At 71.5% G+C, this 40489-nt stretch carries 36 protein-coding genes; 19 read left to right on the forward strand and 17 right to left on the reverse strand.

Features of this window, described 5'->3' with window-relative positions; all coding sequences use genetic code 11:
* On the reverse strand, positions 1-3182 hold a 3182-nt coding region (locus AB0C20_RS13980; RefSeq protein ID WP_357568110.1), incomplete at its 3' end, for a DNRLRE domain-containing protein.
* A 296-nt stretch (positions 3183-3478) separates the two neighbouring features.
* On the opposite strand from AB0C20_RS13980, the gene AB0C20_RS13985 reads away from it, so the two are divergent.
* The 3 genes from AB0C20_RS13985 (at position 3479) to AB0C20_RS13995 (ending at position 6360) form a co-directional block, all read left to right on the forward strand.
* The gene (locus AB0C20_RS13985) at positions 3479-3721 is read left to right on the forward strand and encodes a hypothetical protein (protein ID WP_357568111.1); all 243 of its coding nucleotides are present in this window, start codon (positions 3479-3481) and stop codon (positions 3719-3721) included.
* 131 nt (positions 3722-3852) lie between these two features.
* Positions 3853-4704 (forward strand): hypothetical protein, encoded by an 852-nt coding sequence (locus AB0C20_RS13990; protein ID WP_091407568.1) that lies wholly within the window; start codon positions 3853-3855, stop codon positions 4702-4704.
* Positions 4705-4863: 159 nt separating this feature from the next.
* Positions 4864-6360, forward strand: a complete 1497-nt coding sequence (locus AB0C20_RS13995) for a trehalose-6-phosphate synthase (protein ID WP_357180859.1) — start codon at positions 4864-4866, stop codon at positions 6358-6360.
* Positions 6361-6379: 19 nt separating this feature from the next.
* On the opposite strand, the gene AB0C20_RS14000 is transcribed toward AB0C20_RS13995, so the two are convergent.
* The 6 genes from AB0C20_RS14000 to AB0C20_RS14025 form a co-directional block, all read right to left on the reverse strand.
* A complete protein-coding gene (locus tag AB0C20_RS14000) occupies positions 6380-7174 on the reverse strand; it encodes an alpha/beta fold hydrolase (RefSeq protein ID WP_357181600.1) in 795 nt (264 codons plus the stop codon).
* A gap of 135 nt (positions 7175-7309) precedes the next feature.
* Complete coding sequence (locus AB0C20_RS14005) at positions 7310-8716, reverse strand: NAD(P)-binding domain-containing protein (protein WP_357180862.1); 1407 nt, start codon at positions 8714-8716, stop codon at positions 7310-7312.
* Between the two features lie 117 nt (positions 8717-8833).
* The gene (locus AB0C20_RS14010; RefSeq protein ID WP_357181603.1) at positions 8834-9541 is read right to left on the reverse strand and encodes an endonuclease/exonuclease/phosphatase family protein; all 708 of its coding nucleotides are present in this window, start codon (positions 9539-9541) and stop codon (positions 8834-8836) included.
* Complete coding sequence (locus AB0C20_RS14015) at positions 9538-10485, reverse strand: ROK family glucokinase (RefSeq protein WP_091407561.1); 948 nt, start codon at positions 10483-10485, stop codon at positions 9538-9540. The genes AB0C20_RS14010 and AB0C20_RS14015 overlap by 4 nt, the downstream gene beginning before the upstream one ends.
* A 76-nt stretch (positions 10486-10561) precedes the next feature.
* Positions 10562-11266 carry a hypothetical protein gene (locus AB0C20_RS14020; protein WP_357568112.1) on the reverse strand — a complete coding sequence of 235 codons (705 nt, stop codon included), beginning with the start codon at positions 11264-11266 and terminating at the stop codon, positions 10562-10564.
* 31 nt (positions 11267-11297) lie between these two features.
* Positions 11298-11753, reverse strand: coding sequence for an SRPBCC family protein (locus AB0C20_RS14025; RefSeq protein WP_238682830.1), 456 nt, complete (start codon positions 11751-11753; stop codon positions 11298-11300).
* 118 nt (positions 11754-11871) lie between these two features.
* On the opposite strand from AB0C20_RS14025, the gene AB0C20_RS14030 reads away from it, so the two are divergent.
* The 8 genes from AB0C20_RS14030 (at position 11872) to AB0C20_RS14065 (ending at position 21451) form a co-directional block, all read left to right on the forward strand.
* Complete coding sequence (locus AB0C20_RS14030; protein ID WP_357568113.1) at positions 11872-13686, forward strand: long-chain fatty acid--CoA ligase; 1815 nt, start codon at positions 11872-11874, stop codon at positions 13684-13686.
* Between the two features lie 14 nt (positions 13687-13700).
* Positions 13701-15392 carry a GAF domain-containing sensor histidine kinase gene (locus AB0C20_RS14035; RefSeq protein ID WP_328652791.1) on the forward strand — a complete coding sequence of 564 codons (1692 nt, stop codon included), beginning with the start codon at positions 13701-13703 and terminating at the stop codon, positions 15390-15392.
* A gap of 7 nt (positions 15393-15399) precedes the next feature.
* Positions 15400-16068 (forward strand): response regulator transcription factor, encoded by a 669-nt coding sequence (locus tag AB0C20_RS14040; RefSeq protein ID WP_030337723.1) that lies wholly within the window; start codon positions 15400-15402, stop codon positions 16066-16068.
* Between the two features lie 189 nt (positions 16069-16257).
* The gene (locus AB0C20_RS14045) at positions 16258-17067 is read left to right on the forward strand and encodes an SAM-dependent methyltransferase (RefSeq protein WP_357180878.1); all 810 of its coding nucleotides are present in this window, start codon (positions 16258-16260) and stop codon (positions 17065-17067) included.
* Positions 17068-17146: 79 nt separating this feature from the next.
* Positions 17147-18805, forward strand: coding sequence for a bifunctional diguanylate cyclase/phosphodiesterase (locus AB0C20_RS14050; protein ID WP_357568120.1), 1659 nt, complete (start codon positions 17147-17149; stop codon positions 18803-18805).
* Positions 18806-19093: 288 nt separating this feature from the next.
* Positions 19094-19729, forward strand: coding sequence for a TetR/AcrR family transcriptional regulator (locus AB0C20_RS14055; protein ID WP_357180881.1), 636 nt, complete (start codon positions 19094-19096; stop codon positions 19727-19729).
* Positions 19699-20361 (forward strand): lysophospholipid acyltransferase family protein, encoded by a 663-nt coding sequence (locus tag AB0C20_RS14060; protein WP_357180884.1) that lies wholly within the window; start codon positions 19699-19701, stop codon positions 20359-20361. The genes AB0C20_RS14055 and AB0C20_RS14060 overlap by 31 nt, the downstream gene beginning before the upstream one ends.
* A gap of 163 nt (positions 20362-20524) precedes the next feature.
* Positions 20525-21451, forward strand: a complete 927-nt coding sequence (locus AB0C20_RS14065) for an endonuclease/exonuclease/phosphatase family protein (RefSeq protein ID WP_357568114.1) — start codon at positions 20525-20527, stop codon at positions 21449-21451.
* 101 nt (positions 21452-21552) lie between these two features.
* Here the strand turns inward: AB0C20_RS14065 and AB0C20_RS14070 are convergent, their stop codons facing one another.
* The 5 genes from AB0C20_RS14070 to AB0C20_RS14090 form a co-directional block, all read right to left on the reverse strand.
* Positions 21553-22677: a glycosyltransferase family 4 protein gene (locus AB0C20_RS14070; protein WP_357568115.1), complete on the reverse strand. Its 1125-nt coding sequence runs from the start codon at positions 22675-22677 to the stop codon at positions 21553-21555.
* The gene (locus AB0C20_RS14075; RefSeq protein ID WP_357180893.1) at positions 22674-23933 is read right to left on the reverse strand and encodes a M48 family metallopeptidase; all 1260 of its coding nucleotides are present in this window, start codon (positions 23931-23933) and stop codon (positions 22674-22676) included. The genes AB0C20_RS14070 and AB0C20_RS14075 overlap by 4 nt, the downstream gene beginning before the upstream one ends.
* Positions 23934-24035: 102 nt before the next feature.
* Positions 24036-24254, reverse strand: coding sequence for a hypothetical protein (locus tag AB0C20_RS14080; protein WP_196918964.1), 219 nt, complete (start codon positions 24252-24254; stop codon positions 24036-24038).
* A gap of 229 nt (positions 24255-24483) precedes the next feature.
* Positions 24484-25203 (reverse strand): DinB family protein, encoded by a 720-nt coding sequence (locus tag AB0C20_RS14085; protein WP_357568116.1) that lies wholly within the window; start codon positions 25201-25203, stop codon positions 24484-24486.
* Positions 25204-25265: 62 nt separating this feature from the next.
* Positions 25266-26720 (reverse strand): NYN domain-containing protein, encoded by a 1455-nt coding sequence (locus AB0C20_RS14090; RefSeq protein ID WP_357180900.1) that lies wholly within the window; start codon positions 26718-26720, stop codon positions 25266-25268.
* A 127-nt stretch (positions 26721-26847) separates the two neighbouring features.
* On the opposite strand from AB0C20_RS14090, the gene AB0C20_RS14095 reads away from it, so the two are divergent.
* From AB0C20_RS14095 to AB0C20_RS14115, 5 genes are all read left to right on the forward strand, one after another.
* A complete protein-coding gene (locus AB0C20_RS14095) occupies positions 26848-28602 on the forward strand; it encodes a DEDD exonuclease domain-containing protein (protein ID WP_357180903.1) in 1755 nt (584 codons plus the stop codon).
* Positions 28603-28728: 126 nt separating this feature from the next.
* Complete coding sequence (locus AB0C20_RS14100; RefSeq protein ID WP_357181609.1) at positions 28729-30522, forward strand: HD domain-containing protein; 1794 nt, start codon at positions 28729-28731, stop codon at positions 30520-30522.
* 53 nt (positions 30523-30575) lie between these two features.
* Positions 30576-31118 carry an NUDIX domain-containing protein gene (locus AB0C20_RS14105; protein WP_357568117.1) on the forward strand — a complete coding sequence of 181 codons (543 nt, stop codon included), beginning with the start codon at positions 30576-30578 and terminating at the stop codon, positions 31116-31118.
* Positions 31115-31984: a sugar phosphate nucleotidyltransferase gene (locus tag AB0C20_RS14110; protein ID WP_357568118.1), complete on the forward strand. Its 870-nt coding sequence runs from the start codon at positions 31115-31117 to the stop codon at positions 31982-31984. The genes AB0C20_RS14105 and AB0C20_RS14110 overlap by 4 nt, the downstream gene beginning before the upstream one ends.
* Before the next feature lie 79 nt (positions 31985-32063).
* Positions 32064-32351, forward strand: coding sequence for an Lrp/AsnC ligand binding domain-containing protein (locus AB0C20_RS14115; RefSeq protein WP_074313163.1), 288 nt, complete (start codon positions 32064-32066; stop codon positions 32349-32351).
* A 105-nt stretch (positions 32352-32456) separates the two neighbouring features.
* Here AB0C20_RS14115 and AB0C20_RS14120 read toward each other — a convergent pair whose 3' ends face one another.
* The 5 genes from AB0C20_RS14120 to AB0C20_RS14140 form a co-directional block, all read right to left on the reverse strand.
* Positions 32457-33149, reverse strand: coding sequence for a DUF4142 domain-containing protein (locus tag AB0C20_RS14120; protein ID WP_238680080.1), 693 nt, complete (start codon positions 33147-33149; stop codon positions 32457-32459).
* 194 nt (positions 33150-33343) lie between these two features.
* Positions 33344-34975: a cytochrome b N-terminal domain-containing protein gene (locus AB0C20_RS14125; protein WP_357180913.1), complete on the reverse strand. Its 1632-nt coding sequence runs from the start codon at positions 34973-34975 to the stop codon at positions 33344-33346.
* Positions 34972-36060 (reverse strand): Rieske 2Fe-2S domain-containing protein, encoded by a 1089-nt coding sequence (locus AB0C20_RS14130; RefSeq protein ID WP_357180916.1) that lies wholly within the window; start codon positions 36058-36060, stop codon positions 34972-34974. Before AB0C20_RS14130 ends, AB0C20_RS14125 begins: the two co-directional genes overlap by 4 nt.
* Before the next feature lie 64 nt (positions 36061-36124).
* Positions 36125-36961, reverse strand: a complete 837-nt coding sequence (locus tag AB0C20_RS14135; RefSeq protein WP_238682815.1) for a cytochrome c — start codon at positions 36959-36961, stop codon at positions 36125-36127.
* Between the two features lie 70 nt (positions 36962-37031).
* Entirely contained in the window at positions 37032-37631 is a 600-nt protein-coding gene (locus AB0C20_RS14140; protein WP_112582810.1) for a heme-copper oxidase subunit III, read from the reverse strand.
* A gap of 99 nt (positions 37632-37730) precedes the next feature.
* On the opposite strand from AB0C20_RS14140, the gene AB0C20_RS14145 reads away from it, so the two are divergent.
* The 3 genes from AB0C20_RS14145 to trpD all read left to right on the forward strand — a co-directional run bounded on the left by AB0C20_RS14145 (position 37731) and on the right by trpD (position 40297).
* Positions 37731-38660 (forward strand): cytochrome c oxidase assembly protein, encoded by a 930-nt coding sequence (locus AB0C20_RS14145; protein WP_357568121.1) that lies wholly within the window; start codon positions 37731-37733, stop codon positions 38658-38660.
* Positions 38661-38763: 103 nt separating this feature from the next.
* A complete protein-coding gene (locus tag AB0C20_RS14150) occupies positions 38764-39159 on the forward strand; it encodes a hypothetical protein (protein ID WP_091407513.1) in 396 nt (131 codons plus the stop codon).
* 91 nt (positions 39160-39250) lie between these two features.
* Positions 39251-40297 (forward strand): anthranilate phosphoribosyltransferase, encoded by a 1047-nt coding sequence (trpD, locus tag AB0C20_RS14155; protein ID WP_357568119.1) that lies wholly within the window; start codon positions 39251-39253, stop codon positions 40295-40297.
* Positions 40298-40489: the final 192 nt, after the last annotated feature.

Raw genomic sequence — 40489 nt, forward strand, 5'->3', positions numbered from 1 at the left:
AGGATGAGTGTGGTGTAGTCCACCTCGGCGGCGCCACCGGTGGCGCCGCCGGTCCAGGACGGGCCGAACGGGGCGACGACTTCGGTGACCGAGAGGTTGTCCCAGTACACCTTGCGACCGGAGCCGCCCTGCATGCCGTTGTAGAGCCGGAAGAACGCCTCGGTCGCGCCGGTCGGCACGGTCATGTCGACCGAGAGTTCCTGCCAGCCGTCGGAGTAGCCGGCCATCTGGGAGGCGACCTCGGCGTACGTGGTGCCCACCCGGTGGAGGCCGACGATGCGCAAGCCGCGGCTGTTGTGCGCGGGCACCAGGCCGGTGGCGGCGGGCACGTAGATCCAGCCGGTCATCCGGTACGTCTTGCCGGGGCTCATGCTCAGCCGCAGCCCGCCGTTGTCGCCGCCGACGGCGACGTAGGTGTCGTTGCTGGTCGTGGTGACCGGCGTGATCTCCAGTGAGTCCGCCGGGGTCGTCTCGCCCTGTCCCCTGACGGTGGAGCGCACCGCGGACGAGGTGACCGGCACGGTGAAGCCCGTCAGGTCGGTGGAGACCTGCTGCTGGTTGGCGGTGAGCCGCTGCGCCATCGGCTGGTATCCGTCGGCCGGGTTGCGGGACGAGGCCGAGCGGGTGACCGAGAGGCCCAACTCGTCGGCGTCGGTGGCGGAGAGCGCGTAGTCACCGGTGAGCAGGTTGACCGAGCCTGGGCCAGCCTCATCGCCGGCCGCACCGTCACCGCTGGAGTCGACGCTCACCCGCACCCACGGGATGGTGTACGCGGGCGTGGTGCCGCTGGCCGTGTAGAGGTGCGCCCGGACCTCGACGACGCCGCCGATCAGGCCGAGGGTGTCGGTGGCGTTCCAGATCGCGTACCCGCCGAGCGTCGACAGGGCGACCGGGCTGGCGGCGGTTGCGGTGATCGGCGCGCCGGTGGCCGAGGTGAGGTTCGCCGACGGCACCGGCAGGGTGGCCCCACCGGGTCCGCGCCGGTACTCGAAGTACGTGCGGGTGTAGCCGGTAACCGGGGTGGTGATCCGCAGCTTGGTGCGCTTGACGATGGTCGCGCCGGGCAGCGGTTCGGCGAGTGCGGCGTTGCCGGCGTCGAAGACGTACAGGTTGGGGCTGGACAGGTTGCCCGCGGAGTCCTTCGCCTGGACGGTCAGCGTGCGGTGCCCATCACGGGGGGCGAGGGTCACCGACTTCACGCCGGTCGCGGCGACGGTGGTCGCCGCGCTGTCGTAGTCGAGCTTGTAGACGAACGCGGCGAGGTCGGCGCTGCCGCTGGCCGGGGTGAAGGTGAACGTGTCGGACTGGGCGGCGCCACCGTGCGGCTGCCCGTCGTTGAGGTAGATCGTCGCCGACACGAACGGCACGCCCGGCTTCTCGGTGTCGACCGTCAACGGCGTCCACGCCGTCCACCCGCCGTAGTTCCACGGATCCTTCGCGCGGACCTGCCACTCGTACTGGGTGCCGTTGATCAGGTCGACCGGCACCTGCCAGGAGGCGGTCGAGCCGTTCGTCCAGGCCGGGCTGCCAGAGCGCAGACCGGACGAGCTGACCACCGCCTGCGTGGCCTTGTTGCGCACGACGAACTCGGCCTGCAGAGTCTGACCGGCGTTCGCGTCGGCGAGCTTCGCCGACAGCGTCGGACGCAGCGACGAGGTCCGCGCGCCGGAGCCGCACGCGGTGTAGCAGGGGGCGACCGCGAGGGCGGAGGGCGCGGACGGGGCGCTGTTGTAGGTGATGGTCACCAGCGGCGGACGGCCACCCTCGGCCGAATCGAACCGCTTCCAGCCCGCCGTGGAACTCTCCGAGGTGGCCCGCAGCATCACACTGGCGCTGCTCAGGTTGTTGTCCGCGCTGTGCTGCAACGCGCCGCCCACCTCGACGTAGACGTAGCCGTCGCCGCAGGACGAGTTGTAACCGCGGGTCTCGGTCGAGGTACCGACCTTCGCCCGGGCGGTGGGTTGATTGGTCCAGCGCACCGACGAGTCGACCGCGTCCGTGCGCCAGGCCTCCCAGGAGGCGGCCGTGCACGACCACGAGTGGTAGTTCCACAGCCGCAACTTCGCGGTGATGATCCGGCTACCGCCGAAGCCGCTGGTGTTGAAACGCAGGTAAGACCGGGCGTAGAAGGTGCCGCCCTCGTTGGAGTAACCCAGCTTGAGGTCGCTGGAGCCGGACTGGTCGCTGGAGTAGCTGTTCTGCACGAACGCGTCGAACGACGGCGACAGCGACGTAGGCGGGTCGATGGTCACCGGGAAGGTCAGGTCGGGCCGGGCGAGGAAGTCCTTGTCCGGGGTCAACTCCATCACGGTACGGCCACCGGAGGACGTCGTACGCAGGGCGACCGGAGCGTGGTTGACGCGCTCGCCGGAGAGCGGGGAAACCTTCGCGTCCCACATCAGCGGCGTCTGCGCCCGCCCGACCTGGCTGCCACGGGAGTTCTTGAAGACGAGGCCACCCATGCCGTCCTGAGCCGCGGTGAGCTTCCCCGTGTTCAGCGGCAGCTTCAGGGTGCGCACGTGTGCCAGGCCGGCACGGTCCTTGACCACGACGTGCTGCTCGTACCCGGTCGCGTGTGCGTGGAAGACCAGGTCGACGCCCGGCCGCACGTCCGGATAGGTGACCGTGCGTGCGTTCAGCACCGGTTCGGGCAGCGGGCCCTTCCAGGCGAGCGTGGCGCGCTCGGCGCCGGTGCCGAGCGAGGCGACCTCGTGCTCTTCAGCGCCTGTGGCGGCCCCGGCGAAGGTGAGGTCACGCGGGTGCGCCTTCGGCACGACCATGCCGTCGGCCCGACGCTGCAGGGTGAGGTCGACCGGCACCCAGGTGTTGTCACCCTGACGTACCCGCACCGGGGCCAACGCCTGCTCGGCGGTGAGCGTGCCGTCCGGGTTGGCGAACACCTGAGTCGTCTCCGAGCGCCGGTTCGCCACCTCCACCCGCCCGCCACACAGCCGGGCCGTGACCGCTGCGGACACCTCGTCCGGGCGGTCGTCCGGACAGGCCGGCTTCGGCTGGGCTACCGGTTTTGGTGCCGCGACGGCGGGTCGCTCGGCCCGGGCCGGCACGTCCGTCAGGGTCGCCACGAGGACGACTGCCATCAGCACCGCGACCCATCGCGCCCAGCGGGCGAAGGCTCCGCCCGCCAGCGCGACGAACATGCCGGTACCCAACTGCTCATTCATGGCAGCCCCCGTGTCGAGTCCGAATTTCCGGCGCAGCATAGGGACAGCCGTAAGCGTTGATCAATGCATTGACAAGGCGATGTGGAGAGCCTAGAAACGGTGATCGTTTAGGGACACACATCCGCGAAGGACGCCGATGCGTCGGATCGGATCGATCGGATTCATCGGATAGGCCCTCGTCACTCACGGTGCGGTGCGATCGACAGGCGGACGGACGATCGAGGCGGTGAAGCGGCTCCCGCCTGCCGCCCGAACCAGACTGACGGGACTCAGGTGGATCGACTTCATCACGTTGGGTGATCGAGGATGGGATCGAGGCCCGCCCGCATCGGCGGACACCGAATTCAGACTGTGGCGCAGGTCACATCATCGCCGCGGCGCTCCTCGGGCGTCTCGCCGTCGGCGTCGAGGAATCGGGCGACGGGACCAGCCAGCGCGCGGCGGATCGCGGCGCGCCTCTGCCAACGATCACCGAGATCGCACTTGTCGCGCAAGAACGGACAAAGGAGCCGCGCCGCGACCTGCGGGAGCAGCCGTGACTTTGGAAGACGCGACACAACGCACTCCCGGAACCATGCCCTGACGTGTCACGATTCAGAGCACGGCGTGCGGACTGGCGCCGAAGGGCAGCGGTGGCCGCGCCGAAAGGCGCGTTAAGGGGGATGTCCGGGTGTCAGCGGGTGGGGCCCGCCGGGGACGGCGGGACAACGGGCTCGACGCGAACGAGTACGCCGTCGTCGGCGACGTCGATCCGCGCGTCGGTGAGCACCTGCTCGACGTGCTGGCCGCCGGTGGGATCGCCGCCTACCTCCAGCCCTCGGCCGACCTCAACCCGGTCACCCGCACCACCACGGTGCCGGCCCGGCCGGTCGACCGGCTCTACGTCGACCGCTCGCACCTGACCACCGCCCGGGACTACCTGACCCAGCTCGCCGACGAGACCGCTCCGGAGCAGCCACCGGCTCGCGACGAACCGGACATCGACGCCGAGTGGGCGCGGATCGTGGCGGGCTTCCACACCACCTCTACGCCCGGTGACCGCCCGTGGCCGGCCTCGGAGGACGTGGACGAGCGGGACAACCGGGACGAGTCGACCTCCGGGCCGCTGACCCGCTCCGGCACCGACGAACCAGGTCCGACCGCCACCGACGTTCGGCGGCTGCCGTCCGCGACGGACATCTCCGGGATTTCCGTGGGGCGCGGCACCCGACCGGACGAGCCGTCGCTGCTGGACGGGTTGGACACCTTCGGCGCCGACCTGCCCGACGACGAGGACGACGAGGGTTACCACCCGCCGCCACCGCCGCCGCTGCCGCGGGTCAGCAAGTACGCGGTGATCGGCGTGCTCGGGGTGGTCGTCGGGTTCGTGCTGTTCCTCTTCCCGTGGCTGCTCCCGATCGACCGCTCCGCAGTCACGCTGTTCGGGTTCACCGGCATCCTGGCCGGCTTCGTCACGCTGATCTGGCGGCTGCGTCCCGGCGACGAGGACGAGGACGACCCGGACAACGGCGCCGTCGTCTGACGGTCGGCCCGCATCCCGGGACAGCAGCGCCCCGCCGGGGGCGTAACAGTGGTGTAACTTACTGTCAGTAGGAATACCGCTGAACGTCACTTCCCCCGCTGACTGACCGGTTTTTCCTTGCTCGCGGCGGTCAGTCCTCTGCTGATCGGAATGCCCGAGATGCGACAGAGTTCTCTCGTGGTGGTGGCCAACCGCCTCCCCATCGACGACAATCAGGCCCCCGACGGAGCCTGCGAGTGGCGGCGCAGCCCGGGCGGGCTGGTCAGCGCACTGCACCCGCTCCTGCGGCACACACCAGCTACCTGGGTCGGCTGGGCCGGTGGCACCGGGCCGGCCCCCGCCCTGCCGGACGTGGACGGCGTGCGGATGCACACCGTCGCGCTCAGCTCGGAAGACCTGCGCGACCACTACGAGGGGTTCGCCAACGCCACCCTCTGGCCGCTCTACCACGACTCCGTGGAGCAGCCCCAGCACCACCGCCGGTGGTGGGAGGCGTACCAGCGGGTCAACCAGCGCTTCGCCGAGGCGACAGCGGAGGTGGCCGAGCAGGGCGGGGTGGTCTGGGTGCAGGACTACCACCTGCAACTGGTCCCCGGTCTGCTGCGCGCGCTCCGCCCGGACCTGCGCATCGGCTTCTTCCTGCACGTGCCGTTCCCGCCGCCGGAGTTGTTCATGCAACTGCCCCGCCGGGCCGAACTGCTGCGCGGCATGCTCGGCGCCGACCTGGTCGGCTTCCAGCGGGTGCAGGCGGCGCACAACTTCGCCCAGTTGGTGACCCGGGTGCTGGACCTGCCGGCCACCGACCGGCGGATCGGCGTCGACGACCGGGTCGTCCGCATCGGCGCGTTCCCGGTCTCCATCGACACCGCCGAGATGGCAGCGCTCGCCGACCGTCCGGACGTGGCCGCCCGGGCCCACCGGCTCCGTCAGGACCTCGGCGATCCCCGGCAGGTCGTCCTCAGCGTGGACCGGATGGACTACACGAAGGGCATCGAGCAACGCCTCAAGGCGTACAGCGAGTTGCTCGCCAGCGGCGACGTCAAGGTCCGCGACACGGTGCTGGTGCAGGTCGCCATGCCGAGCCGGGAACGCGTCGGCCAGTACCAGATCCTGCGCGAACGCATCGAACGCGAAGTCGGCCGGATCAACGGCGAGTTCGGCCGGGTCGGTGAGCCGGCGATCCACTACCTCACCCAGCCATTCGACCGGGCCGAGCTGGCCGCGCTCTACCGGGTCGCCGACGTGATGGCGGTGACCCCGTTGCGCGACGGAATGAACCTGGTCGCCAAGGAGTACGTGGCCGCGCGGGTCGACGACACCGGCGCACTGCTGCTCAGCGAGTTCGCCGGCACCGCCGCCGAGCTGTCCCAGGCGTACCTGGTCAACCCGCACGACCTGGAAGGGCTCAAGCAGGGCCTGCGCGCTGCGCTGCGGGCCGACCCGGCCGACACCACCCAGCGGATGCAAGCCATGCGCGCCCACCTGCACAAACACGACATCCGGGCCTGGGCCCGCTCCTACCTTCGCGCCCTGGACGAGGGCGGCGGCCTGATCAGTCGCCTGACCAGCACCGACACCGGCTCCGACGGCGCCGCTCGGGTGCCCCAACCGGCCACCCCGGCCGGCAGCCCGGCCGTCCACCAGGCCGGCGGCTGACCGTCGGTGGCCCGGCTGCTCAGTGCGCCACCGGCTCCTTCTCCAGCCAGTCCAGGATCGCGTCGATCGGCTCCACCCACCGCGCGTCCAGCATCAGGTCGTGGCCCATGCCGGGAAAGAGCAGCGGGGCCGACCCGTACCGGCGGGCCACCCGGGTCAACGTAGACGCCGGCACCACCCGGTCGTCCGGGCTGCCCAGCACCAACACCGGGGGCGCGCCAACGGCCGGCTCGGCCTCCGGCTCACCCAGCAGCGCCCACTGCGCCCGCCGACCCGCCCGACCGAGGCGTCCGACATACCGCCGGGCCTCCTCGTCGGGCAACTCGCGGCTGAACAGCTGCCCCCGGTTGAGCCGCAACGGCCCGCCGAACACCGCCGGCAACGTGCCCGCCGGGTTGCGGCGCAACGCCGCGCCCAGCACGCCCCAGCCGCCGAAGACCGGCGCCACCAGCACCGCGCCCCGCGCCGGGTAGCGGGCCAGCGCGTGTGCCACCACCAGGGCCCCGGCTCCGTGCCCCACCAGCACCGCCTGCCGCGGCAGACTCGCGGCCACCTGGACCACGTCGTGGGCGTACGCCCGCAGCGTCGCCTCCGGCGCCGGCTCGCTGCCACCGTGCCCCCGCAGGCTCACCGCGTACGCCGGGAACCCGCGCGACGCCACGTGACCCAACCAGTGCTCGGCGAACGCCCACGCGCCGTGCCCGAACCCGGGTACGAACAGCAGCGGCGGACGCCCCTGCTCCAGCTCGGGGACGGCGCTGAGCACCTCCCGCCGGGCCGGCCGCACCGGCCGGGACCACTCCCGGCCCCGCATGATCCGCAGCTCACTCCTCGCGCTCACCGTGCCAGCCTTTCGTTCGCGACTGCGGGGCTCGCAAGCTCACTCCTCGCGCTCACCGTGCCAGCCTTTCGTTCGCGACTGCGGGGCTCGCAAGCTCACTCCTCGCGCTCACTTGCCCTCCAGCTCGACCAGGGCGCGTTGGATGGCGCGCAGATAGTCGGCGTGCCCGACCTCGAACCAGTGCCGGCTGCTGTCCTTGACCGGCCCGGAGTACCGCTCCCCCGCCCGGTCCCGTACCCGCTGCGCGAACGCCGTGGCCCGTTCCGGCCGGTCCCGACGTGCCTGTAGCAGCCGGGCGAAGAGCACCGTCTGCCAGTGCGACAGGGTGAACAGCCCGGAGTCCGGTTGCAGCAGGCCGGCGACGGCCAGGGTCGGATGCCCCGGGGTGAACGCGTTGAGCCACAGCGTGGGCCGACCCGCGCCCGCGCTGTCTCCGAACACCGACGCGTCGAGGAACTCGAAGCGCGGCAGGTAACCGGTGGCGAAGACGACCACCTCGGGGTCGATTTCGCGGCCGTCGGCCAACTCCACCGCGTACGGGTGGAACCGGGCGACGTCCGGCACCGGGCCGATCCCGCCGTGACCCACGTAGTAGACGAGCTGACTGTTCGCGATCGGGTGTGTCTCGTACACCCGGTGGTCGGGCTTGGGCAGACCGAAGCGGGTCAGGTCGCCGACGGTCAGCCGCAGCGTCCAGTGGTAGAGCCACTGCCGCACCCGCAGCGGCACCCGCAGCGCCAACAGGCTGTCGTTGACCTGGTCGGCGGGGCGACCGAGCACGTACTTCGGCGCGTACCAGTAGCCCCGGCGGGTGGAGTGCCAGCAGCGCGACGCCTGCTGGGCGGCCTCGACGGCGATGTCGCAGCCGGTGTTGCCGGCGCCGACGACCAGCACCCGCTTGCCGCGCAGCTGCGCCGGGTCCTTGTAGGACGAGGCGTGCATGATCTCGCCGCGGAACTGTTCGAGGCCCTCGTAGCGGGGCAGCTTCGGCGACCAGTTGTGGCCGTTGGCGATCACCACGGCGGCGTACCGGGCGGTGCGCTCCGGGCCATACCCGCCAGTGGAGCGTGTGGTCACGTCCCAACGGTCGCCCTCGACGGGCTCGACCCGGATCACCTCGGTGCCGAACCAGATGTGCGAACGCAGGTCGAAGTGGTCGGCGTACCGCTCGAAGTAGGACAGCAACTGACCGTGGTGCGGGTAGTCAGGCCAGGAGTCCGGCATCGGGAAGTCGGGGAACTGGGTGAACGGCTTCGACGAGATCAGGTGGGTGCTGGCGTACACGGGGCTGCGGTCGTGCCGCCAGTTCCAGGCGCCGCCGACGCCCGTCTCCCGCTCGTAGCAGTCCACGCCGAAACCGTGCTCACGCAGGTTCTTGATGGCCGTCAGGCCGCTGGCGCCGGCCCCGATGACGCAGACCGTGTCGCCCCGGTCGGAGACCGGGCGGCCGTCGCTGTTCGCCGCGGGCGAGGTCGCCTCCGGGTCGGGCCGGCCGTGGTCGGTGGAGGTGGACACCGGGGACATCTCCTTTTGGTACGGCAGGCGTGCCGGTCGCCGCGAAATCCTCTCCACAACCGGGCCGGATGTCCAGTCCTGGGCCGGACGGGCCGACGGCCGAGCCGGGCTCGGGGGTCAGCCGGTGGCGGGTAGCAGCAGGTCGACCAGGACCGGGAAGTGATCACTGGCCCGACGGGTCTGCGGGGTGTCCACCACGTCGTAGTCGACAACTGTGATCCGCGGGTCGACGAAGAGCGCGTCGATGCGTCGGCGCGGGTCGGCGCAGGAGTAGGTGAGCCGCTCGGCCCGGTCGGCCGCCACCGCCGCGTCGGTCAACCCGCGCGACACGGTGGCCCAGGCGGGCCCGTCCGGACCCTCGTTGAGGTCCGCCCCGGCCAGCACCGGGCTGGTCGCCGCGTCCAGGCCACGCTTGAACTCGGCGGCCTGGGAGGGCCGCTCGGCCGGGTCGGTGGACAGGTGTGAGCCGGCGAGGGTGAACCGGGCGTCACCGACCCGGCAGTCGGCGTACGCGGCCCCGCGCAGGTGCCGGCCGGGGGTCAGCGGAAAGCGCTGGCAGTGGGTGCCCAGCACCTGGACCCGCAGGCTGGTCAGGAGCAGGTTGCCCAGGGCGGGCAGCCCACCGGCGGCCACCACCAGACCGAACGACTCGGCCAACGTGGCGGACTTCTGCCGCCACCGGAACCGGCGCGGCCCCTCCTGCACGATCACCACGTCCGGAGTCGCGGCCCGGACCACCGCCGCGAGCGCGGCGGTGTCGTCGCGCTGGCTGTGGATGTTGTACGACACCACGCGCAGCGGCACGCCCATCCCGGACCGCCTCAGATCCGGCGGGCCAGGTCAGCGGCGCCGATCACCCCGGCGCTGTTGCCCAGCTCCGCCGGGAGTACCTCGGCCACCGGCAGGCGACCACGCTGGGCGAGCGCGTCGAGGTACGAGCGGCGGGTGGGACCGAGCAGTAGGTCACCGGCGTCGATCACACCGCCACCGACCACCAGGGTCTGCGGGTCGAGGATCTGTGCCATGTCGGCGAGGCTGGTGCCCAGCCACCGGCCGATCTGGGCGAACGCCTCGGCGGAGACCGGGTCGCCGCCCTGTGCGGCGGCGGTCACCATCGGGCCGGTGATCGCCTCGGCCTCGCCGCCGGCCAGCTTCAGCAGGGCGGTGGCCCGGTTGGGCTCCTGCCGGGCTCCGGCTCGGGCGAACCGCACCAGGGCGCTGCCGCTGGCGTACTGCTCGATGCAGCCCAGCCGGCCGCAGCCGCACTGGTGCCCGTCCGGGACCGCAAGCATGTGGCCCAACTCCGCGGCGATGCCGTGCGCGCCGCGCATCAGGTCGCCACCGAGGACGATGCCGCCGCCCACACCGGTGCCGATGGTGAACATGATCATCGAGTCGTCGGCGTCGCGGGCCGCGCCGTAGCGGAACTCGGCCCACGCGGCGACGTTCCCGTCGTTCTCCACGATCACGGGCAGCCCGACGGCCTCGCTGACGTACTCGCGCAGCGGTTCGTCACGCCAGGCCAGGTTGGGAGCGAAGAGCACAGTCGAACGACTGGCGTCGATCCAACCGGCCGCGCCGATGCCGACGGCCTCGATGGTCCGCCCGGCAGCCAGCTCGCCGACCAACTCGATGATGACGTCGCGGGTCTTGGCCACGTCATCGGCGGGAGTGTCCCGTCGGGTCTGCACGAGGACCGTGCCGGTGTCGTCCACGACACCGCCGGCCACCTTCGTGCCACCGACGTCGACTCCGATGGTCAGCGTCACCGCTACCGCCCCCCTCTGCTGTGCTGTCCGGCCCAGGTTCCGGCCCAGTGCCGGTCCGGGTCGGAAGGTCCCGCGCTCAGGCGCCGTCGCCCGATGCTTCCGCGTCGGCGTCATCGGGCACCCGCGAGGCGGGCACCACGGGACGGGTGGTCGGTGCCGGTACGGTCGCCGTCCCGGCCTCGTCGACGGGTGGTACGGCGGCCGGGGCGAGTGGGTCCGCCGTCCGGGTGGCGACCGACCAGACATCCCGCTCCGGCGCCGGCTGAGAATCATGCCCGGTACGGGTGGCATCGCGCCACACGTGGTCGTCGACTGTCGCGGTGGGCGGGGCGCTCGGGGGTGGCTCGGGGAGCACGCCGTCGCTGCTCGCGGCGGGTGCCGGCGAGGGCGGGGTGGTCGGCTCGGCGGCCGGCTCGGCGGGGCTCGGCGCGGACGGTTCCGGCGGGGAGAACGCGCGGAGCAGGCTGGCGACGCCCGCGGCGAGGTCACCGGCGCCGGTCGCGAGCCGTTCGGCGAATTCCGGACTCGGGTCCCGCAACGCGGCGATGCCGCGACAGACCGGGCAGACGCAGCATTCGGCCGAACCGGTGGCGAAAGCACCACCGGCGCCGGAGCGGGCGTCCGGGCCCGCGCTGTGACCGAGGACACCGGACAGCATCCCGCCCAACGAGCCGAACGCGCCGCCCGCCGAGCTGGCGGAGGCCAGTCGCGCCCCCGCCAGCAGGGTGGCGACCAGTCGCTCCGCCTCTTCCCGGGCCGAACCCGGATCCGTTCCACCCACCGTCGGCTCCTCTACCGTGCCACCGGACACGTCACTGCGCCGCACCGGTTGCTTCTACCCGGCGCTTGAGCTGCTTCAACGCGGTGTCCATGATCATCTTCTCGGCTTTGCGCCGAAACATCCCGAGCATGCCGACCGACAGGTCGACCTCCAGCGTGTAGGTCACCGTCGTGCTGCCGTCCGGGTTACCCACCAGGTCGTACGAACCACGCTGGGCCTTCTGCATCTTCGAGGGGGCGACCAGGTGCCACTCGATCCGGGACAGGTCCTCGGCGTACTCGTAGGCGAGCACGTACTCGTCGGCCATCACCCCGGCGTCGATGGTGAAACGCACCTGACTGGGGTAGCCGTCCTCGTACTCCTCGACGACCTCGGCGCGACGCACCGCGTCGGTCCACTCCGGGTAACGCGCGAAGTCGCAGATGACCGCCGTCACCCGATCCGGTGCGGCGCCGATGATGATCGACTGGGTGGAGGAGTCCGCCATGGGGGGAGGCTACCCGCCTCCTGGTTGTCTCACCCCGACCGCCCGCCGGGTAGGTTTCGACACATGCCGACGCCACGGCGGCGGCCGGCCCAACCAGTGCGAGCACGAAGGAGTGCAGGTGCGCGAGTTCTCCGTCCCGCCGATCGTCACCGTTGGCGACGCGGCCAACCTCACCGATCCGGTCTGGGACAACGCCGAAGTCGCGCCCGACACCGTCCAGTTCGCCCGCCCCACCCCGCGCGCCGACGGCACCGTCACCGAATGGACCGAGGTGACCTGCCTCCAGTTCCGCGACGAGGTGGCCGCCGTGGCCCGCGGGCTGATCGCCGCCGGCATCGAGCCCGGTGTCCGGGTCGGGCTGATGAGCCGCACCCGCTACGAGTGGACTCTGCTCGACTACGCGATCTGGGCCGTCGGCGCCGTGACGGTGCCGATCTACGAGACGTCCAGCGCCGAGCAGGCCGCGTGGATCCTCGAGGACTCCAACGCGGTCGCCGTCGTGGTGGAGAGCGAGGCCCACGCCGCCCTGATCGCCGGTGTCCGGCACCGGCTGCCGGAGCTGGGCCAGGTCTGGCAGATCGACAGCGGCGGGGTCGACGAGCTGGTCACCACCGGTGCCACTGTCGAGCTGGCCGAGGTCGAGCGGCGGCGCAAGGCCGTCCGCGCCGGCGACCTGGCCACGATCATCTACACCAGCGGCACCACCGGCCGGCCCAAGGGCTGCGTGCTCACCCACCGCAACATGTACGCCGACATCGCCAACGCGGTGCCGGTGCTGCCGAACCTGTTCAACGCCGGCGCGAGCACCCTGCTCTTCCTCCCGCTGGCGCACGCCTTCGCCCGACTCATCCAGATCGGCGTCGTGCAGGCGCGAGCCACAATGGCGCACTGCGCCGACACCAAGAACCTGGTCGCCGAGCTACAGGCGTTCCGGCCGACCTTCGTGCTCTCCGTACCCCGGGTCTTCGAGAAGGTCTACAACGCCGCCAAGCAGAAGGCCGAGGCGGACGGCAAGGGCGGCATCTTCGCCCGCGCCGAGCAGGTCGCCATCGCGTACAGCGAGGCCCTGGAGACCCCGGGCGGCCCTGGCCTGGCGCTGCGCGCCCAGCACGTGGTCTTCGACCGGCTGGTCTACCGCAAGCTGCGCGCCGCGCTCGGCGGACGGTGCCGGGACGCGATCTCCGGCGGCGCGCCACTCGGCGCCCGGCTCGGCCACTTCTTCCGGGGCGTCGGCGTGACGGTCCTGGAGGGCTACGGCCTCACCGAGACCTCCCCCGCCGCCGCCGCGAACCTGCCCAGCGGCACCCGGATGGGCAGCGTCGGTCGTCCGCTTCCCGGCGTGACAGTGCGGATCGAGGACGACGGCGAGATCCTGATCTCCGGCGAGCTGGTCTTCCGGGGCTACTGGCGCAACGAGACCGCGACCGCCGAGACGATCAGCGCCGACGGCTGGTTCCGCACCGGCGACCTGGGCCAGCTCGACTCCGACGGCTACCTGAGCATCACCGGCCGCAAGAAGGAGCTGATCGTCACCGCCGGCGGCAAGAACGTCGCCCCGGCGGTGCTGGAGGACCTGGTCCGGGCGCACCCGTTGATCAGCCAGTGTGTCGTGGTCGGTGACCGGAAGCCGTTCATCGCGGCGCTGGTCACCGTCGACGAGGAGGCGCTGCCGACCTGGCTGGAGAAGGCCGGGATGCCCCTCGACGCCACCATCGAGCAACTGCGCGAGCACGAGGGCCTCCGCAAGGAGATCCAGGCGGCGATCGACGCCGCGAACCAGGCCGTGTCGAAGGCCGAGGCGATCAAGGTGTTCCGGGTCCTGCCCCACGACTTCACCGAGGCGACCGGCGAGCTGACCCCGTCGCTCAAGGTCAAGCGCCAGGTTGTCCACAAGACGTACGCGGCGGAGATCGCCGATATCTACCGAGGCTGACTACCATCCGTCACGTGCCCGCATCCACAGCCACCGCCCCGCACCCGCATCCCCTCGCCGCGGCCGCCCGCGTGGTGATGCTGGCGCTGATCGCCATCCTGACCCTGTTCGCCACCCGCGACGTCACCCAGCTCTGGTGGATCGCGCTGCTGGCGGTGGCCGGGCTGCCGTCGCTGCTGGCACCGCAGCACCGGCTGGTCGGCCCGCTGAGCCGGGTGGCCGAGGTGGTGGTGCTGGGGCTGGCCGCGAGCCACGTCGCCGCTGTGGCGTCCATCGGTGGCACAGTCGACGGCCTGGGCGCCTCGGCGGTGCTGCCCTACCTGGCGGTCCCGGTGACCGTCACCGCGCTGCGCCGCCGCTTCCCGGAGGGCGCCGCGCTACTCGTCGTCACCGCCGCGACCCTGCTGCTCAGCGGCGCGCTGACCCAGGTCGACGGTGGTCTCCAGCTCGGCCAGCTGGGTTACCTAGCGGTGTGCGCGCAGTGGCTGATCCTGGCGGCGCTGGGGCTCTACGCCGCCGGCACGCTGCACCGGGTGATGGCTGTCCGCGGTGAGGGCAAACCCCAGCCGTACGCCGAGGCAACCCGGCTGCTGACCCAGCTGCGGACGGTGGCCCGGCAGCTGCCCGGGGCGACCCTGGACCCCGGCGGCATCTCCGAGCACCTGCTGGAGGAACTGCGCACGGTGGCCCGCGCGGACCGGGGCGCGGTGCTGTCGGCCAGCGGCGGAGGCCGGCTCGTGGTGCTCGCCCAGGCCGGCGTCGACCGGGTGGACTGGGAGACGACGCTGGACGCGGACTCGGCGATCGCCGACGCCTGGGCCACCCAGCAGGCCACCACTGCCGCCCGGTCGCAGTCCCGCTCGCACCGCGGCGGCGACGTGTCCGCGCTGATCATTCCGCTGGTCGCCGGGGTGCGCACTGTGGGGCTGGTGGTGCTGGAGGCCGACGCCGCGCACGCGTACCCACCACCGGTGGTGTCCCGGGTGACAGCGCTGACCCGCCCGGCCGCGCTGCGGCTGGAGGCGGCGCTGCTCTTCGACGAGGTGCGCTCGCTGGCCACCAACGAGGAGCGGCAGCGGCTGGCCCGGGAGATCCACGACGGGGTCGCCCAGGAGTTGGTGATGGTCGGCTACGGCATCGACAACGCCCTGGCCACCGTCTTCGACGACGCCGACGAGACCGCCGAGGCCCTGCGTACGCTGCGCGGCGAGGTGACACGCGTGATCCAGGAGCTGCGGCTGAGCCTCTTCGAGCTGCGCAGCGAGGTGGACCGGCAGGGTGGGTTGGCCGCGGCGATCGCCGAGTACGCGCGCACCGTGGGCGCGTCCGGCGGACTGCGGGTGCACCTCTCGCTGGACGAGTCCACCGCCCGATTGCCGGCCGCCACCGAAGCCGAGTTGCTGCGCATCGCGCAGGAGGCGGTGACCAACGCGCGCAAGCACGCCGGGGCGTCGAATTTGTGGGTCACGTGTGAGGTCGACCCCCCGTACGCGCAAATAGAAGTGTCGGATGACGGTCAGGGGATGGCTGACCAGCGCCCGGACGGGCGGTACGGTCTTGCGATCATGGCCGAGAGGGCGGAACGTATCCGGGGCCGGTTGGAGATCAGGCCGCGGCAACCCAGCGGCACGACTGTGGCGGTGGTTCTCGGCACCTCGGCCCGGCGCGATAACGTGCGCGGCAGCGCAGCACCAGAAGGGGAGTAACCCGAGGATGACCACAAGTCCGATACCGGCCACCCGTACCAAGGTCCTCCTTGTCGACGATCATGACCTGATTCGCAAGGGTTTGCGGCACGCCTTCGAGCGCGACCGCCAGTTCGAGGTCGTCGGTGAGGCGGCCACGGCGGCGGAGGGAGTACGCCAGGCCGGCGCCTTGCAGCCGGACGTGGTGATCATGGATCTGCGGCTGCCCGACGGCAGCGGCCTGGAGGCCACCCGCGCACTGCGGAAGTCCAGCGCGTCGATGGGCATCGTGGTGCTGACCATGTATGCGGGCGACGACCAGCTCTTCGGCGCCCTTGAGGCCGGCGCGAGCGCCTTCGTGCCGAAGACCGCCCCTGCCGACGAGGTGGTGGCCGCCGCACGGCACGCCGCCTCCTCCCCCAGCGCGTTCACGGCGGCCGACCTGGCCGAGGCGATGAAGCGCCGGCTCGCCCCGTCCGGCCCGCAGTTGTCTCCCCGGGAGGGGCAGGTGCTGCGGTTGCTCGCCGACGGGATGAGCGTGGCGGGCATCGCCAAGCAGCTGTTCGTCAGCGAGTCCACGGCGAAGACGCACATCTCGAAGCTCTACGAGAAGCTCGGCGCGGCCAACCGGGCTCAGGCCCTGATGACCGCGCTCCGGCTGGGCCTGCTCGAGGCACCGGACGCGCCGAAGTTCTGACCTGCATCCCGCTCGTCGAGCGGGACGACGCGACCGACGGTCCGCGCCAGCTTCGGCAGGCGCGGACCGTCGCGCATCGACCGACGTCGGCGGGCAACCTTCGGCGCGCTATGGTCTGGCGTGCGTGGCGGGTGCACAATACCCGCGCGGGCGACGATGCTCGCGTCGCGGATTCGAGGGGTGAAACGCATGCAGCGGCCGGACTGGGCACCCGACACCATCGACATCGAGCGCCCGAGCGTCGCGCGGATGTACGACTACTACCTCGGCGGCTCACACAACTTCGCCGCCGACCGGGCCGCGGCGCAGGCCATGGTCGCCGCGGTGCCCGAGGCACCGTTGATGGCCCAGGCCAACCGGGCGTTCCTGCGGCGCGCCGTGCACCACCTCGCCGACGCCGGGATCCGGCAGTTCCTGGACATCGGTTCGGGCATCCCGACGGTCGGCAACGTGCACGAGATCGCCCAGCAGCTCGACCCGCAGTCGCGAGTGGTCTATGTGGACGTCGACCCGGTGGCGGTGGCGCACAGCCGTGAGATCCTCGCCGGCAACGAGCAGGCCGTGGTCGTGCAGGAGGACCTGCGCAACCCGGAGGCGATCCTGGCCCATCCGGACGTCCGCAAGCTGCTCGACCTGAGCCAGCCGGTGGCCGTGATGGTAGTGGCCGTCCTGCACTTCGTCCCCGACGACGACCGGCCGGCGGAGCTGCTGCGGACACTGCGGGACGCCTTGGCGCCCGGCAGCTACCTGGTGCTGTCGCAAGCCAGCGACGACGGGCGCAGCGAGGACGAACGCGCCGAGGCGGAGCGGGTCTACCGGCGCACCGACAACCCGCTGTCCGTGCGCAGCCGCGCCGAGCTGACCGCGCTCTTCGACGGCTTCGAGCTGCTCGACCCCGGCGTGGTCTGGGTGCCCGAGTGGCGACCGGACACTCCGGAGAGCGCGGAGGACGCCGAGCGCGCGGTCTTCATGGGCGGCGTCGGGCGCCTCGGTGACTGAGTCGCCCGGGGCGAACCCCTATCCGGGGACGTTCGCCCGGGCCTGGGCGAAGGCGGTCTCCGGCACCAGCTACCTACCGATGACCCAGGCCCAGTTGGAGTCCCTTCTGGACCGGCTCACCGGGGAACTGGCCGGGGCGTTGCGCACCGAGCCGTTCGACCTGCGCGCCGGGCACCGGGTCGGCGCCGAGTTGGTCGCCGCGCACATCGCTTCCGCCGAGGGGCTGGGTCGTACGGTCGAGGTCATCCAGCTCCGCCTGGTGCGCGACCTAGGCCTGGTGGCCGAGGACGTCGAGGACCGGATGGCCCGGCTGCTGGCGGCCGTCGCGACCGGCTACGCCCGCGCGCTGCGCGACCGGACGCTCGACGAGCAGGAGTCGATCCGCCGCGCCGCCATGCGGGCCCGCACCCAGGCCGAGCGGGCACTGCGGGCCAGCGAGGCCCGGTTCCGGCATCAGGCCACCCACGACCCGCTCACCGGCCTGCCCAACCGGACGCTGTTCACCGAACGGCTCGCCGCCGCGCTCAACGAGCCGGGCCGGGGCGCGCAGCGGGTCGGGGTGTGCTTCCTGGACCTGGACCGCTTCAAGGTGGTCAACGACACGCTGGGGCACCAGATCGGCGACCTTCTGCTGGCCACTGTGGCTGAGCGGCTGCGCAAGGCCATGGGCGAGCACCTGGTGGCCCGGCTCGGCGGCGACGAGTTCGTCATCCTGGTGGAACGCACCGCCGGCACCGACGACATGGTGGCGGTGGCCGAGACCGCGCTCGCCGCGGTACGCACACCGGCCCTGGTCGACGGGCACGAGCTGCAGATCTCGGCGAGCATCGGCATCGTCGAGCGCCAGGTGGCCGGTGCCAACCCCACGGACCTGATGCGAGCCGCCGACAGCACTCTGCACTGGGCGAAGTCCGCCGGTGGGGCGCGCTGGGCGCTCTACGACGCCGAGCGCAATCAACGTGAACTGGCCCGCTACGCGCTCTCCGCGGCCATCCCGGCGGCGTTGGAGCGGGGCGAGTTCTACCTCGACTACCAGCCGCTGACCTCACTGCGCGACGGCAGCCTGGTCGGCGTGGAGGCGCTGGTCCGCTGGCGGCACCCCGAGTTGGGGGTGCTGCGCCCGGACAGCTTCATCGGGTTGGCCGAGGAAACCGGCCTGATCGTCCAGCTGGGCGGATGGGTGTTGGCCGAGGCGTGCCGCGAGGCCGAGGCGTGGTCGGCCGGGGGTGCCGCCGCGCCGTTCGTCAGCGTCAACCTGGCGGTACGGCAGGTGCACCGGCCCGGTTTGGTGCAGGAGGTCCGCGCGCTGCTGCGGCAGACCGGCCTGCCACCGGAGCGCCTCCAACTGGAGATCACCGAGAGCACGATGATGAGCACCGCCGAGGAGCCGGTCCGTGCCCTGCGGGTCCTTGCCGACCTCGGGGTACGCATCGCGATCGACGACTTCGGCACCGGCTACAGCAACCTGGCGTACCTGCGGGACCTGCCGGTGACCGAGCTGAAGGTGGCCGGAGAGTTCGTGGCCGGCCTGCGCTCGCCCTCCGTCGGCCGCACCGACGAGCGGATCCTCGCCTCCCTGGTCTCGCTGGCGCACGCGCTGGACCTGACCGTCACCGCCGAAGGTGTGGAGACCGCCGGGCAGGCCGAGCGGCTACGCGCGATCGGCTGCGACGCAGCACAGGGCTGGCACTTCGGCCGCCCGGCCCCCGCCGATCGCATCCTGGCCCGCATGCGCTGACCCTCGGGCCCGCACGCCCCAACCCGTCCCCGCCCACTCCCCCAAACTGCGGCTCACCCATCACCCGCAGCTCGCCGGGCTCACCAGTTGGGCGCAGACGAGCGGACGACGCGAGCGGACCACGCGGGGTCGGATCTTCCGTTGAGCGTGATGCCGGTGAGTCATCACGATGACTCACCGGCATCACGCTGATCCCGGCAAGGCACGGCAGCCCCCGAGACACGTTTGCTTGAAGCCCACCCCACCGACGAGGTAGACGGCGTCTACGGCGACTGGTAGACAGTGTCTATGGACGCGGACGAGACGGGGCTGCGGGCTCGGCTGGTGGCCGCCGGGGTGGATCTGGTGCTGCGCGAGGGCCAGTCGGCGGTGTCGCTGCGGGAGATCGCCCGTCGTGCCGGGGTCTCGCACGGCGCACCGCGCCGCTACTTCCCAACCCACGTCGACCTGCTCTCCGCCATCGCCCGGGAAGGGTTCGCCGACCTCACCGCCCGGTTCGAGCGAACGCTGCGTGACGTCGGTCCGGACCCGCGTACCCGATTGACCGCGTTGGCCCGGACGTACCTGGACTTCGCGGCGGCCCATCGCGGCATGTTCGAGCTGATGTTCCGCCACGACCTGCTGGACAGCGGCCGATTGCGGCTGCGCGAGACGAGCCTGCCGCTGTTCGCCGTGCTGGCCGACCTGGTGGCACAGGCGCGCCGGCCCACCGACGCGCCCGCGGCGGTGCTGGCCGGCGCGCTGTGGGCGAACCTGCACGGCATCGCCCAACTCTGGGCCTGGGGCAGCCTGCCGCTGGCCACCGGCGCCACCGACGACGATGCCCTGCTGCGCGCCACGCTGGACGCCCACCTCGGCCCGGCGCCGGCCAGAAACCCGACCCCGGAGGACACGTGCCCCTGCTGTACGACGTCACCAAACTGACCGTCGGCACCGCGCTGCGGTTCGGCTGGCACCCTCGGGTGGAAGGGCTGGAGCATCTGCCCCGAAACGGCGGCGCGATCCTCGCCGGTAATCACCTGTCCGTCGCCGACGAGTTGTTTCTCGTCACCTCGACGCCCCGACACGTCACCTTCTGGGCGAAGGTCGAATACTTCAACGGGCGTGGTCCGGGCGGCTGGCTCAACCGGCGGATCGTCGCCGGCATGGGCGCCATCCCGGTCGACCGAGCCGACGGCCGGGCCGCCCTGCGCGCCCTCGACGCCGCCGTCCCGGTGCTGCGCGCCGGCGGCCTGGTCGCCGTCTATCCGGAGGGCACCCGCTCCCCGGACGGGCGGCTCTACCGGGGCCGGGTCGGGATGACCCGGCTGGCCCGCGACGCCGACGTGCCGATCATCCCGGTCGGCGTGACCGGCACCGCCGAGGTGCTGCCGGTCGACGCGCGGCTGCCCCGTCGACACCCGATCACCCTGCGGTTCGGCCCGCCGATCCCGGTCGCCGAGCGGATCAACGGGCCCCGCGACATCCGGACGGTCACCGACGAGGTGATGGCGGCGATCCAGAAGCTCACCGGCCAGGAGTACGTCCCGCACTACGCGCCCGCCCGGGAGAGCTGAACGCCTGCTCCTCGCCGGGCCCCGTCGAGCGCAACCGACAGCGCTCGCGAACATGCCGGGCGCGGCCCGATACGCGAGTTTTCTCGCACCGAGCCGGCGGGTCCACAGTGGAACTTGAGCGGGCGCTACGATACGCATTCTCGCGCCAATTACGGGGGTAGATGTGCGTATCTGGAAGGGCGGCTTGGCGGCCGCAACAATTCTCACTGTTCTACTGGCGAGCGCCGGTGTCAGTTCGGCAGCCGCCAACGTCAGCTACAACGTATGGACCTGGAACGTGGCGGGCTGGACGATGCACCGCGGCTCGACCAGCAACGGCTTGATTGACGTGATCTCCAATTCCATCCGGAACCGCTCAACACATCTCGCCGCTCTCAACGAGCTGTGCTGGGGGCAGTACAAGGCGGTGCAGGCGAATCTCCGGGCGTCCGACTGGGGCGAGAACGAGGACGACTACTCGCGGTTCGAGAGCACCAACGACACCGGCTGCGGCGGCGAGAAGTCCGGCATCGCCCTCTTCAGCAAGGCACCGATGGGCACTGCCGACCGCATCACGCTGCCGGACGACGGCCGGGTGGAGAAGCGGAAGTTGTTGTGCACCCCGCTTGAGGCCCGGCCACACCTTCGGTTCTGCACGACCCATATCACCACGTCGAGCGAAATCATCGGGGGAAGCCCGATCAACCAGCAGCAGCTCGACGCGGTCCGTGCTCACGTGGATGCGTTCAACGCCAGCGGCGACACCGTAATCATCGCGGGCGACTTCAACGCCCAGCCCAGCTACAACCGCCTGGACAGGTGGTATGCGCAGTCGGTGAACACGGCGAACAACCCCAACAACGTTGGCGCCCATCGGGAGCTTGACGATCGTGATTCGCGCTGCGTCGGATACGGCGAGAACACCCAGGACGATGGGACTCCTCCCGGCCCGTGCGGGCCGGGCAAGAAAATCGATTTGATTTTCGTACGGGAGGACAAGATCGTGGGTGCCTACGATGGTGATTCGCTGACCATTTCCAACAGCTGTGGCGGCGCCTGCTCCGATCATCGGATCGTCATCGGATCGGTAACCGTGACGGTAGCCTCCTGATCCACCCGATCGCGCTCAAGCGCGCAACGGAGGGGCATCGTCCACGGCGACGAAGCCCCTCCTTCCAGGATGGAGCTCGGGCCACTGCCTTCAGGTAGCCGTCAGCCGGCGAGCAGTGCCGCCATGCGTTCCGCCTGCGCCTCCCAGCGCCACTCCCGTTCCACCCACGCCCGGCCAGCAGCGCCCAGCTGACGGGCCAAGTCCCGGTCGGCGAGCAGCCGGGCGACCCGGTCGGCGAGCTGGGCAACGTCCCGACCGCGGACGACGTAGCCGGTCTCCCCCTCCCGGACCGCGTCCGGCGCGCCGCCGGAATCACCGGCCACCACCGGCAGGCCGGTCGCGGATGCCTCCAGGTAGACGATGCCCAGCCCTTCGACGTCGAGGCCGCGGTTGCGGGTCCGGCACGGCATCGCGTAGACGTCGCCGGCCGCGTAGTGCGCCGGCAACTCCACCGACGGCACCGTGCCGGTGAACACCACATCCCGTTCCACACCGGTCTGGCGGGCCAGCTTCTCCAGGGTCGCCCGGTACGGCCCGCCACCGACGATCAGCAGGGCCGCGTCGGGCACCTGGCGGCGGATCTCCGGCAGGGCTCGGATCAGGGTGTCCTGACCCTTGCGTGGCACCAGCCGGGACACACAGACGACCACCGGCCGGTCGGTCAACCCGAGCCGGGCCCGGACCTGTTCACCGTCCACGCTCGGATGGTAGGTGTCCACATCGACCCCGGGCGCGAGGCGGCGCAGCTCGGTGACCCCGTCCAGCACCCGGGCCAACCGGCTGCGGGTGTACTCGCCGAGATAGGTGGTCACGTCCACACCCCGACCGATGCGCCGCAGCGCCGGCCGGGCGGCCGGCACCGCCGCCCAACCGACCTCGTGGCCGTGGGTCTGCGCCACCACCCGGCGGATGCCGGCCCGCCGCCGCAGGCCTGCCGCCAGCAGGCCCAACGGGGCCGCCGCGCCGAACCACACGGTGTCGCAGTCGTACGCGCGCGCCAACCGAGCCGCCCTCCGGGCGATCAACGGGGTCGGCAACAACACCCGGGTACGCTCCCGGATCACCTCGAACGGCTGGTCGGCGTCGAACTTCGCGGCCCCACGCCAGCTCGACGCGTAGACGACCACCGAGCCGGCCGGTTGACGGACCGCGAGATTGTGCACGAACGACTGGATCCCACCCGGGCGGGGCGGAAAGTCATTGGTGATCAGCAGGGTGCGGTTCATCGGCCGGCCTCCCGGGCGTACGCGCGGGCGGCGGCCATCCGCTCCACTGTGGATGGATGTGAGGCCGAATAGAGGTATTCCCAGCGGGGCGGGTCGGGGTCGCCGAGGTTGACCGAGCCGAGCCGGCGCTGCATCGACTCGAAGGACTCCGGGTCGTTGGTGAGCGCGAGCGCGTGAGCGTCGGCCCGCGCCTCCACCCGGCGGGACATCAACGCCTGCACCGGAGCGGCAACCAGCCCGGCCACCGTGACCAGGGCGACCAGCAGCGGGAACGCGCGCGGTTGGGCCACCGAGTCGACACCGGCCAGCCGCAGCAATGGCCCCCACGAGCCGAGCAGGTAGAGCGCCACCACGGCGGCCGCGGCGCCCAGCGCCCCGGTCAGTGTGCCGGCCGCCACGTCGGAGTCCTTAGCGTGCCCCAACTCGTGCGCGACGACGGCGGTCACCTCGGCCGGGGTCGCCTCGCGCAGCAGCGTGTCGTAGACGACCACCCGTCGGGTCGGCCCGAGACCGGAGACGTACGCGTTGACCGCCCTGGTGCGCCGGGAGGCATCGGCGACCAGCACGTCACGCACCGGCACCCCGTCGCGGGCGGCCATGCTCATCAGCTCGGTGCGCAACGGGCCCTGCTCCATCGGGGTGAAGCGGTTGAACACCGGCTCCACCAGCACCGGTAGCACGAACGACAGCAGCGCCACGAGCACCGCGGCGCCGGCCGCACCGAACGCCCACCACCAGCGTGGCGCGAGCCGGATGACCGCGTAGAAGCCGAACAGCGCCACCGCGCCGATCACCGCGCTGACGGCGTACGACTTGAGCAGATCGACCGCCCAGCCGCTCCAGCCGTTGGTGCTCAACCCGTAGCGGGTGAGCACGCTCTGCCGCCAGGCGGCGAACGGGAGCGTCACCAGGTCGGCGACGAGCACCACCGCCAGCCCGCCGAGCACAGCCTGCGCTGCCCAGTGCCCACCGAACGGCCGGCCCACCAGCTCGACCAGACGACTGCCCAACGGGGTCAAGCCGAGCGCGAGGGCGATCAGCAGCCCAATGGCGAGCGCGGCGTAGCCACCGGGACGCAGCGCGGCCCGGAACTCCCGCCCCTTGGCCACCTGCTCGGTCGGAAGGTCGCGCAGCGCGGCGAGTTGGTCGGCCCGGGGTGCCGGCGGGCGGTGCCACGGGATGAGCAGCGCGGCCAGCACGACCAGCGCGAGGGTGAGCACGGCCAGGGTCAGCAGCGCCCAACCGCGCGGCGTCACCGCGTCACCGCCCGTTGTTCCCCGTTCATCGCGCCGCTCCTCCTGCCGTGACCGCTCATCCTATGGCCCGTGAGAAGCCCACTTCCGGGCGCGGTGCCGTGCTCAGGCGACGCGGCGGGTGGCACGACGGCGAGCTGCCTCCGGGCGCGCGGGTGCGGCCAGCACCTCCACGTCGAAGCCGGCCCGGGCGAACACCTCGATGGCCTCGACCTCGGCGGCGACCAACCCGGCCGCCGGGGACGTCTCGTCGAACAGGGCGGTCAGCGGGCAGCCGGAACAGCCGTCGGCCCGCTTCGCGCACCCGTCACAGTCGATGAGCATCGTGCCTCCTGATCGGCTCTCGGCGCTCGGTCGACGCCCTTTCGTCGCCGACCGAGCACCGTCGGTGACATCGACACTAACCACCGGGTACGACAGGAACCCCGTCCGACCGCCCGTTTCAGGGCTAGATCCACTCCAGATCAGCGAAATCGGGGTATCCCACCCGGCCGGGACCTGCGCCGTCAGCCTCGTCTGCCGCTACGGCTGACCGACGAGGCGCTGCACCTGATCAGCCCTGCGCGTCGAGGTCACGCAGTGCGAAGCGGAGGTGCTGCCACTCCTCGTCGAAGATGACGTGAAGGCAGTGCAGGACGGACACCTGCTTCTCGGGCCACCAGGCGGCCGGCCGAGTCTCGGCGAGCAGGTCCGGTGTGACGGCTGCGAGGAAGTCGCGGACCATCGCCTGCCGCTCGGCTCGCAGCTCAAGGGTCTCGGCGAACGTCGGCTGCTCGACGACGAAGATCGACATGTCGAAGCCCTCCGTCTCGTACTCGGCATGCGGTTGCCCGAGTGGGTGGAAGGGCTGCGGCAGGCGCAGGATCGACTTGCCCAACCAGGTGTCGGCGGCGAACGCGAGGTGGCGCAGTGTCTGCGCGAACGACCACTCCCTGTCGATCGAGACGTCGACAGCACCCTCGGGCATGGACACAGCCCGGTCGACCGCCGCCGCCCAGGCCCGTTCGAGAGCCGCCCACGCCACGCGGAGGTCGTCCGGATTGTTGGCCTGCCGAAGGTCGCGCCCGGGAAATCGCCGGTTGAGCTCGGCCTCGACCAGCGGTACGACATCGACGCCGTTGATCAGGAACGTGCCCTCGGCCAGCCACGGTGCGTCGATGTCCAGAGCATCCACATCGACGCCGCGCATCACCGCCCCGGCCAGCGTCGACCTGTTGAACCGGGCACCTCGCAAGTCCCGGTCGAGGAAGACCTTGACGTCGTCCTGGCTCATGGCGACTCCCTCCCGTCAGCGACAGCAGCGACGCTAACGCTCGGGTACGACAGCCGGGTAGGTCAGGAGCGGGCGAGCCGCCGTAGCAGCGAGTCCGCGCCCAGCGGGTAGGCGCCGTGCCGGCGTACCCCGTCGGCGACCTCGCGGTCCGACGAGACCACCACCACCGGTCGGCCCGCCGGCTCGGCACGGACCAGTCGCCGGATCAGCTCGTCGGCGGTCTCACCCTTGCGGGAGAAGAGCACCCGTACGCCGCGCGGCGCGGGCGGCAGTCCGTGCATCCGCTCGGCGCCGTCGAAGACCACAGTGACCTCGTCGCCGGTCTGCGCGGCGATCCCGCCCAGCCCGGTGATCAGGCGTTTGCGCTGCTGCTCCAGGGACATCTCGCCGAAGCCACGCTTGGTGACGTTGTAGCCGTCCACCACGAGGTGCGCCCGGGGCAGGGCGAGCAACTGGTCGAGCCGGGCCGGGTCGTCGGTGTCGCGGGCGCGGGCGGCGGGGCCGGCCGGGGCGGTGCCCGGCTGCTCGGCGAACGCGTCGGCGACGAAGTCGGCGGGGAGTTTGTCCACCGGGTCGAGCGCCAGCTCCCGGCGCAGCCCGACGGCAGCCTGGCCGATGGTCTCCAGGAGCAGCCAGAGCCGGGCGTCGTCGACCGAGCGCGCCTCCTTGGCGCTGGCCCGGGCCACTCCGGCGGCGGCCTCGGCCTCGGCCAGCCGGGCCCGGGCGCGGCGGAGTTCGGCGTCCACGTCGGCGCTGGCGCGGGCGGCCCGGCCGCGCTCGGTGGCCAGCAGCTCGGTGGCCTTCCGCTCGCGGACCTGGGTCTCCCGCAGGGTGCGAGCCACCTGTCGGGACTCCTCGCGGAGCTGACCAAGCTCCTCGCGGACGCGGGCCAACTCGTCGCGAAGCTTCTCGGCCTCGACCCGGGCCACCGCGCGGTCGTGCTCGGCCCGGGTGGCCCGCTGCTCGGCCTCGCGGACCAACTCGGCGACGACGGCGCTGTCCGCCTCGGCACGCACTGCCGCGCCGCTGGCGTCGATCAGCTCCCGCCAGCCACGGGGACGGGCCAGGTAGGCCAGCGCGGCCACCTCGACCGGGTCGGCGGCGGCCGGCGCGGTGCCCTCGACCACCGCCGCGCCGAGATCGCCGGCGTCGGCCAGGACCCGCGCGGTGACCCGCTGCCGGAACAGCGGGTCGGCGGTGAGCTGGGCGGCGATGACCGGCGCGCCGAGTCGGGCGCGTCGGTTGGGGGCGAACTTGGCCACCCGACGCAACGGCACCGGGACCTCGTCGGTGGGAAGGGTGGGCAACACCGCGGCGGTCAGCGTCACGATCCGCTGCCGGACCGGCTCGGGCAGGGTCGGCTCCGGCTCGGCGGCGGGGCCGTCGCCCGTCGTCGTCGGGTCCGATGCGCCAGATGTGTCGGTGACTACGTTGTCGTCCGGGTTGCCCAGGGCCCCGTCGAGCGCGACCGGATCCTCCTGCGGGAGGTGGTCGTCGTACGGCTCGGTGAGGGGCATGTGGCAAGTCTCCCACCGCGACCGGGCCCACCGCCCGGTGAGTGAGCCGATCTCTCATCCTAGCCCCATGGTGACGGATGGGACGGCTGCGACGGGAGTGTCGGACCGGGGCGCTAGCGTGCCGCCGATGGCACAGGCGGAGTACGTCCAGGAGTCACTGGCCGGTCTCGACCCGGCGGTTGGCGGGGTGGACCCGGCGCTGCCGCTCTACGCGACGACGTTCGTGGTGGTCGACCTGGAGACCACCGGCGGCGCGCCGGACGGCGGCGGGATCACCGAGATCGGCGCGGTGAAGGTGCGCGGTGGTGAGCAGTTGGGGGAGCTGGCGACCCTGGTCAACCCGGGCCAGCCGATTCCGCCGTTCATCACGGTGCTGACCGGCATCACCCAGGCCATGCTGGTGCCGGCGCCACCGATCGAGCAGGTGCTGCCGAGCTTCCTGGAGTTCATCGACGACGCGGTGCTGGTGGCCCACAACGCCCCGTACGACGTGGGCTTCCTCAAGGCCGCCTGCGCCAAGCACGGCTACCGCTGGCCCAACCCCCGGGTCCTGGACACGGCGGCGCTCGCCCGCCGGGTGCTGACCCGCGACGAGGTGCCCAACCGCAAGCTGGGCACCCTGGCCGCCTACTTCCGCACCGCCACCCAGCCCACCCACCGGGCGTTGGACGACGCGAAGGCCACCGTCGACGTGCTGCACGGGCTGATCGGTCGGCTCGGCGGGCACCGGGTGGACACGGTCGGCGACGCCATCGAGTTCGCCCGCGCTGTCACCCCGACCCAGCGCCGCAAACGGCACCTGGCCGAGGGGTTGCCCAAGGTCCCCGGGGTCTACATCTTCCGGGCCGCCGACGACAGGCCGCTCTACGTGGGCACCTCGGTCGACATCGCCACCCGGGTGCGCAGCTACTTCACCGCCGGCGAGAAGCGCGCCCGGATCTCCGAGATGCTGGGCGCGGCCGAGCGGGTGGAGGCGGTGGAGTGCGCCCACTCGTTGGAGGCGGAGGTCCGTGAGCTGCGGTTGATCGCCGCGCACGCCCCGCCGTACAACCGCCGGTCCAAATACCCGGAACGCATGGTCTGGCTCAAGCTGACCGACGGTCCGTACCCTCGGCTGTCGATCGTCCGCGACCTCTCCCCCACCGACACCGCGTACCTCGGGCCGTTCACCTCCCGGCGAGCCGCCGAGCTGGCCGCCGCCGGTTTCCACGACGCGGTGCCACTGCGCCAGTGCACGCACCGGCTCTCGCTACGCACCGTCACGCCGGCCTGCGCGCTGGCCGAGCTGGGTCGCTGCCCGGCGCCCTGCGAACACAAGATCACCCCCGAGGAGTACGACGACAGCGCCGCCACGCCATTCCGCACCGCGACGGCCAGTGACCCCCAGCCGGTGGTGGACGCACTGCTCGCGCGGATCGACGTGCTCTCCCGCGACCAGCGCTACGAGGAGGCCGCCGTGGTGCGGTCCCGGCTGGCCGCCGTGCTGCGGGCCACAGTGCGGATGCAGCGGCTGGCCGCGCTGACCGGGATCGTCGAGTTGGCCGCGGCCCGGCCGGCCGCCCGGGGCGGCTGGGAGTTGGCGCTGGTCCGGCACGGCAGACTGGCCGGCGCGGGGGTGTCCCCGCCGGGCGTGCACCCGCGTCCCACGTTGACCACGATCCGGGCCACCGCCGAGACGGTGTCGGGCGGGCACGGTCCGGTGCCGGCCGCGACCGCCGAGGAGTCCGAGCGGATCCTGTCCTGGTTGGAGCGACCGGAGACCCGACTCGTCGAGATGTCGTCCGGTTGGTCCTCTCCGGCGAGTGGCGCGGGCCGGTTCCGTGACCTGCTGGCGAAGGCCGAGGGCGGCGCGTCCCACCAACTCTCGACCGAACGCTCATGACCAACTGACCGATCGGACTACGTCGACTCGCTTAGGCTGTTAGAGAAGTGCAGTCCTGCCCGATTCGTGGGCCTGCTCCCCCGCCGGGTCCCGGCGATGTGGAGCCGGGGTGAGGAGGTGTCCCTCGTGGACGTCGACGCCGGACACGGCGCCGCCCTGGGGGGCGCCCTGCCGACACAGCCGGGTGAGCTGCCGCTCGCTCGCCGGCTGCGGTCGCTGCTCAGCTGGCCGACCACCGACTCGGACCCGGTCACCCAACTGGTCCGCACCCACCGGGGCATCCACGCCGGCACCGACCCCGCGGTGCTGCGCCGTGCCTACACGATCGCGGAAAACATGCACCGCGGGCAGTTCCGCAAGAGCGGGGAACCGTACATCACCCATCCCCTCGCGGTGGCGCAGATCTGCGCCGAGCTGGGGATGGACACCACCACCCTGGTCGCGGCGCTGCTGCACGACACAGTTGAGGACACCCGCTACACCCTCCAGGCACTCTCCGAGGACTTCGGCGGCGAGGTGGCCCACCTGGTCGACGGGGTGACCAAGTTCGACAAGGCGTTCTACGGCAAGGCCGCCGAGGCGGAGACGGTCCGCAAGATGATCGTCGCGGCCGCCAAGGACGTCCGGGTGCTGATCATCAAGCTGGCCGATCGGCTGCACAACATGCGGACGCTCGGGGTGCGCTCCGCATCGTCGCGGGAACGGATCGCCCGCAAGACCCAGGAGGTGCTGGTCCCGCTCTGTGACCGGCTGGGCATCCAGACCCTCAAACGCGAGCTGGACGACGTGGTGCTGCTGCACCTCGAGCCCGACGAGCACGCCCGGCTGGCCCGGCACGTGCACGATCGGCCGGGCTGGGATTCCTACCTCGACTCGGTGGTCACCCGGACCAGGGTGGCGCTGCGCCGCAGCCGGGTCGACGCCGAGGTCAGCCCCCGTCCCCGGCACCTCTACTCGATCTGGAAGGACACCATCGCCGGCGGCCACACCGCCCCGTACGACCTGCCCCGCATCGTGGTGGTGGTCGACGGCCCGGCCACCGACTGTTACGCCGCGCTGGGCGCGATCCACGGCACCTGGCGACCGGTGGCCGGCCGTTTCAAGGACTTCATCGCCTCGCCGAAGAACAACCTCTACCGTTCGCTGCACACCAGCGTCTGCGGCCCCCAGGACCGCACAGTGGAGGTGCTGATCCGCACCGAGGAGATGCACCGCTCGGCCGAGTACGGCATCGCCGCCGACTTCCGTTTCCCCCAATCGGGGCGTGGCAGCGCCGCGGCCCGTGCCGAACAGCTGGACTGGCTGCGCCGGGTGCTCGACTGGGAGCCGGACGCCGCCGACCCTGCACAGTTCTACGAGTCGCTGCGCTGCGACCTGGCCGAGGGCCAGATCCAGGTCTTCGCCGACGGGCGGCAGGTCGTGCTGCCGGCCGGTGCCACGCCCGTCGACCTCGCGTACGAGCTGGGTAACGACCGGGGCGACCACTGCCTCGCCGCGCGCATCAACGGTCGGCTGGCCCCGCTCAGTTCGGAGCTGGACGAGGGCGACGTGGTGGAGATCTTCACCGAGAACGACGGCGACAACGGCTTCGAGGCCGGTGTGGCGCCGCGCGGCCCCCGGCGGGAGTGGCTGACCTTCGTCAAGTCGCCGCACGCGCAGATGCAGATCAACAGGTGGTTCGCCGAGCACACCGAGCCGGGCATCACGATCAGCGACAAGGTGCGCCTCGGTCGGGCCACCATCGGGCTCGCCCTTCGCCAGCACAACCGGGGCCTCGCCAGTGACCTGCCACTGCTGCGCCTCTCCGAGGAGTTGGGCTACCCCGACCTGGAGACCCTGTTGGTCGCGGTCTTCGACCGGGTGATCGAACCAGACACCGTGGTCCGCCAGCTCATCGACCTCGTCGACCATCGACAGTGACCCGGCGGGCCCCAGCGCGACCGAAGGACATTCGTGACCACTAGCCTGGAGTCATGATCCCCCGCTCCCGCGCCACCGGTCGGGCCCTCTTCTACCAGGCCTTCTACCGGCTGCCGCTGCCGGTGCGTCGGCGCCTGGTCCGGCTGGTCGTGCCCAAGTACATCGTCGGCGCGGTGACCCTGGTCCGGGACACCGAGGCGACGGGCGCGGGTCGCTTGCTCATGCTGCGCCAGCCGCCCGGCAAGGGTTGGTCGCTCCCCGCCGGCCTGCTCAACCGGGGTGAGGCTCCGGTGGTGGGCGCGGCCCGTGAGCTGTTCGAGGAGTCCGGTGTCCGGCTCCCACCGTCGCGGCTGCGCCCGGCGGTGCCGAACGCGATCGTGCACGCCAAGGGCTGGGTGGACATGGTCTTCGAGGCCGAGGTGCCGGCGTCCAGCACCGAGCTGACCGTCGACGGCGGGGAGGTCTTCGAGGCCGCCTGGCACCCCCTGGACGATCTGCCCAAGCTGACCTGGCCGACGGCCCGGCTGCTCGCCTACTACGACATCGGGCCGATGGCCGGGCAGTTCCCGCCGCCCGTGCCCGACGACACCCCGTGACCGGGGCGGCCGGTGTGCCGGCGGAGCTGTGCGCGGTGGTGCTGGCCGCCGGCGAGGGTACGCGGCTGCGCCCGCTCACCGAACGGCTACCCAAGGCGCTCTGCCCGGTGGGCAACGTCCCCCTGCTGGATCGGGCGTTGGCGCGGTTGGCCGGCCTGGGCCTGACCGGTCCCGATCGGGTGGCGGTGAACGCCTGTTACCTCGGCGATCAGGTGGTGGCGCACGTCGGCGACCGCGCACACCTGTCGGTGGAGCCGGGCGACCCGCTGGGCACCGCGGGCGGGGTGGCCAACCTGCGGGACTGGATCGACGGGCGGCCGGTGCTGGTCGGCAACGCCGACGCGTACCTCGCTGACCCGGCCGCTCCCCCGGGCCCGGACGTGGCCGCCCTGCTCGACGGCTGGGACGGGCACACCGTACGCCTGCTCGGCCAGCCCGCCGCGGACCCGGCGGCGCCGGGCACCTTCGCCGGGCACTGCTTCACCGGCTTCTCGCTGCTGCCCTGGCGGCTGGTCCGTGACCTGCCGGTCGTGTTCTCGGACCTGGTCCGCGCCGTGTGGCGTCCGGCCGAGGCCGCGGGCGCCCTGACTGTGGTGCCCTACCCGGGCATCTTCTTCGACACCGGAACCCCGGCCGACTACCTGGCCGCCAACCTGCACGCCGCGGCCGGCGGCGTTCTCGTCGAGGAGTCCGCGACGGTGACCGGGCACTGCGTGGAGTCGGTCATCGGCACGGGCGCCCGGGTTGACGGTGACGTGTCCCGCACCGTGGTGTGGCCGGGCGCGACAGTACGGGCCGGCGAGCGGCTACGGAACGTGATCCGGGCCGGGAGCGACCTGACAGTGCCCTGCCCCGCCCAGGGCTGAGCCCCGACGGCTCCCGCCTCCGGTTTCGCACCGGAACATCTAGCATGGGCGACGACGCCGACGAACGGAGAAATGCCCCGTGATCACCGCGATCGTGCTGATCGACTGCGCCACCGATGCGATCCCCGAGGTGGCGGAGAACCTGGCCAACCTTCCCGGTGTCAGCGAGGTCTACTCGGTGGCCGGGCACGTCGACCTCATCGCCATCGTCCGGGTCCGCGAGTTCGACCAGATCGCCCAGGTCATCGCGGGCAGCATCTCCAAGGTCCCGGGCGTGCTCAACACCGAGTCGCACATCGCCTTCCGGGCGTACTCCCAGCACGACCTGGAGGAGGCGTTCGCGATCGGTCTGGCCAGCGCCGACTGACCCGCTCGCCGTTTCGGGGGGCCGTGCCGGCCGCACGGCGGCGCGTAGCGCGCACAGGGCGGCCGGCCCACCTCAAGTGTGGACCGGCCGTCTGCTGTGGCTACGTCAGCTCTCGCTGGGAGCCGGTACCTCGGTGCTGCCGCCGCCCGGAGCCGGCGACTCGGTGCCGGTGCCGCCCGGAGCCGGGGACTCGGTGACAGTGCCGCCCGGAGCCGGGGACTCAGTGCCGGTGCCGCCCGGGCTGGGCGTACCGCTGGCGCTGGTCTGCGGAACCGGGATGCCCAGCTTGTTGGCGAGCGCCACCAACTCGTCGTAGTGCGTCTGCAGCGTCGGAAGCGCCGTCTGCGCCAACTGGACCACCGACTGCTCGGAGCCCTGCGAGATCTCCGTCTGGGTGGCCTGGATGGCCTGGACGTGGCCGGCCAGCTCACTGGTCACCCAGAGCCGGTCGAACTCCGCACCGCTGGCGTTGTTCAGCTTGTCGATGACCGCCTGCTGATCGGCACTGGGCTCGTTCGGCAGTTCCACCCCGAGCTGCGACGCGGTCTGCTGCACCGTCTGGTCCAGCTGGGTGTGGTCGGTCTTCAGCATCGCGCCCAGGTCCTTGACCCCCTGGTCCTGACCCTTCTGCTGAGCCAGGTCACCAGCGGTGATCTCGAACAGGTTGACCTGGTGTACCGCCTGCAGGTACTGGGTGTCCTGCGTTGACGGCTGTGCCGCGGCCTGCGCGGCCGCAGCCGGCGCGACACCGACAAGTACCAGCGCGGCCAACAGGCCGAGGCGTTTGATACCCAACATGCTTCCCCCCCTTGAGACGTTGGACCGCACGGATACCCGGCTCACCGTGGTTATTCCTGCGATCGCCCGTCGCGCGGGGTCGACCGGTCCCATCAGGGGCGTCCGACTCCTGGTCGGATGGGTCCCGGGGGTGTGGATACGACGGAGCGCCCGCCGGAATCCGGCGGGCGCTCCGTAACCGTGTAACTGGGCGGTCAGCGGCGGCTCTCGCCGCTGCCGATCTCCTCGCGCTCCGGTCGGGCCTCGACCGGCGGGTGCCCCGGCGAGACCGGTGCCTCGACCGGCTTCTCGATCGGGTAGAAGAAGCCCCGGATGGCCGGGCCGAGGGCCCCCAGCCGGTTCATCTTCTTGGGCACGACCCAGCCGACGTAGTCCAGCTGGCCGTGACCGTCAGCGTGCCCGTTGGACGCGCTGAGCGGCTGGTGCACCTCGACGAACCGGCCGTCCGGCAGGCGCCGGATGATGCCGGTCTCCACGCCGTGCGCGAGCACCTCCCGGTCGTGCTGCTGCAGACCCAGGCAGAGCCGGTAGGTGACGTAGTACGCCAGCGGCGGGACCACCAGCAGGCCGACACGGCCCGCCCAGGTCATCGCGTTCAGGCTGATCTGGAACTTGTCAGCGATCACGTCGTTGGCGCCGGAGAGCGTCAGCACGATGTAGAACGAGACGGCCATGGCGCCGACGGCGGTCCGGGCCGGCGCGTCCCGGGGACGCTCGAGCAGGTTGTGGCTCTTGCGGTCCTTGAGGTGCCGGGCCTCCAGGAACGGGTACATCGTCGACAGGCCCACCAGGATGCCGGGTAGCACGACAGTCGGCCAGAACAGCGGCGGAATGACGTACCCGTCGCCGAGCGGGATGTTGATTTCCCAGGCCGGCATGAGTCGGGTCGACCCGTCGAGGAACATGACGTACCAGTCGGGCTGGCTGGCGGCCGAGACCACCCACGCCTCGTACGGGCCGAACAACCAGATCGGGTTGATCTGGAACAGACCGCCCATCAGCGCGATGACGCCGAAGACGACCATGAAGAAGCCGCCCTGCTTCAGCGCGTACCGCGGGAACATCCGCTCGCCGACCACGTTGTTGTTGGTCCGGCCGGGGCCGGGCCACTGGGTGTGCTTCTGCTTGAAGACCAGACCCAGGTGGACGCTGATCAGCGCGACCAGCAGACCCGGGATGAGCAGCACGTGGGCGATGAAGAACCGGCTGATGATGATCGTGCCAGGGAACTCGCCGCCGAAGACCGACGAGGTAACCCAGGAGCCGATCACCGGGATGGACAGCATGATCGCCGAGGCGATCCGCAGCCCGGTGCCGGACAGGCCGTCGTCCGGCAGCGAGTAGCCGGTGAAGCCGGCCAGGAAGCCGACCCAGAACAGCAGCGAACCGATGATCCAGTTGGTCTCACGCGGCTTGCGGAAGGCACCGGTGAAGAAGACCCGCAGCATGTGCACGACGATCGCGGCCATGAACAGCAGCGCCGCCCAGTGGTGCATCTGCCGCATCACCAGACCGCCGCGGACGTCGAACGAGATGTCCAGGCTGGAGGCGTACGCGGCGGACATCGGGGTGCCCTGCAGCGGTGCGAAGCTGCCGTCGTAGACCACCTCGGTCATCGCCGGCTCGTAGAAGAAGGTGAGGAACACACCGGTCAGCAGCAGCACGATGAACGAGAACAGCGCGATCTCGCCGAGCAGGAAGGACCAGTGGTCCGGGAAGACCTTGTTCAGCAGCTTGCGCAGCGGGGTGGCCACCTGGAAGCGGTCATCCACTCCCACTGCGGCCTTGCCCGGCGTCGCCGCAAGGTCGAACTTTCGACGCTTCATGGCCGCTCCCAGAAATCAGGCCCGACGGTCTCGGTGTAGTCGGACTTCGCCACGAAGAAGCCCTCGGAGTCCACCTCGATCGGCAGCTGCGGCAGCCGCCGGCTGGCGGGGCCGAAGACTGGCCGGGCGTTGTCGGTGATCAGGAACTGGGACTGGTGGCACGGGCAGAGCAGCCGGTTGGTCTGCTGCTCGTACAGGCTGGCCGGGCATCCCGCGTGCGTGCAGATCTTGGAGAACGCCGCGTAGTTGCCCCACATGTAGTCGCCGTGGCCGATCTTCTCGTTGGCCCGGCGCGATTCCTGTGCGTCCGAGTCGCGGAGATGGATCAGCAGCGTCGGCGAGTCGGCGTGCTTGTTGCTCACACCGTGGTCGATGCCGGGGAAGACGGTGATCTGGCCACCGGTGCTGATGTCCGCCGGACGGACCGGACGGCCGTCCTCGCGGACCAGGCGGATCCGCTCGCCGCCCTCGGGCGTGGCGAACCCGGTGGTGAACATCTGGTTGTTCTTGTGCGGCTGCGAGATCAGGCCGCCGACCAGCGGCGCCGCGGCGACCGCGGCGACCGGCGCGAGACCGGCCAGCAGCGAGATGCCGAGCAGGGGGCGACGCTTCACGCCCAGCTCGTCCGCCATGTAGAGCATGGTCTGACCGGTGATGGTGCGGCCGTCGGAGTCCACCTGGCCCTCGTGCCGGTCCTGGATCGAGACCTCCTTGGGCAGCAACTTCTTGCCCCAGGTCAGGATGCCGAAGCCGACGGCGAGCAGCGCCACGCCGAGGGTGAAGCCGAGCAGCGGGGTGTAGAACTTGTCGCCGCCCCGGCCCGCCTCGTACTTCCACGGCCACCAGATGTAGATGGCCAGGAAGGCGGTCGCGGCCAGGCCGGTGATCAGGAAGAAACCGGCGACCACCCGGGTCAGCCGACGCTCCGCCTTGGTGCCCGGCAGCACCTGTGGCTCGTAGTGGACGATCTCGATGTCGTCCCGACGCGCGCCTTCACGAACGATGTCGAACCGGGTCAGCTTGGGGTCGTTCACGTCGAGCGGCTCCGGGCCCTGTGGGGCCTGGTGCTCGGGGTGGGTGCTCATGCCGTCACCTCGCTACGGGTGGCGCCGAGCGGCACCACAGCACTGAATCGGATGGCCTGCTCGATCACGACTTACCCGCAATCCACAGGCTAGCGAAGACGAGCGCCACGATGCCAACCAGGAAGATCGCCAGGCCCTCGGTGGACGGGCCGTACCGCCCGAGGTTCAACCCACCCGGGTCCTGGTCGTGCTTCAGCGTCTCCTGGATGTAGGCGATGATGTCGGCCTTCTGCTCCGGCCGGAGCTGGTTGTCGCCGAACACCGGCATGTTCTGCGGGCCGCTCAACATCGCCGCGTAGATCTGGCGGTCGGTCGCGGGGTGCAGGCTCGGGGCGAACTTGCCCGAGGAGAGCGCACCACCGCCGCCACCGAAGGCATGGCACTGCGAGCAGTTGATCCGGAACAGCTCACCGCCGGCGGCGATGTTGCCGTCCTCGCGGAGGTCGTCGCCCTCGGGCACGACCGGTCCGCCGCCGAGCTCCTGGACGTACTGGGCCAGCTGACGGGTCTGCTCGTCGGTGAAGACCGGGGGCTTGCGGTGCGCCTGGGCCTCCTGGCGGGCCAGCGGCATCCGCCCGGAGCTGACCTGGAACTCGACCGATGCCGCGCCGACGCCGATCAGGCTCGGCCCGCGGCCCTCGACGCCCTGGGCGTTGCGGCCGTGGCAGGTCACGCAGCTCACGTCGAACAGCGCCTTGCCCTCGGCGGCGGCGCCGGTCAGCTGCGGGTTGTCCTGCGCCTGGGCGCCCGGGGCGAAGACGGTGTACGCGCCACCGGCGAGCATCAGCGCGGCGATCAGCCGGACCGCGGCGCCCAGCCGGCGGCGGCCCCTGCTGCGCGCGGCGGGCCGCTCGCGCAACCGCGCGAGCAGACCGCGTCGGCGGTCGTTGTCAGAAGTCATGAGCGGTGTCCTTAACCGGTTGGACCTGTCTCAGGGGACGGAGCAGCAGCGCGGAATGTGACGCGCAAGATCACTGGAGCCAGTAGATCATGGCGTACAGCCCGATCCACACGACGTCGACGAAGTGCCAGTAGTACGACACGACGATCGCCGACGTCGCCTGCGCCGGAGTGAACCGGCCCATGGTCGTACGGACCATGAAGATGATGAAGGCGATCAGACCACCGGTCACGTGCAGGCCGTGGAAGCCGGTGGTCAGGTAGAACACCGACCCGTACCCGTCTTCGTTGATCTTGATGCCGTCGGCGACCAGGTGCCGGTACTCGTTCAGCTGGCCGAGGACGAAGATCAGGCCCATCACGAAGGTGACGGTGAACCAGCGCCGCAGCGCGTGCACGTCACCCTTCTCCGCCGCGAAGACGCCGAGCTGGCACGTCACCGAGGACAGCACCAGGATCACCGTGAAGGTGGTCGCGTACGGAATGTTCAGCGCCTCGGTGTGCTTCTCCCACTGCTCCGGCGCAGCCGCGCGGATGGAGAAGTACATCGCGAACAGCGCCGCGAAGAACATGAGTTCGCTGGAGAGCCACACGATCGTCCCGACGCTGACCATGTTTGGTCGGGTCAGAGAGTGGATCCGGCTCTTGTCAATGGCTGGGGCCGCAGTCACGCCGTCATTATTGCCCCTGACCGGGGCCGCCGATCAGCGGGGTGGCAAACCTGCGCCTTCCGTGGCCCGAGCGTCAGGGTCCGGTTCGCCTGGCCTAGCCTGAAAAGCGTGCTGCACGTCGATCCGATCTTCGCCGCCACCTCGGCCCCGCCGCCGTTCACCGTCGGCGCGGTGCTGACCGAGACCCGGCTGGACAGCTGGCTGGCCCTCGGCCTGGTGCTCGCCGCCGGCCTGTACCTCTACGGCGTGTACCGGCTGCGCCTGCGCGGCGACCGCTGGCCGATCACCCGTACCGTGTTCTTCCTCGGCCCCGGCCTGGGCGGCATCGCGCTCGTCACGGTCAGCGGGCTGCACGCGTACGACACCGCGCTGCTGTCAGTGCACATGATCCAGCACATGGTGCTCTCCATGGTGGCGCCGATCTTCCTGGCGCTGGGCGCGCCGATGACCCTTGCCCTGCGGACCCTGCCGGTCGGGCCGCGCAAGCGCCTGCTCGCGATCGTGCACAGCCGCGTCGCCCGGGTCTACAGCTTCCCGCTGGTGGCGTTCGCCATCTTCGTGGTCAACCCGTTCGTGCTGTACTTCAGTGACCTGTACCGCTACACCCTCGAACACGCCTGGGCGCACGAGCTGGTGCACGCGCACTTCATCATGACCGGCTGCGTGTTCTTCTGGCCGCTGCTCGGCCTCGACCCGCTGCCCGGCCGCTGGCCGTACCCGGCGCGTGCGCTGCTGATGCTGCTCTCCGTGCCGTTCCACACAGTGCTCGGCCTCACCATCATGCAGAGCAGCACGCTCTTCGGCGGTGACTGGTACCCGTCGCTCAACCTCGGTTGGGTCGACCCGTGGCAGGACCAGGTGGTCGCCGGCGGCATCCTCTGGGCCGGTGGTGAGTTCGTCAGCGTGACAATGCTCGCGGTGCTGGTGGTGCAGTGGGTCAAGCAGTCCGAACGGGAGGCCCGCCGGGTGGACCGCGAGCTGGACCGCCAGGAGGCCCGCGAACGCGCCGCCGACGCCGCGCCCGCCTGAGCTGCCCGGACGGTACGCCCCGACGCGCGACGCCGGGCGGGATGTCGGCTACGTCACGCCGACCGGTACGATCTGCGGGCAGCTACGAGGTGGGAGTTCCGGCATGACCGATCGTCTTTGCACCGTGTTGCTCTACAGCGACGACCCGCAGGTCCGCGATCGGATGCGGATGGCCGTCGGCACCCGGCCCGCTCCCGGTCTACAGATCGAGTTCGTCGAGGCGTCGACCTACGCGGAGACGATCCGGCTGGTCGACGACTACGAGATCGACCTGCTGCTGCTCGACGGTGAGGCGAGCCCGGGCGGCGGCATCGGCATCGCGCGGCAGGTCAAGGACGACCGGGACGACGCTCCCCCGACCTGCCTGGTGATCGCCCGCGCCGCCGACCGATGGCTCGCCGCGTACGCCGAGGTCGACGCGACGCTGGTGCACCCGCTCGACCCGGTGACCACCGGCGGCACGGTGGCCGAGTTGCTGCGGACGCACGCACCCGCCTGACGTCCCACGCTCCTCCGGCACCCCCACGGCGCCGGATCTCCTCGGCGCCGGTTCCAGCCCACCCGCACTTCGCATGCTCGGGAGGCCCGCCATGGGCGATCGGACCTGGCCGCACCTGCTCAACGCGCTGCTGCGCGGTGACGAACTCTCCACCGCCGACACCGCCTGGGCGATGGACGAGATCATGACCGGCTCGGCGAGCGCGGCGCAGATCGCCGCCTTCGCCGTGGCGCTGCGGGCCAAGGGGGAGACCCCTGCGGAGCTGGCTGGCCTGGTGGAGGCGATGCTCGGTCGCGCGGTCCCGGTGGCGCTCCCCGAGGAGTTGCGCCGTACCGCGCTCGACGTGGTCGGCACCGGCGGTGACCTCGCCCACACTGTGAACATCTCCACGATGACGGCGCTGGTGGTCGCCGGCACGGGTGTCCGTGTCGTGAAGCACGGCAACCGGGCCGCCTCCTCCCTGTGCGGCACCGCCGACCTGCTGGAGTTCCTCGGCATCCCGCTGGATCTCGGCCCGGAGCAGGTTGCCCACTGTGTCGAGGAGGCCGGCATCGGGTTCTGCTTCGCGGCCCGCTTCCACCCCGGGATGCGGCACGCCGGCCCGGTTCGCCGCGAGGTGGGCGTGCCCACCTTCTTCAACTTCCTCGGCCCGCTGACCAACCCGGCCCGCCCCCGGGCCGGCGCGGTCGGCTGCTTCGACCTGCGGATGGCCCCGGTGATGGCCAGCGTGTTCGCGGCCCGTGGCGACTCGGCGATCGTCATGCGCGGCGAGGACGGGCTGGACGAGTTCACCACCGCCGCGCCCACCCGGATCTGGGCGGCCCAGGGCGGCACCGTACGAGAGGTCGTGCTGGACGCGACGGACCTGGGGGTACCCCGGTCCACCCTCGCCGACCTGCGGGGCGGTGACGCCGCGTACAACGCTGGCGTGGCCCGTCGTCTGCTGGCCGGCGAGACGGGCCCGGTTCGGGACGCGGTCCTGGTCAACGCGGCGGCGGCGCTGGCCACCCAGGGCCCGCTGGACGGCGACCTGACCGAGGCGCTCCGCGCCGGCCTGGCCCGTGCGGCCGAGTCGATCGACTCCGGCGCGGCCGCCGCGACCCTGGACCGCTGGATCGAGACCGCTACCGCCGCCTGACCTCACCACCACCCGCCCCGTCGGCGCCCGACCCGTCGGGCGGCGGTGTCTCGGCCGATGATCGACTCGGGTTCCCTGAATCCGCGGTTACCGGGCAGGGCGGTTTCAAGCGGCTGTTGCGACTAGGTGTTTGTGGAGTACCTCGGCTGGATTCTGCCAGTCGAGGGTTTGGCGTGGTCGTCCGTTGAGTTC

The sequence above is a fragment of the Micromonospora sp. NPDC048843 genome, from assembly GCF_040649965.1.
Lineage (GTDB): Bacteria > Actinomycetota > Actinomycetes > Mycobacteriales > Micromonosporaceae > Micromonospora > Micromonospora hortensis.

Excerpts from the sequence above, each read along its gene's own strand:
- AB0C20_RS13995 (WP_357180859.1), top strand. The coding sequence starts at position 4,864 with ATGCGACAGAGTTCTCTCGTGGTGGTGGCCAACCGCCTCCCCATCGAC.
- AB0C20_RS14000 (WP_357181600.1), bottom strand. The coding sequence starts at position 7,174 with ATGCGGGGCCGGGAGTGGTCCCGGCCGGTGCGGCCGGCCCGGCGGGAG.
- AB0C20_RS14025 (WP_238682830.1), bottom strand. The coding sequence starts at position 11,753 with ATGGCGGACTCCTCCACCCAGTCGATCATCATCGGCGCCGCACCGGAT.
- AB0C20_RS14040 (WP_030337723.1), top strand. The coding sequence starts at position 15,400 with ATGACCACAAGTCCGATACCGGCCACCCGTACCAAGGTCCTCCTTGTC.
- AB0C20_RS14045 (WP_357180878.1), top strand. The coding sequence starts at position 16,258 with ATGCAGCGGCCGGACTGGGCACCCGACACCATCGACATCGAGCGCCCG.
- AB0C20_RS14050 (WP_357568120.1), top strand. The coding sequence starts at position 17,147 with ATGACCCAGGCCCAGTTGGAGTCCCTTCTGGACCGGCTCACCGGGGAA.
- AB0C20_RS14055 (WP_357180881.1), top strand. The coding sequence starts at position 19,094 with ATGGACGCGGACGAGACGGGGCTGCGGGCTCGGCTGGTGGCCGCCGGG.
- AB0C20_RS14070 (WP_357568115.1), bottom strand. The coding sequence starts at position 22,677 with ATGAACCGCACCCTGCTGATCACCAATGACTTTCCGCCCCGCCCGGGT.
- AB0C20_RS14080 (WP_196918964.1), bottom strand. The coding sequence starts at position 24,254 with ATGCTCATCGACTGTGACGGGTGCGCGAAGCGGGCCGACGGCTGTTCC.
- AB0C20_RS14085 (WP_357568116.1), bottom strand. The coding sequence starts at position 25,203 with ATGAGCCAGGACGACGTCAAGGTCTTCCTCGACCGGGACTTGCGAGGT.
- AB0C20_RS14090 (WP_357180900.1), bottom strand. The coding sequence starts at position 26,720 with ATGCCCCTCACCGAGCCGTACGACGACCACCTCCCGCAGGAGGATCCG.
- AB0C20_RS14095 (WP_357180903.1), top strand. The coding sequence starts at position 26,848 with ATGGCACAGGCGGAGTACGTCCAGGAGTCACTGGCCGGTCTCGACCCG.
- AB0C20_RS14105 (WP_357568117.1), top strand. The coding sequence starts at position 30,576 with ATGATCCCCCGCTCCCGCGCCACCGGTCGGGCCCTCTTCTACCAGGCC.
- AB0C20_RS14120 (WP_238680080.1), bottom strand. The coding sequence starts at position 33,149 with ATGTTGGGTATCAAACGCCTCGGCCTGTTGGCCGCGCTGGTACTTGTC.
- AB0C20_RS14125 (WP_357180913.1), bottom strand. The coding sequence starts at position 34,975 with ATGAAGCGTCGAAAGTTCGACCTTGCGGCGACGCCGGGCAAGGCCGCA.
- AB0C20_RS14130 (WP_357180916.1), bottom strand. The coding sequence starts at position 36,060 with ATGAGCACCCACCCCGAGCACCAGGCCCCACAGGGCCCGGAGCCGCTC.
- AB0C20_RS14135 (WP_238682815.1), bottom strand. The coding sequence starts at position 36,961 with ATGACTTCTGACAACGACCGCCGACGCGGTCTGCTCGCGCGGTTGCGC.
- AB0C20_RS14150 (WP_091407513.1), top strand. The coding sequence starts at position 38,764 with ATGACCGATCGTCTTTGCACCGTGTTGCTCTACAGCGACGACCCGCAG.
- trpD (WP_357568119.1), top strand. The coding sequence starts at position 39,251 with ATGGGCGATCGGACCTGGCCGCACCTGCTCAACGCGCTGCTGCGCGGT.